This is a genomic window from Sphingomonas sp. UNC305MFCol5.2 (assembly GCF_000712135.1).
Classification (GTDB): Bacteria; Pseudomonadota; Alphaproteobacteria; order Sphingomonadales; family Sphingomonadaceae; genus Sphingomonas.
Genome location: NZ_JOOE01000002.1, coordinates 744,518 through 799,697, shown reverse-complemented (window position 1 = coordinate 799,697; position 55,180 = coordinate 744,518). Strand labels below are relative to the sequence as shown.

Genomic DNA, 55,180 nt, shown 5'->3' with positions numbered 1-55,180 from the left:
ACAGGTCGATCATGTAGTTGGTCTTCTTGCCGGCGCTGTCGTCGAAGCTCGAATCGGTGATGTTGACGCGGCGCGCACGCAATTTGACGTAATGCCCGCCGGTGCCGCGCTCGAAGCGCGAGCGCGTGACCGAGACCTCGCCGTCCACCGCGAGATAGATCGCATGGCTGCAATTCTCGGTCTCGCACTGGCCGAGTCCGGCGAAGGTGGTGCGATCGATGCTGATCCGGCGGACGGTCTCATGCCCGCCGCCCAGAATGCCTTCCTGGCTGTCGAGGAACATCGAGTTGGTGATCGTCAGGTCGCCCATCTCGTGACGGATGCCGGCGCCGTTGCCGTCGGAGACGGCATAGCCGCGAAAGACGATGCCATCGATCGTCGAGCCGCGGCCGCGCAGCACGAAGCCGGCCTTTTCCTCGCACACTTCCTTTTCGAAGATCACGGTGCCGGGCTGGCGCGCCTTGAAAGTGATCTTGCCACCGGTCTGGACCGTGCACTGGCGATAGGTGCCGGGCGCGATCAGGATCGTCGCATTGTCGTCGCGGATCGCAGTGACCGCCTCGTCGATCGTGGCATAGCCCTGTCCCGTCTCGGCGACGACGAAGGGGGCGGGTCGCTCCTGCGCGGCGGCAGGCGAGGCGAGGGCGAGGAGGAGGATGGCGCGCATGTGCCGATCCTACGCGCCTGGGTGCAAAGAGCGGGTTAACCGGTGCCCTCTTCCCCGCTCTCTTCTTCGTCACCCCCGCGAAAACGGGGGCCATCTCCAACACTATCCACGAAGTCGCCGGCGCATTCTGCTGCTCGTTCAGGAGATGGGTCCCCGCTTTCGCGGGGATGACGGTATTGGGATTAAGGGACGATCGTGGTGAACAGATAGACGCCCAGGATGACGAGGTGCACCGCGCCCTGCAGGATCGTCGTCCGGCCGGTCGCCAGCGACAGCGTCGATACGATCAGCGTGAGGAACAGCAATACGATGCTCTTGGGTCCCAGTCCCAGCGAGATCGGCATATCGGCGAACAGCGACAATGCCGCGACGCCGGGTATGGTCAGGCCGATCGTGGCGAGCGCGGAGCCGAGCCCTAGATTGAGGCTGGTCTGGAGCCGGTTGGCGAGCGCCGCGCGGACCGCCGCGATGCTTTCGGGCAGCAATACCAGGGCGGCGATGATGACGCCGACCACTGCCTGCGGGGCGCCCGCCGCGAGCACCCATTTCTCGATCGGATACGCCAATGTCTTGGCGAGCAGCACCACGCCGCCGAGGCACGCGACGAGCAATGCGGCGGAGACGAGCGCACGTTGGTCGGACGGCGGATCGGCGTGCGTGTCCGCGTCGTGCACGGTCGTGCGCGGGGGTAGGAAATAGTCGCGGTGACGGACCGTCTGCACGCCGACAAAGGTCGCGTAGAGCAGGAAGGAAACCACCGCGACGAAGCCGAGCTGGGCGGGCGCATAAGCGGGGCCGGGGCTGGTTACGGTGAAATTGGGCAGGACGAGCGTGAGCACCGTCAGCGCGCAGAGCGCCGCGAGCGAGGCGCTGACTCCGGTCTGCTGGAAGGTCTGCTCGCGATGCCGGATCGCGCCGACGAGGATGCAGATGCCGACCAGCCCGTTGAGGATGATCATCACCGCGGCAAACACGGTGTCGCGCGCCAACGTCGCAGCGCCTTCGCCGGCCGCGCTCATCAGCGTGACGATCAGCCCCAGCTCGATGATCGTCACTGCCACTGCGAGCAGAAGCGTGCCGAAAGGTTCGCCCACCCGGTGCGCCACGATCTCGGCGTGATGCACCGCTGCGAGGACGGTGGCGATCAGCGCGATGCCCAGCACCAGCGGCGGAACCGCGATGCCCTTGCTCGTCGCCAGCAGAAGCCACGCCGCGGCCGGGGCCGCCCATGTCCAGTGCTGCAGGATCCGCATCATCGCCATGCCCCTTGCCTGCCCGGGCGCCGTCCTCAGCCCTTGAGCATCTTGATGATGCCCGAAAAGTCGAGCGTCGCGCCTTCACCGTTGGCGAAACGCTCGTACAGTTCTTCGGCGCGCGCGGCCATCGGGGTTTGCGCGCCGACGCCGGCCGCGGCCTCGAGCGCGAGCTTGAGGTCCTTGAGCATCAGCGCCGCGGCGAACCCGCCCTGATAGTCGCGATCGGCCGGGGTCTCGGGGCCGACGCCGGGGACGGGGCAGTAACTCGTGACCGACCAGCTCTGCCCCGAACTGACCGAGGCGATGTCGTAGAGCTTCTGCAGGTCGAGCCCGAGTTTTTCGGCGAGCGCGAAGCTCTCGCAGGTGGCGATCATCGTCGCGCCGAGCATCATGTTGTTGCAGATCTTGGCGCCCTGGCCCGCGCCGCTGCTGCCTGCATGGATCACGGCCTTGCCCATGTCCGACAGGAAGGGCTCGGCGCGCGAGAACGCCGCCTCGCTGCCGCCGACCATGAACGTGAGCGTGCCGGCATTGGCTGCCGCGATCCCGCCCGAGACCGGCGCGTCGACTGCGGCGAGGCCGTGGGCGGCGGCGGCTTCGGCGACGCGGCGCGCCGTGGCGACATCGATCGTCGAGCAATCGATCAGGATCGCGCCGGCATCGGCATGGGGCAGGATGTTGTCGGTATAGACGGCTTCGACATGGCGCCCGGCGGGCAGCATCGTGATCACTGCCTCGGCGCCCTCGATCGCGGCATTGGCGTCTTCGGCGGGCAAGCAACCGGCCTTCTTCGCCTTGTCGAGCGCCTCGGCGGAAAGATCATAGGCGCGGACGTCGTGCCCGTGCTTGGCGAGGTTCGCGGCCATCCCGCCGCCCATATTGCCCAGCCCGATGAATGCGATGCGTGCCATAAATCCTCTCTAGACCTTACCTCTCCCCTTGATAGGGGAGAGGATACCGCAGCTTGGCAGCTTGCTGCCTAGGCTGAGGACTCATATCTTTCTTCGTCACCGGGATGACTGAAATTTATCAATGGCTTGTCTGGGTTCTTACCCTAGACTGCGCAACCCTCTCCCCTCGAGGGGAGAGGGGACGTAAGTCATTTCCCCGTCCAGTTCCCCGGCCTTTTCTCGACGAAGGCGGTCATGCCTTCCTTCTGGTCGACCGTGCCGAACAAAGCGTGGAACAGCCGGCGCTCGAAGGCAACGCCTTGCGCCAGCGTGGTCTCGTACGCTGCGTTGACCATCTCCTTGTTCGCCAGCACCGCTAGCGGCGCCATGCCGGCGATCGTCGCGGCGGTCTTCACGGCGTCCTCGACCAGCTCGGCTGCGGGAACGATGCGCGCGACGAGGCCGGCGCGCTCGGCCTCGGCGGCGTCGATCATCCGGCCGGTGAGACACATTTCCATCGCCTTGGCCTTGCCGACCGCGCGCGTGAGCCGCTGCGATCCGCCCATGCCCGGCGAGACGGCGAGCTTGATTTCGGGCTGGCCGAACTTCGCATTGTCGGCGGCGAGGATGAAGTCGCACATCATCGCCAGCTCGCAGCCGCCGCCCAACGCATAGCCTGCCACCGCGGCGATGATCGGCTTGCGCGTGCGCGTGAACGCGTCCCAGCCGGCGAAGAAATCGTGGCCGTACATGTCGGCAAAGCCCTGTGCCTGCATCTCCTTGATGTCGGCGCCCGCGGCGAAGGCCTTTTCACTGCCGGTGATCACTGCGCAGCCCTGCGACGCATCCTTGTCGAAGGCGTGCATGGCGTCGAGCAGCTCGGCCAGCACCTGGCTGTTGAGTGCGTTCAGCGCCTGCGGGCGGTTGAGCGTGACGAGCGTGACCGCGCCGCGTTGCTCGACGAGGATGGTTTCGTAGGCCATTTCTGCTCCTTCAGGCCGGCGTCCATGCCTGATCGTCGGGCAAGGGCGCGAAAATCTGGTCGATGACGTGATCGGTGACGCCCTCCGGCGTCGCGGGCTGCCAGTGCGGCGCATTGTCCTTGTCGAGGATCACTGCGCGGACGCCCTCGGCGAAATCGGGCCGCTGGACGACGCGCGAGGCGACGGCGAACTCCTGCCGCATCTCGTCCTCGAAGCTGGGCATGTGGCGGCCCTGACGGATGAGATGGAGCGAGACCTTCATCGCCTGGGGGGATTTGGCGCGCAGCGATGTGCGCTGCGCCAGTGCCCAGAAGCTCCCATCGGCTTCGAGCGCGGCGAGAATCGCTTCGACTGTCTGGCCCGCGAACAATTGGTCGATCGCCTCGCGATGCGCGACGACCTTGGGTTCCGGCTCGGGAACGGCGAATGATTCGAGGATCGACGGAATCGATCCCGGATCGGCGAGGATTCTCGCTTTGACGCCGTCGAGCGCCGCGGCGGGCAGATAGTGCGTCGCGATGCCCAGCGCGAGGCACTCGGCGCCGTCGAGACGCGCGCCGGTGAGCGCGATGAACTCGCCCATTCGTCCCGGCAGGCGCGAGAGATACCAGCCGCCGCCGACGTCGGGGAACAGGCCGATCCCGGTTTCGGGCATGGCGAACCGGGTGTTCTCGGTCGCCACGCGATATCTGGCCGGCATCGAGATGCCGACGCCGCCGCCCATGGTGATGCCGTCCATGAACGCGACGATGGGCTTGGCATAGGTGAACAGCGCGTGGTTGAGCTGATATTCGGTGCGGAAGAATTCGCGGGCCTGCACGCCGTCGCCGGCGCCGCTCTCGGCGATCATGCGAATGTCGCCGCCCGCGCAGAAACCCCGGCCCGCGGCGTGATCGATCAGTACCGCCTCGATCGCGGAATTGCCGCGCCATCCCGCCAGCGCTTCGAGCATCGTGGCGCACATCGCGGTGTCGAGCGCGTGGATCGCCTTGGGCCGGTTGAGCCGGATCCGGCCGATACGGCCTTCGGTGAAGGTGAGGACCTCGTCGGTCATAAAGGAACACCGTTCGCTTCGAGCGAAGTCGAGAAGCTCTCGCTCGGCCAATGTGTCTCGACTTCGCTCGACACGAACGGATCGGGAGGGCGCTTCATTGCCGCGTCAGCTCGCGCCCGACGATCATCCGCATCACCTGGTTGGTCCCTTCGAGGATCGAATGGACCCGCAGGTCGCGCCAGAAGCGCTCGATCGGATAGTCCTGCAGATAGCCATATCCCCCGTGCAGCTGGAGCGCGCGGTCGACAACGCTCGAACCCGTATCGGTGGCCAAACGCTTGGCCATCGCCGCGAATTTGGTCTTGTCGGGCGCGCCGGCGGTAACCTTGGCGGCGGCGAGATAGAGGAGCGCGCGGGCGGCCTCGAGCTCGGTCGCCATGTCGGCAAGCGTGAACTGGGTGTTCTGGAAGTCCGCGATCGGACGCCCAAATTGCTGGCGGTCCTTCGTGTACCGGATCGCCTCGTCGAGGCAGCGCTGCGCCCCGCCGAGCGAGCAGGCGCCGATGTTGAGCCGGCCGCCGTCGAGGCCCATCATCGCGAAGCGGAAGCCTTCGCCTTCGCCGCCGACCCGGTTCTCGACCGGCACGCGGACATCCTCGAAGGTCACTTGCCGGGTCGGCTGCGAATGCCAGCCGAGCTTGCGCTCGTTGGCGCCGAAGCTGACGCCGGGCATGTCCTTCTCGATGACGAGGCACGAAATGCCCTTGGGGCCCTCCTCGCCGGTGCGGACCATCGTGACATAGATCTCGTTCTCGCCCGCGCCCGAGATGAATTGCTTCGATCCGTTGACGACATAATGGTCGCCGTCGCGCACCGCCCGGGTCTTGAGCGCCGCGGCGTCCGATCCCGAGCTCGGTTCGGTGAGGCAATAGCTCGCAATGCGCTCCATCGTGATCAGCGAGGGCAGGTACTTGTCCTTCACTGCCTGGCTGCCGAACGTGTCGATCATCCAGCTCGCCATATTGTGGATCGAGATGAAGGCGCTGGTCGACGGGCAGCCATAGGCCATCGCCTCCATGATCAGCGCCGCCTCGAGCCGACCGAGCCCGATCCCGCCGCTCGCCTCGGAGACGTAGATCGAGGCGAAGCCGAGCTCGGCCGCGGCGCGGATCGTGTCGCGGGGGAAGATGTGCTTCTCGTCCCACTCCGCCGCATGCGGGGTGATCGCGTCGGCGGTGAACTGGCGTGCCATCTCCTGGATCTGGAGCTGCTCGTCGGTGAGGTCGAATTGCGTGGTCATGGGGCTTTCTCGTGCAGCACGCGCTCGGCGAAGAGCCGGTTGGCGAGGGCGATGTTGTTTCGTTCGTACCAGCGCGGGGCGGGGAGGCCCTTTTCCCAGGCGAGCAATTCGGTGAGCGTGCCGTTGGCGCTCGGCACGTCGGGGGCGGCGGTCTTGAGCGGGTCGGCATAGGCCGTGTCGGCGGAGACGATTTCCCAGCCGTCGGCTCGCAGCGCTTTTGCCAGATCGGCGATGTAGAGCGCGGCAATGTCGGTCTCGTGCAGCAGCATGACGTGCGGGGGCGAGCGGCCGATCGTCTTGATCATCAGCGCGTCGGCGAAATCGGCGGCCTGGACGTGCGTCTCGACATAGAGGTCGCGCAGCGCGGCCATGTCGATCTTCTTGCCCGCCTTCTTCGCATCGACCGTGAGCTGCTCGATATTCCAGTCGGAGCCCTCGGCCGTGACATAGCCGTTGGTCAGCCCGCGCTCGGCCAGCGCCGCGCGCACCGCATCGCGCTTGGCCTTGTCCTTGCCGCCCTCGTCGAGGAACGGAAACCGGAACCACGGGCGTCGGCCCGGACGCGGCTCGAGCCATGCCTCGGCCTTGTCCATATCGGCGAGATAATTGGCGACCGCGAGCTTGTTGAGGTGCGGGTGGCTGAAGCTGTGATTGGCGATGACATGGCCGGCGCGGACATAGCGATCCACCACTGCTTCGTCGGCGGGCGCCTGGACCTTGCCCGGATTGACGAAAAAGGCGGCCTGCTCGACCCGCGCCTTCCTGAGCGCCGCGACCAGCCGCTTGCTGCGTTCTTCCATGGTGAAGAAGGCGCCCACGCCGCGCGGCGTATCGTCGAACGTGAGCGCGATCCGCTTTTGCGCCGTCGCCGCGGGAGCGACCACGAGCAGGACGAAAGCGGCGAGGGCGCTGGCGAGTCCGCGGATCATGCGCACCGTTGATAGCGCAGCAGGCCGAGCATTGCGTCGGCGCCTTGCTCGCGGCGGACGAGCGACTTCCCATTATCCTCCGCGTCCAGCACCATCCGGCGCGTCCAGCTCTGGCCCTCGCCCGTCATCGCGAAGTCGGCGACGATCCGCCTGGCATCGCGTTCGGCCACCTTCCCGAGTGTCCCGACCGATTCATAGAAGCGCAGCGTATCGGCGGTGATCGTCAGCAGTCCCTTATTGTCGCCGCGCGTCGAGGTGCAGTCCGCGGGGACCAGGCCCCAGCGGCCTTGCAGCGCCACGGGGATGCCGGTGCCGGTATCAGAGGGCGAGGCGGTGGGCGCCGGGGCGGTTGTCGGCGCAGCCTCGGGCGGTGCAGGGGTGGTCGCGACGCTGTTGTCTGTCAGCACCACGCTGTCGTTGGTCGCGGTCCTTTCAGTGCCGCCACCGCAGCCGGCAAGCGACAATGCGGCGAGGCTGATGGCGGCGATCATCGCGGTTTTGCGCATCTCGAGTCCCTCGATTCGTTTCGGTTTCGACCCCAACGCCGCGCGGCGCAAGGTCGATCCCGTCATCCCATCGTCGGGATGACGAAGGCGTTGCCACCGTCCGGCGAGCCGTCGGGCCAGCGCTGGGTGACGGTCTTGGTCTTGGTCCAGAAGCGGACGCCTTCCATGCCGTGCTGGTTGATGTCGCCGAACGCGCTGCGCTTCCAGCCGCCGAAGCTGTGATAGGCCACCGGCACCGGGATCGGCACGTTGATCCCGACCATTCCGACATTCACCCGCGCGGCGAACTCGCGCGCGGCATGGCCGTTGCGCGTGAAGATCGCGACGCCGTTGCCGTATTGGTGCTCGCTGGGAAGGCGCAGCGCGGTCTCGAAATCTGGGGCGCGGACGATCTGCAGAACGGGCCCGAAGATCTCTTCCTTGTACGATTGCATGTCGGGCATGACGCGATCGAACAGCGAGGGGCCGATGAAGAAGCCCTGCTCATGCCCCTGCAGCTGGAAGCCGCGGCCGTCGACGACGAGTTCGGCGCCTTCGTCGACGCCGGTCTGGATCCAGTTCTCGACGCGCTGCTTGTGTGCCGCGTTCACCACCGGGCCGTAATGCGCGTCCTTGTCGGTCGAGACACCCACGCGGAGCTTCTCGATCGCGGGGAGCAGCTTGGCACGCAGCGCATCGGCGGTCTTGTCGCCGACGGGGACGACCACCGGCAGCGCCATGCAACGCTCGCCCGCCGAGCCGAAGGCCGCGCCCGAAAGATCGGCGACGACCTGGTCGAGATCGGCATCGGGCATGACGATGCCGTGATTCTTGGCCCCGCCCATCGCCTGGACGCGCTTCCCGGCATCGACGCCGCGGCGATAGACATAATGCGCGATGTCCGACGAGCCGACGAAGCTGACTGCAGAGATCGCCGGATGATCGAGGATCGCGTCGACCATTTCCTTGTCGCCGTGGACGACCTGCAGGATGCCTTCGGGCAGCCCGGCCTCGAGCATCAGCTCGGCGAGGCGGACGGGGACCGACGGATCGCGCTCGCTGGGCTTGAGCAGGAAAGCGTTGCCGCAGGCGATCGCCACGCCCGACATCCACAAGGGGATCATTGCCGGGAAGTTGAACGGCGTGATGCCGGCGCCGATGCCGAGCGGCTGGCGCATGCTGTAGACATCGATGCCGGGGCCCGCGCCCTGGGTATATTCCCCCTTGAGCGCGTGCGGGATGCCGCAGGCGAACTCGATCACTTCGAGCCCACGCTGGATGTCGCCCTTTGCGTCGGCGACGACCTTGCCATGTTCGGAGGAAAGCAGGTGCGCGAGCGAATCCATGTTCGCCTCGACCAGCTCCTTGAACCTGAACATCACGCGGGCGCGGCGTTGCGGGTTGGTCGCGGCCCAGCCGGGCTGCGCGGCCTGTGCGGCGGCGACGGCACGGTCGAGATCGGCCCGTGTGCCCAGCGAAACGCGCGCCTGGACCTGCCCGGTATTGGGATCGAACACGTCCGAGGTGCGGGCTGCGCCGCCGCCTGCATGACCCGCGATGAGATGGTCGATCGTGCGCATAAACTCTCCTGCGGCGGGCGCCACGGCCCGACTCGTCGTGTAATTTTATTGCGCAATGGCATATCGACTGGCGGCTGTCAGCCCCACCCATTTATCGTCACCCCGGCCTTGTGCCGGGGTCCACTGCGCAACTTCGGATAGCAAAGCGAATAGAGTGACTCGCTGGGGCTCGCCTGCGTCGAGAGCACCCTCGAAGCTTCGCGCGCCGTGGCTTGCGGGCCGGTGGACCCCGGAACAAGTCCGGGGTGACGAAGAAGAGGCGTTAGACCTTCGTCCGCCCGATCGGTACGGGCAGCAGGCGTCCTCGTTCGTCGGGGACGATCATCACTTCGACGCCGAACGCTTCCCGCAAAGGCTGGTGCGCCAGTGCCTCCGCGGCGGGGCCGAATGCCACCGCTTCGCCTTGCTTGAGCAGCAGCACGTCGTCGGCGGCGCGGGCGGCCTGGATCAGGTCGTGGAGGACGATCACTACGCCCATCCCGGTCGCGGCAAGCGCGCGGAGCTGGTCGAGAAGCCCCAACTGGTGCACCGGATCGAGGCTGGCGAGCGGCTCGTCGGCGAGCAGCCATTGCGGTTCGCCGGCGAGCACCCGTGCGAGCAGGACGCGGGCGCGCTCGCCGCCCGAGAGCTGATCGGCACCGCGATCGGCGAGGGGGTGCGTATCGGTGGCGCCGAGCGCCGCGCCGATCGCCATCGCGTCCGCCTGCGAAGTGCCGGCAAAGGGCGAGCGGTGCGGCAGGCGGCCGAGCGCGACGAGATCGCGGACCTGCATGTTCCAGTGCACCGTCGCATCCTGCGGCAGATAGCCGATCATCCGGGCGCGTTCGCGCGGCTCGATCCGGGCGATATGACGCGTGCCGAGTTTGACCTGCCCGTCGTCAGGATCAAGCAGCCCGGCGAGCGTCTTGACGAGCGTCGACTTGCCCGAGCCGTTCGCGCCGAGGATCGCAGTGACGCGGCCGGGCTGGAAGGCGGCGGTGACGTTGTTCAACACCCGGCGATTGCCGAGGCTGACGGCGAGATCGCTGACGCTCAGCTCCATGCCGAGCGCCGCATCTTGAGGAGGAGCAGGAAGAAGAACGGCGTGCCGAGCAGCGCCATCGCCACACCGAGCCGGATCTCGGAAGCGCCCGGACCCAGCCGGACGAGGCTGTCGGCGGCGAGGACCAATGCCGCCCCGCCGAGCGCACTTGGGAGCAGCAGCGCCGAGGGTTTGGCGCCGGTCAGCGGGCGGAGCAGATGCGGCACGATCAGCCCGACGAACCCGACCACCCCGGTCACCGCGACACTGGCGCCGACCGCGAGTCCCGCGCCGAGCACGATCAGCAGCTGGGTACGCTGGAGCCGCATGCCGAGCGAGCGCGCGGCGTCTTCGCCCAGGGTCAGCGCGTCGAGCGCGCGCCCGGTGAACAGGAGGAGGGCGCAGCCGATCGCGATGAAGGGCGAGGCCAGCTGGACCTCGGCGAAGCTGCGGTCGGTGAGCGCGCCCATGATCCAGTCGATGATTTCGGCGGTGGCGAAGGGATTGGGCGCGATCGAGATCAGGAAGGCGGTGAGCGCACCGGCGAGGCTGGCGAGCACGGTACCGGCGAGGATGAAGGCGACCTGGCTGTCGGCGCGCCACGCGAGCCCGGCGAGCAGCAGCATCGAACCGCACGCGGCGAGCATGGCGGCGGCGAAGATGACGAGCGGCGCGCTGGCGGCGAAGACGACGATCGCGGCGACGGCGCCCAAAGCGGCGGAGGAGGAGACGCCGACCACCGCGGGATCGGCGAGCGGGTTGCGCAGATAGCCCTGCAGCACCGCCCCGGTCAGTCCCAGGGCCGCGCCGATCGCGAGCCCGAGGATCGCGCGCGGCAGGCGCAATTCGGCGACGATCCACCAGCGCGGATCGCCCGAGAACCACGCGTCGAATGGCACCCATACCTTGCCCGCCATCAGCGATCCCGCGAACAGCAGGACTACCAGCAGCGTCAGGCCGAGGAGCAACAGCGGCCGGTTCACGGCGTCACCTCGCGGCGGATTTCGGCCAGCCGCGTCATGGCCTTGGCGATCACCGGGCCGCCGCAATTGACGAGGCTGCGCGGGAAATGCGCCTGATGGACCTTGGCGCCTGAGCGCGCGAGCGCCCAGCTCCGCATCTGGGCTGCGCGCGAGCTGGCGTCGCGGCCGGATTGATCGGGGACGAGCATCACCCGCGGCGGATCGGCCACGACATGCTCGATCGGGAGATAGCCGGTACCCTGCAATCCATAATGCGCAGCATGGTCGCTTAAGCCGGCCTTGACCATCATCTCGTCGAGCAAGGTATTCGCGCCGTTGACGGTGTTCCCGCCGATCCAGAGCAGCGCCGGGACCGCCGGGCCATCGGTGCGCGCACCGGCGACGGCGCGGTCGATGCGCGACACCATCGCTTCGCCGGCAGGCACGGCACCCACCGCCGCTGCCAGTTCGCGCACCTGGACCTTGCTGTCGGCGATCGTGCTCGCCCAGCCGAGCGTGAACGTCTTGACGCCGGCGCGCGCCAGCGCCTCGCGCGTCGAGGCTGAAGCGAAGCTGTCGATGATCGCCAGATCGGGGCGCAGCGCGATGATCTCCTCGGCAGTGCCGTTGTTGACGTGGAATTTCCGGGCGACTTCGATCGGGATCGAGGTGGCGCCCGGATCGCGCGAATAATGGCTGATCGCGGCGATGCGGTCGGGCGGGACCAGTTCGACCAGCATCGCATCGGCACACGGGTTAAGCGACACGATCCCGCCCCCGTGCGGCGAAGGTTGCGCCGCGCATCCGGCTGCCGCGAGGCAGAGAAGCGCGGCGACCCGCATCAGTTGAGCTTCAGCCGCACGCCGGCATAGGCCGCGCGCCCATAGGTGCCGTAGCCCGAAACCACCTGATACTTCTCGTCGGTCAAATTCTCGACCCGGCCATAGACAGCGAAGCGATCGCCGATCGGCATCTCGGCCCGGATGCTGCCGAGCGCGAAGCCGTCGAGCCGAGTGAAATTGCCCGCATCGTTGAAGCTGTCCCCGACGATCGTCACCGTGCCCCCCAGCGAAAGCCCGAACGGCAGGCGGTAATCGGCCGAGAGGCTGGCGGTGTCCTGCGGACGGCGCGCCAGCTGGTTGCCTTCAAAGCCTGCCGAGCGGTTCTCGGCGTCGGTATAGGTGTAGTTGGCCGTGACGGTAAGCGCCTCGACGGGCTTCAGCGCCAGCTCGACCTCGACACCCTCGGCGCGGGTGCGCGCGATGTTGGCGTAAGTGAAGCTGACCAGATCGAAGTCGATCTGGTTGCGCGTGTCGCGATGGAAGTACGTCACGGCCAGCTTGGCGGCGCCGGCGAGCGCGCTCTGCTCGACGCCGGCTTCCCAGCTCTTCGCGGTCTCGGGCCGGAGCGTGTCGGTGCCGTAGAAAGGCGCGAACAGCTGATAGAGCGTCGGCGCCTTGAAGCCTTCGCCATAGCTGGCGCGGAGCAAGGTGCTCTCGAACGGCTTGACCGCGGCGCTGGCGCCCCAGGTCGTGCGTCCGCCGAAGCGGCTGTGATCGTCGTTGCGGATGCCGGCGGTGAGCGTCACTGCCTCGACCGGCGTTACGATCGCCTGGCCGTAGAAGCTGGTGATGTCGGCGCGATAAGTATCGCTGCCGTCGTAGAAGCGGAGATTCTCGCGCTCGGCGCCGAAGGTCACGCGGACCTGCTCGACGAGCTTCGCATCGCCCCGATATTCGTAGCGCTCGCTGCGCCCGCGATAGAGATAATGCGGCGTGAAGGCGCCGGGCGCCGGGTCATAGCCGTCGCGATTGACGTCGGCGATGGTGAAGGCGACGCGGTTCTCCAGGCCGCCGAAATTGGCGAACAGCCCGGCATAGCCGTACAGCTCCTGCGCCGTCGAATACTCGTCGGTGTCGGCGAAGGCGTAGGTCGGGGCGGGGAAGCCGTCGAGCTCGAGCCGCGAATTGGCGTAATAGCCGCGCAGATCCGCCCCGAAGCCCGGCGCGAACTCGACGCGCAGCCGGCCGCTGGCATTATATTGGCGATAGCCGTCCGCCTCGGTGCCCGCTGCCGCCTGCGAGATGCCGTCGGTGCGGAAATAGCCGCCGGTCAGCGCGCCCTGCACCGTATCGTTGCCCGCGGCGATTGCGGCGTTGGCCGAGATCTGGTCGGCATAGCCATATTCGGCATTGGCGCGCGCCTCGACTCCGTCGACAGGTTTCTGGGTGACCACATTGACCACGCCGCCCAGCGCCTGGCTGCCCCAGATCACCGAATTGGGCCCGCGCAGCACTTCGACGCGCTGAATCGAGCCGGTCAACAGGTTACCGAAATCGAAAGCGCCGGCGGGAGCGGAGGGATCCATGGCACGGACGCCGTCGATCAGCACCAGGGTCTGCGCATCCTCGGCGCCGCGGATGCGCACCGCGGTCACGCCGCCGGGCCCGCCATTGCGCGTGGACGAGACGCCCGGCGTCGTGGCGAGCAGGTCGGAGAGCGAGACGGTCTGGCGCGCTTCGATCAGGTCGCGGTCGAGCACGGTGATCGAGCGGCCGGTGGTCTCGGCATCCTGCTCGACGCCCGAGGCGACGACGACGATCCGGTCGTCGTCCGACTGGGCATGCGCCACGGCCGGCAGCACTGCGGCGGAGGCATAGAGAAACAGTTTCAACTTGGTCACGGCAAAGACACCTTCGTCTGGGGTCGTCTTGCCGAAAATTGGCGCGGCGACCCGGTTAAACGGTGTCGCTCACGCGAGGGCACGCCCTCGTTCGCCCGGTGCACCCCGCCCGCGCAAAGGAATCGACTGTGACTGGCAGGTCTCCTGGCTCCCGGGTCACCACATGCGCGCCGCCTTCCCGGATGTGCTCCAGTGGCATGATGGCGCGAATGCTCGCCGGTTACAGTTGCGGGGGCAGCCTCGGGTTCGAACCGAGTTCCCATTTTCATCCCCTTTGCAGGGGACACCCGTCACGGCGGCGCCTCTACGCCGCGCATGCGTTCGCTGCAACTGCGAAATAAATCCGGGTTTGTCTCGATAGTGTAACCAACGGTCAATCCGGCGTTTACCAGCCTGCCGCACAAGCACCCCATGCGAACCGCCTCGTCCCAATTGCCTCGTCCATCTCCCGAATGGCTCAGCCCGGAAGAGGCGAACCCGCCGCTGCTGGTGCTTCGCGATTCGCTGTTCAAGGCAGTCGACATCTTCACCCGCGACACCGACATCCGCCTCGTGCCGGTGGTCGACGCCGCGGATCGCCCGGTCGGCGCGGTGTTCGAGAAGGATGTGCGCCAGCTGCTGCTCAATCCCTTCGGCCACGCGCTGCTGCGCAACCCGAGCTACGGCCATGCCGTCGCGCGGCTGGTCCGCGATTGCCCGGTGGCGGAAATGACGCGCGACATCGGCGCGCTGACCCGCGCCTATCGCGCCGCAAACGGCAGCGAGGGGATGATCCTCACCCGCGACGGCCGCGTCGCCGGCGTGCTCACCAATCGCCGCCTGCTCCACATGACCGCCGAGCAGGAGCGCGGCGAAACCCGTGCCCGGGTCGAACGCGCCGAACGCATCGAGCAGGCCAGCCTGCGGTTCGAGGCGCAGGTGACCTCGCTGTCGCGGACGATGCGCGCGCTCGCCGCCGAACTGCAGCACGATGCCTCGGGAACGGCCGGCCGCGCCTCGGATCTCGGCGACCGTGCCGTCGCGGTGGCATCGGCGACGTCGCAGACCCGCGACAATATCGGCGAGATCGCCGAGCGCGGTCGCGGTCTCGCCGGCGCGCTCGCGCGGATCGAGCGGAGCAGCGACGCGACGCGCGGCGCGGCATCGCGTGCCGCCGAACTGGTCGCCGCGGGCAGCAACCGGACCCGCGAACTGTTGGGCGCCGCGCAGACGATCGATTCGGTGATCGCGCTGATCAGCGAGATCGCGGCGCGCGTGAATCTGCTTGCCCTCAATGCCACGATCGAAGCCGCCCGCGCGGGGGAGGCGGGCCGGGGCTTCACTGTCGTCGCGCATGAAGTGAAGCAGCTGTCGAGCCAGACCAGCACCGCCGCGGCACGCATAGCCGCGCATGTCGGCGAGATCCGCCACGGCATCGACGATGTCGCGCGCGGCCATGCCGAGGTCGAGTGCGCGATCGAGGCGATGGCCGAGCTGGCGAGCGGCGTGCAGGCCGCGGTGATGGCGCAGGAGGCCGCGACCCGCACGATCGCAGTCAATGTCGAGGAGGCGGTCGCCGCCAGCGGCGCGATCCACGACGACGTCGCGGCGATCGGCGAGACGTCGCGTGCGGCGCAGGACAGCGTCGATACGATGCGCGCGCGCGCCGCGCGGCTGCAGGAGGGGGCGGGCGCGCTCTCGGAGGAACTCGAGGCCTTTCTCTGCGAGCTTCGCGCAGCGTGAAGCTGCGGAACGGCGGCGTTGGGACTGCGTTGTGGCAAGCCTAGGAGGACCGCCTGCATGAAGACGAAACATCTGATCCTGGGGCTCGCCCCGGCGCTCGCACTCGCCGCCTGCGGTGGCAACCAGACGACCACGACGACCACCAACACCACGGTCGACAACCTGTCGGGCACGGAAATGCCCGCCGACACCAACATGACCGACAATGCGGCGATGGCCGATGCGGCGCTGTCGCCGGCGCAGAAATTCGCCAACCATGTCGGTGCCAGCGATTATTACGAGATCGAGGCCGGCAAGCTCGCGCAGGAAAAGGCGCATGATCCGAAGCTCAAGGACTTCGGCAAGATGATGGTCGAGCAGCACACTGCCACGACCGACAAGCTCAAGGCCGCGGGCGCCAAGGCCAGCCCGGCGATCACGCCTAGCCCGACGCTGAATGCCGAGCAGGAAGCGAATCTCGCGGCGCTGCGCGCGGCCGACGGCGCGGCGTTCGATACTGCCTACAAGGCGCAGCAGATCGCCGCGCACGAAAAGGCGCTGGCAGAGGTCAAGGACTATGCCGCCGGCACCGACCCGGTGTTCAAGGGCTTCGCCGGCGACGCCGTGAAGCTCATCCAGGTGCATCTGACCAAGATCAAGAGCCTGTAAAAACTCCCTCTCTCCGCTTGCGGGGAGAGGGGCCTGTCGAGGCTGCGTCGCACTTGCCCTTCTCCCCGACCCTCTCCCCTGAAGGGGAGAGGGAGAAGATCCCTAGGCAGCTTCTTCCTGCGCCACGTCGGGCACCGCCCGTGGCCCCGTGGCCGCGGCTTCACCGCCGGTGCGCTTGAGGCGGCCGTCGACATGTCCGCCATTCTCGATGGTGATGTCCTGATATTCGACGTCGCCGATGATTTTCGCCGAGCGCTCGACCGTGAGGTGCTTGACGTGGACGCTGCCTTCGATCGTCCCGGCGATCCGCGCGGTATCGGCCGTGACACCGCCGACGATCCGGCTCTCCGGACCCTGGACGAGGTTGGCGCAATGGACGTCGCCCTCGATGCTGCCGTCGATATGCAGGTCGGCCGTCGCGCGGACGTCGCCGGTCACTGCCATGTCGGGGCCGATCACCGAGAACATGCCGCGCCCGCGCCCGCTTGTCTGCGCCGGGCTCGCGGGCCGATCGTCGCGTTTGTTACCATTGAACATAAGGTTACTCCCCCTGCCCGGGACTCGAAGCCCGCGTTGCGTGCCTATCATTGTCGGGCGGAATCCAAAACTCGCCGAGCCTCTCGCCTGGTCGATTATCGTTGGTCGCGGCGTGTGCGGCATCGCGAAGCAGCAGCGATGCCGTCGCGAGCATCGCCAGCGAAGCGGAGGTGCCCAGCGCCGGACTGTCGAGCCATGTGCTCCCGACCCCCGCTGCGGTGCCGAGCAAGCCGAACAGGATTGCCGGCCGGAACCGCGAGCACAGGACCGCATGGCCGCAGATCCCGAGCGGCAGGAACAGCGCCGTCATGCCGAGCCCCGGCACCGCGCCGGCGATCAGCGCCGCGGGCAGCGCGCTCGCCGTGAGGGAAAAAGCGGGCCGGGCGGTCAATTGCGCGAGATGGCAGGCGAGCAGGCCCGCCGCGCCCGCGAGAAGGAGCCCGGTCACTGCCATCAGTGCCGCCGAATCGAGCATCTGCCACGCGCCGGGCCGCGAGGGGCCGGTCATGCCCGCCAGCAGCGTCGCCGCCAGCGTGACGAGCGCAGGGGCGAGCCGCATCGCGATCGGCCGCGTGACGGCGCCATATCCGGAGGGTAAGAGCATGCTTCGCCCGCTGTAGCGCGCGATGGGTTGACGCTCTCTTATCGTGACGCATGTCCCGGCGGCGCGCGCCCATTGACCCCGCATGCCTCCGCAGCTATAGGCGCCCCCGTTCCGCGAGGGTCCCACAAGGCCCGAGACTCGGGGAACAAAGAGCTGAACGTTGCTGGAGACGCAATGGCCCGGGGGGTCGCAGACACCCGGGGCCTTTTCGTATTCTATAGAGTCTGGGCTCCAGCAAAGTAACCGCCGGCCTGTCCGGTAACTTAAAGGTGAAGGGCTTCATGCCAACGATCAACCAGCTGGTCCGCAAGGGCCGCGAACCGCAGAAGGCCAAGTCGAAGGTCCCTGCGATGGAGCAGAACCCGCAGAAGCGCGGCGTCTGCACCCGTGTCTACACCACGACCCCGAAGAAGCCGAACTCGGCTCTGCGCAAGGTGGCCAAGGTTCGCCTGACCAACCAGCGCGAAGTCATTTCGTACATTCCGGGCGAGGGCCACAATCTTCAGGAGCACTCGGTGGTCCTGATCCGCGGCGGCCGCGTGCGCGATCTTCCCGGCGTTCGGTACCACGTCCTTCGCGGCGTGCTCGATACGCAGGGTGTGAAGGATCGTCGCCAGTCGCGTTCCAAGTACGGCGCAAAGCGTCCGAAGTAAGCCGGCCGGGCTTATGCCCGCCAAATATGGCTGAAGTTTAGAAGGAAGATATCAGATGGCTCGTCGTCGTCGTCCCGAAAAGCGGGAAATCCTGCCTGATCCCGTCTACGGGGATGAGGTTCTCACCAAGTTCATGAATTCGGTCATGCTGGACGGCAAGAAGTCCGTGGCCGAGGGCATCGTCTATTCGGCGCTCGAAACCGTCGAGCAGCGCGCCAAGCGCGAGCCGATCGGCGTGTTCCATGACGCACTCAACAACATCAAGCCGGGCATCGAGGTCCGTTCGCGCCGCGTCGGCGGTGCGACCTACCAGGTTCCCGTCGAGGTCCGCCCGGAGCGTGCCCAGGCACTTGCCATCCGCTGGCTGATCTCGTCCGCGCGCAATCGCAGCGAGCACACCATGTCGGCCCGCCTCTCGGGCGAGCTGATGGATGCCGCCAACAATCGCGGCAACGCGGTGAAGAAGCGCGAAGATACCCACCGTATGGCCGAGGCGAACCGCGCCTTCAGCCACTACCGCTGGTAACTTTCCTACCTATATCGTGGGGAGCCGGACCGTCCGGCTCCCCGCATCGCTAAGGACTTAAGATCATGGCCCGCAGCCATCCGCTCGAGCGTTATCGCAATATCGGCATCATGGCGCACATCGACGCCGGCAAGACGACGACGACCGAGCGCATCCTCTATTACACCGGCAAGTCCTACAAGATCGGCGAAGTGCACGAAGGCACTGCGACGATGGACTGGATGGAGCAGGAGCAGGAGCGCGGGATCACGATCACGTCGGCTGCCACCACCTGCTTCTGGTCGGCCGAAGAGGGCAAGGGCCCCGAGCACCGCATCAACATCATCGACACCCCCGGCCACGTCGACTTCACGATCGAAGTCGAGCGTTCGCTGCGTGTGCTCGACGGTGCGGTCGCGTGCTTCGACGGCGTTGCCGGCGTCGAGCCGCAGTCCGAGACCGTGTGGCGCCAGGCCGACAAGTACGGCGTGCCGCGCATGTGCTTCGTCAACAAGCTCGACCGCACCGGCGCGGACTTCTATTTCTGCGTCAACTCGATCATCGAGCGCCTCGGCGCGCGTCCGGCCGTGCTGTACCTGCCGATCGGCATCGAAGGCGGCTTCAAGGGCCTGGTCGATCTGGTCGAGAACCGCGCGATCATCTGGCTCGAAGAGAGCCTGGGCGCGAAGTTCGTCTATCAGGACATCCCCGAGGACCTGGCCGAAAAGGCCGCCAAGTATCGCAGCGACCTGATCGAAATGGCCGTCGAGCAGGATGACGCGCTCATGGAAGCGTATCTCGAGGGCAACGAGCCGTCGGTCGCCGACCTGAAGAAGCTGATCCGCAAGGGCACGCTCAACATGTCGTTCGTGCCGATCGTGTGCGGCTCGGCGTTCAAGAACAAGGGCGTCCAGCCGCTGCTCGACGCGGTGGTCGACTACCTGCCTTCGCCGCTCGACGTTCCCGCGATCAAGGGCGTAAAGCTCGACGGCGAAACGCCGGACGAGCGTCCGTCGGACGACAATGCGCCCTTCTCGGCGCTGGCGTTCAAGATCATGAACGATCCGTTCGTCGGCACGCTGACCTTCGCGCGCATCTATTCGGGCAAGCTCGAAGCCGCGAGCCAGGTGACCAACTCGGTCAAGGACAAGAAGGAAAAGGTCGGCCGCATGCTGCTGATGCATGCGAACGACCGCGAGGACATCCAAGTGGCCTATGCCGGCGACATCGTCGCGCTGGCCGGCCTCAAGGACACCACGACCGGGGACACGCTCTGCGCGATCAACGCGCCGATCATCCTCGAACGCATGGAGTTCCCGGATCCCGTCATCGAGCTTTCGGTGGAGCCGAAGACCAAGGCCGACCAGGAGAAGATGGGCGTCGCGCTCAATCGCCTCGCCCGCGAGGATCCGTCGTTCCGCGTCTCGACCGATCACGAATCGGGTCAGACCATCATCAAGGGGATGGGCGAGCTCCACCTCGAGATCCTGGTCGATCGCATGAAGCGCGAGTTCAAGGTCGAGGCCAATGTCGGCGCGCCGCAGGTCGCCTATCGCGAATATCTCGCGAAGAAGGTCGACATCGACTACACGCACAAGAAGCAGTCGGGCGGCTCGGGCCAGTTCGGCCGCGTCAAGGTGACCGTGGTCCCCGGCGAGCGCGGTTCGGGCTTCCAGTTCTTCGACGAGGTCAAGGGCGGCAATATTCCCAAGGAATATATCCCCTCGGTCGAGAAGGGCTTCCGCGAGACCGCCGAGACCGGTTCGCTGATCGGTTTCCCGATCATCGACTTCGAGGTGCACCTCACGGACGGCGCGTACCACGACGTCGACTCGTCGGCGCTGGCGTTCGAAATCTGTGCGCGTGGCGCGATGCGCGAAGCGGCACAGAAGGCCGGCATCAAGCTGCTCGAGCCGATCATGAAGGTCGAGGTCGTCACTCCGGAGGATTATCTGGGCGACGTCATCGGCGACATGAACAGCCGTCGTGGCCAGATCCAGGGCACCGACAGCCGCGGCAATGCGCAGACCGTCGAGGCGATGGTGCCGCTGGCGAACATGTTCGGCTACGTGAACCAGCTCCGCTCGTTCACTCAGGGCCGCGCGCAATACAGCATGCAGTTCTCGCATTACGACGAAGTGCCCGCGAATGTGGCCGACGAAGTGAAGGCGAAGCTGGCGTAACCCGAAATGAGTCGCTAAGGGGCCGCGTTCGCGTGGCGCCCTGACCGGCCGCGAAATTGATCCAGAAGGTAGGAAAGCAATGGCGAAGGCAAAATTCGAGCGGAACAAGCCGCACCTCAACATCGGCACCATCGGTCACGTCGATCACGGCAAGACCTCGCTGACCGCAGCGATCACGAAGATCCTGGCAGAGAACGTCGCGGGCAACGCAGCAGTCGACTTCGCCAACATCGACAAGGCTCCGGAAGAGCGCGAGCGCGGCATCACCATCTCGACCGCACACGTCGAGTATGAGACCGACAAGCGCCACTATGCGCACGTCGATTGCCCGGGCCACGCCGACTATGTGAAGAACATGATCACCGGTGCCGCGCAGATGGACGGCGCGATCCTCGTGGTCGCCGCCACCGACGGCCCGATGCCGCAGACCAAGGAGCACATCCTGCTCGCGCGTCAGGTCGGCGTGCCGACGATGGTCGTCTTCCTCAACAAGGTCGATCTGGTCGACGACGAGGAAATCCTCGAGCTGGTCGAGATGGAAATCCGCGAAGAGCTCAGCAAGCGCGAGTTCGACGGCGACAACATTCCGATCATCCGTGGTTCGGCGACCGCAGCCCTTTCGGGTTCGGACGACAAGCTCGGCAAGGACGCGATCCTCGCGCTCATGGCCGCAGTCGACGAGTCGATCCCGCAGCCGGAGCGTCCGCTCGACAAGCCGTTCATGATGCCGATCGAAGACGTGTTCTCGATCTCGGGCCGCGGCACGGTCGTCACCGGCCGCGTCGAGACCGGCATCGTCAAGGTTGGCGAGGAAGTCGAGATCGTCGGCATCCAGGAGACCGTCCGCAAGACCACGGTCACCGGCGTCGAGATGTTCCGCAAGCTGCTCGATCAGGGCCAGGCCGGCGACAACATCGGCGCGCTCATCCGCGGCGTCGGCCGTGAGGAAGTCGAGCGTGGTCAGGTTCTGGCCAAGCCGGGTTCGATCAAGCCGCACACCGACTTCCAGTCGTCGGTCTACGTCCTGTCGAAGGACGAAGGCGGCCGTCACACGCCGTTCTTCGCCAACTATCGTCCGCAGTTCTACTTCCGCACCACGGACGTGACCGGCACGATCGAACTGCCGGCCGGCACCGAGATGGTGATGCCGGGCGACGAAGTCGCTCTGGGCATCAAGCTCATCGCGCCGATCGCCATGGACGTTGGTCAGCGCTTCACGATCCGTGAAGGCGGCCGCACCGTCGGTGCAGGCGTCGTCGCGCAGATCGACAAGTAAGACAAAGGGACAAACAGCCGCCCGGCGCTCTCAAAAAAGAGAGCGCCGGGCGGTTGCCTTTTTATGAGGGTCCCTGTAAGGGCGCGCCTCCGGTTTTGGGTTTAACAGCAAGAGCCTCGACTACGAGGCCCGCTCTTTCACATTGGCAGGTACCATGGAAACGCAGAATATCCGTATTCGCCTGAAGGCGTTCGATCACCGAGTGCTCGACCAGGCGACCGGCGACATCGCCGACACCGCCCGACGTACCGGCGCTCTCATCCGTGGTCCCATCCCCCTTCCGACGAAGATCGAGAAGTTCACGGTCAACCGTGGTCCCCACATCGACAAGAAGTCGCGCGAGCAGTTCGAAGTCCGCACCTACAAGCGTATGCTGGATATCGTGCAGCCGACCCCGCAGACCGTCGATGCACTGATGAAGCTGGACCTCGCCGCCGGCGTCGATGTCGAGATCAAACTGGCCTAAGGGCTGGACAGGGAAGCGCTGCTGACGTAAAGGCGCGCCTCCACGAGATTCGCGGGTTCCGGTTCGCCGGATTCGCATCGTCCCTCGACCGGATCATCCCGATCCAACGCAAGGGGCAAGAGGGCGCCGCGGGCGCACTCAAAACGAGATAGGGATACCGCCGGCCTCCTTCGGGAGAACCGGGTCTGCGTCCCCCGTCCTCCCGCTTCGGCGGGGGTCAGCCCAGACGGGGGCTCGCATCTAAATTTTGGGCTGAGGCACGCACCCGAGGGAATGGTCCCGAGGGTGCCTCTGTATAGGAGCAACAGGTCATGCGCACTGGCGTGATCGCGAAGAAGTTGGGGATGACCCGCCTGTTCCAGGACGACGGCCGCCACGTGCCGGTCACCGTTCTGGCACTCGAAGGCGTTCAGGTCGTCTCCGTCCGCGAAGAAGGTCGTGACGGTTACACTGCCGTCCAGCTCGGCGCCGGTTCGGCGAAGAGCAAGAACGTTTCCAAGCCGCAGCGCGGCCACTTCGGCAAGGCCGAAGTCGAGCCCAAGGCTGTGGTCCATGAGTTCCGCGTCGATGCCGACGGTCTTCTGGAAGTGGGCGCCGAGATCTCGGCCGACCATTATGTCGCCGGCCAGTTCGTCGACATCCAGGGCAAGACCCAGGGCAAGGGCTTCCAGGGCGGCATGAAGCGCTGGGGCTTCGGCGGTCTGCGCGCCACCCACGGCGTCTCGGTCTCGCACCGCTCGCTCGGTTCGACCGGTCAGCGCCAGGATCCGGGCAAGGTCTTCAAGAACAAGAAGATGGCCGGCCACATGGGTGACAAGTTCCGCACCCAGCAGAATCTCGAGATCGTCGGCACCGACGTCGAGCGCGGCCTGATCTTCGTCAAGGGCTCGGTCCCTGGCTCGAAGGGCGGCTGGCTGTTCGTCAAGGATTCGGTGAAGGTCGCGCGTCACGCCGACGCGCCGTTCCCGGCCGGCCTCAAGCAGGTTGCCAACAACAACGACACCGCTCCCGCGGAAACCCCGGCCGATACGGTCGAGGCTCCCGAAGCGACCGAAGGCCAGGAGGGCTGAACGTGAAGGTCAAGGTTCAATCCTTCGACGCCAAGGCGAAGGCCGCGGACATCGAGCTCAACGACGAGGTCTTCGGCCTCGATCCGCGCGCCGACATCCTGCACCGGGTCGTCACCTGGCAGCTCGAGAAGCGCCGTGAGACGGCACGTGGCACGCGTGAGCGCGCCGACGTCGCCCGCACCGGCAAGAAGTTCGGTCGCCAGAAGGGCGGCGGTACCGCCCGTCACGGCGATCGCCGCGCTCCGGTGTTCATCGGCGGTGGTAAGGCGCACGGCGCCCGCGTCCGCGACTTCAATCCGTCGCTGAACAAGAAGATCCGCGCACTCGGTCTGAAGATGGCTCTCAGCAGCCATGCCAAGGCCGGCTCGCTGATCGTCATGGACAGCCTGACGGTTGCCGACAGCAAGACCAAGACGCTGCTCGGCAGCCTCGAGGCGCTGAAGTTCGGCAAGAAGACGCTGGTGATCGATGGCGACGCCGTCGAGAACAGCTTCGCGCTCGCCGCCGGCAACCTGCACACGGTCAACGTGCTGCCGGCGATCGGCGCCAACGTCTACGACATCCTGAAGAGCGACACGCTGGTCCTGACCCGCGCTGCCGTCGAGAAGCTGGAGGCGCGCTTCAATGGCTAAGAAGCAGAAGGAAGCGATCGACAACCGTCACTATGACGTGATCGTCGCTCCGCACATCACCGAGAAGTCGACGCTCGTCTCCGAGCACAACGCCGTTGTGTTCAAGGTCGCCGGCGACGCCACCAAGCCCGAGATCAAGGCTGCCGTCGAGGCGCTCTGGAACGTCAAGGTGACCGGCGTCAACACGATCGTCCAGAAGGGCAAGACCAAGCGCTGGAAGGGTGCTCCCTACAAGCGCTCCGACATCAAGAAGGCAATCGTGACGCTCGCCGACGGTGAGCAGATCGATGTGACCTCGGGGGTCAATTCGTAATGGCACTCAAGAATTATAACCCGACGTCGCCTGGCGTCCGCGGCCTGATCCTGATCGACCGTTCGAACCTGTTCAAGGGTCGTCCGGTCAAGGCGCTCACCGAGGGCAAGACCAAGACCGGCGGCCGCAACAACAAGGGCCACGTCACGTCGCGCGGCATCGCGGGCGGCCACAAGCAGCGCTATCGCATCGTCGATTTCAAGCGCCGCCTGTGGGACGTCGAGGGCACCGTCGAGCGGATCGAATATGATCCCAACCGCACTGCCTTCATCGCGCTGGTCAATTACGGCAAGGACGAAGCGGGCAAGGACCGCGTCGCCTACATCATCGCTCCGCAGCGCCTCGGCGTCGGCGACAAGGTGATCGCCGGCAAGAAGACCGACGTGAAGCCGGGCAACGCCATGGAGCTGGGCTCGATGCCGGTCGGCACCATCGTCCACAACGTGGAGATGAAGCCGGGCAAGGGCGGCCAGATCGCGCGTTCGGCAGGCACTTATGTCCAGGTCGTCGGTCGTGACCGCGGCATGGTCATCGTTCGCCTTAACTCGGGCGAGCAGCGCTACATCCATGCGAACTGCATGGCGACGGTTGGTGCGGTGTCGAACCCCGACAACCAGAACCAGAACCTCGGCAAGGCAGGCCGCAATCGTTGGAAGGGCATCCGCCCGCTGACGCGCGGTGTCGCGAAGAACCCGGTCGACCACCCGCACGGCGGTGGTGAAGGCCGGACCTCGGGCGGCCGTCATCCGGTCACGCCGTGGGGCAAGCCGACCAAGGGTGCGCGCACCCGCCACAACAAGGCGACGGACAAGATGATCATCCGCTCGCGTCACGCCAAGAAGAAGGGCTGATAGCTCATGGCTCGTTCCGTCTGGAAGGGTCCTTTCGTGGACCTCCACCTCCTGAAGAAGGCGCAGACCGCGCAGGAGACCAACGCGCGTGCGCCGATCAAGACCTGGTCGCGCCGCTCGACGATCCTGCCCGACTTCGTCGGCCTGACCTTCAGCGTCTATAACGGCCGCAAGTTCGTGCCGGTGTCGGTCAACGAAGACATGGTCGGCATGAAGCTGGGCGAGTTCGCTCCGACCCGCTTCTTCCCCGGCCACGCCGCCGACAAGAAGGGTAAGCGCTAATGTCCAAGCCCCAGGCACCCCGCAAGGTCGGCGACAAGGAAGCGCTGGCAGTTGCGACGCAGATCCGCGGTTCGGCCCAGAAGCTGAACCTCGTCGCGGGCCTCATCCGCGGCCGCAAGGCTGGTGACGCGCTGAACATCCTTCAGTTCTCCACCAAGGCGATGGCCGTCGATGCCCGCAAGGTTCTCGCCTCGGCGATTGCGAACGCGGAAAACAACCACAACCTCGATGTCGACGCGCTCGTCGTCGCCGAGGCTTCGGTCGGCAAGTCGATCACGATGAAGCGCTTCGCGACCCGCGGCCGTGGCAAGTCCACCCGCATCCTGAAGCCGTTCAGCCGTCTTCGCATCGTCGTCCGCGAGCAGGAAGAAGCATAATGGGTCACAAGAGCAACCCGATCGGCCTGCGTCTGCAGATCAACCGTACCTGGGACAGCCGCTGGTTCGCGGAAGGCGCCGATTACGGCCGCCTCCTCCTCGAAGATCTCAAGATGCGCCAGTACATCGTCAAGACGCTGCCCCAGGCCGCGATCTCGAAGGTGGTGATCGAGCGTCCGGCCAAGCTGTGCCGCGTCTCGATCTACGCTGCGCGCCCTGGCGTGATCATCGGCAAGAAGGGCTCGGACATCGAGAAGCTGCGCAAGACGCTCGGCGCGATGACCAGCTCGGACGTGTCGCTGAACATCGTCGAGATCCGCAAGCCTGAAGTCGACGCCAAGCTCGTCGCACAGGGCATCGCCGACCAGCTGGAGCGCCGCATCGCGTTCCGTCGTGCCATGAAGCGCGCCGTTCAGTCGGCGATGCGTCTGGGCGCCGACGGCATCCGCGTCGCTTGCGGCGGCCGTCTCGGCGGCGCCGAGATCGCGCGTTCGGAAGGCTATCGCGAAGGCCGGGTGCCGCTGCACACGCTGCGCGCCAACCTCGACTACGCCGAGGCCGAAGCCCACACCGCTTATGGCGTGTGCGGCGTCAAGGTCTGGATCTTCAAGGGCGAGATTCTCGGCCACGATCCGATGGCGCAGGACCGGCTCAACATGGAAGCCCAGACGACCGGCGTGCGCCCTGCGCGCGACGATCGCCGCTAAGGACACCAGGACATGCTGCAACCAAAGAAATTTGCGCACCGCAAGCAGTTCAAGGGCCGCATCCATGGCGATGCCAAGGGCGGCACTTCCCTGAACTTCGGTTCCTATGGCCTGAAGGCCATGGAGCCCGAGCGGATCACCGCGCGCCAGATCGAGGCGGCTCGCCGCGCGATCACGCGTCACATCAAGCGCCAGGGGCGTTTGTGGATCCGCATCTTCCCGGACGTTCCGGTTTCGTCGAAGCCGGCCGAAGTCCGCATGGGCTCGGGCAAGGGCGCGCCGGAATATTGGGCCGCTCGCGTCAAGCCGGGCCGCATCCTGTTCGAGCTGGACGGCGTTCCCGGTCCGCTCGCCGCGGAAGCGTTCTCGCGTGCAGCGATGAAGCTGCCGATCAAGGTCAAGGTCGTCGCCCGCCTCGGCGACACCTCGCACCTGGAGGGTTGATAGAAATGACCAAGGCAACCGATCTTCGTGCGAAGACCGAGGACCAGCTGAGCGAGGAGCTCGGCAACCTGAAGCGCGAGGCGTTCAACCTCCGCTTCCAGGCCGCGACCAGCCAGCTCGAGAAGTCGAGCCGGGTCAAGGAAGTCCGTCGCGACATCGCCCGTATCAAGACGCTGCAGTCCGAGCGCGCGCGCTCGGCTGCGAAGTAAGGAAGAGACCATGCCGAAGCGCGTGCTGACCGGGAACGTGGTTTCCGACAAGGGCGACAAGACGGTCGTCGTGCTGGTGGAGCGTAAGGTCAAGCACCCGCTCTACGGCAAGATCATCCGTCGCTCGAAGAAGTATCACGCCCATGACGAGGGCAACGAGTACAAGGCCGGCGAGACCGTGCGCATCGAAGAGACTGCGCCGATTTCCAAGCTGAAGACGTGGAAGGTGATCGAGCGGGTCAACACCCACGCGACGCCGTCGAAGGCTGCCGAAGCCTAACATTTTAACTGGAACCACCGGGCCATTGGTCCCGGCAGGCCGAACGAGAAGGAACCGGATCGATGATCCAGATGCAGTCCAATCTCGACGTCGCTGACAATAGCGGCGCGAAGCGGGTGCAGTGCATCAAGGTGCTGGGCGGGTCGAAGCGTCGCTTCGCCGGCGTGGGCGACGTCATCGTCGTCAGCATCAAGGAAGCTGCTCCCCGCGGCAAGGTGAAGAAGGGTGACGTGCATCGCGCGGTCATCGTTCGCACCGCCAAGGATGTCCGTCGTGCCGACGGCTCGGTGATCCGCTTCGACGGCAATGCCGCGGTGCTGGTCAACAAGAACGAGGAGCCGATCGGCACCCGTATCTTCGGGCCGGTGGTTCGCGAGCTGCGTTCGCGCGGCTTCATGAAGATCATTTCGCTCGCGCCCGAGGTGCTGTGATGGCTGCTGCCAAGATCAAGAAGGGCGACCAGGTCATCGTCCTGTCCGGCAAGGACAAGGGACGGACCGGTGAGGTCGTCAAGTCGCTGCCCAAGGACGGCAAGGTCGTCGTCTCGGGCGTCAATGTCGCGGTCCGCCACGTCAAGCCGAGCCAGGGTGATCCCCAGGGCGGCCTGAAGCGTTCGGAAGCGCCGATGCACATCTCGAAGGTCGCGCACGTGACCGCCGACGGCAAGGCGACCCGCGTCCGTTTCGAAGAGCGCGACGGCAAGAAGGTCCGCGTTGCGGTCAAGACCGGGGAGGTCATCAGTGGCTGATAAGTATACCCCGCGCCTCAAGAGCCTGTACGACACGAGCATCGCCAAGGCGATGACCGAGAAGTTCGGCTACAAGAACGTCATGGAAGTTCCGCGGATCGACAAGATCGTGCTGAACATGGGCGTTGGCGAGGCCACCCAGGACAAGAAGAAGGTCGAGCAGGCTGCTTCGGAGATGGAACTCATCGCCGGCCAGAAGCCCGTCATCGCCAAGGCGAAGAAGTCGATCGCACAGTTCAAGCTGCGCGAAGGCATGCCGATCGGTTGCAAGGTCACCCTGCGCCGCGAGCGGATGTACGAGTTCCTCGACCGCTTCGTCACGATCGCGCTCCCGCGCGTTCGCGATTTCCGTGGGCTGAACCCGAAGAGCTTCGACGGTCGCGGCAATTATGCCTGCGGCATCAAGGAGCAGCTCGTGTTCCCCGAGATCAACTATGACCGCATCGACAAGGTGCGCGGCATGGACGTGATCGTCACCACCACCGCCAAGACGGACGACGAGGCTCGCGAGCTTCTCCGTCTCTTCGGCTTCCCGTTCCCGCTCGAGGCGGACGGCGAAGCGAAGCAGGCAGCGTAAGGGAAAGAGAACTTAAGTCATGGCGAAACTGAGTTCCATCAACAAGAACGAGCGTCGCAAGCAGCTGGTGAAGAAGTACGCCGGCAAGTATGCGAAGCTCAAGGCGACGGCGAACGACGAGAGCTTGGACGATACCGAGCGCCTCATCGCGCGGCTGAAGATGGCCGAGATTCCCCGCAACGGGAATCCGACCCGCATCCGCAACCGGTGCGAGCTGACCGGCCGCCCGCGCGCCTATTACCGCAAGTTCCGTCTCGCACGCGTCATGCTGCGGGATCTGGCCAACAAGGGCCTGATCCCCGGTCTCACGAAGTCGAGCTGGTAAGGACTACGAGATGGCTTTGACCGATCCCCTGGGTGATATGCTCACCCGCATCCGCAACGGCCAGCGCGCCCGGAAGGACTCCGTCCTGACTCCGGCGAGCAAGCTGCGTGCGCGCGTCCTCGATGTTCTCCAGCGCGAAGGCTACATCCGTGGCTATAGCGAGGAGCAGATGGGCCCTGCCGCCGGCATCCGCATCGAGCTCAAGTATTTCGAGGGCCAGCCGGCGATCAAGCACGTCGCGCGCGTCTCGAAGCCTGGCCGCCGCGTCTATTCGGGTTCGCAGGAACTGCCCCGGATCCGCAACGGCCTCGGCATCACGATCGTCTCGACGCCTCGCGGCGTTCTCTCGGACGCGGAAGCGCGCGAGCAGAATGTCGGTGGCGAAGTGCTCGCGGAGGTCTTCTGATATGAGCCGCATCGGCAAGAAGCCGGTCACTGTGCCGGCGGGCGTCACGGCCTCGATCGACGGCGGCGTGCTGAACGTGAAGGGCCCCAAGGGCGCCCTCTCGCTCAACCTGCGCGACGAGATCAGCTACACGCTCGAGGACGGCGGCATTTCGGTGCAGCCGGCCAACGAGACCAAGCAGGCGCGAGCCTTCTGGGGCATGCAGCGCACGCTGGTCCAGAACCTCGTCACCGGCGTGACCGAGGGCTTCACCAAGAAGCTCCTGATCACCGGCGTCGGTTATCGCGCTGCGTCGCAGGGCAAGGTGCTCAAGCTCCAGCTCGGCTATTCGCATGACGTGAACATCGACGTGCCGGAAGGCATCGAGATCAAGACGCCGGATCAGACCACGGTCGAGATCTCGGGGATCGACAAGCAGAAGGTCGGCCAGATCGCGGCCGAGATTCGCCGCTGGCGGAAGCCTGAGCCCTATAAGGGCAAGGGCATCAAGTACGACGGCGAGTTCATCTTCCGTAAGGAAGGGAAGAAGAAGTAATGACCAAGGGTCTCTCGCTCTTCGCGAAGCGGCGTCGCCGCAATCGCACCGCGCTCAAGGCGCGCGCCGGTGGCCGTCCGCGGCTTTCGATCCATCGCTCGGGCAAGCACATCTATGCCCAGGTGATCGACGATGCGGCCGGCAAGACCGTCGCTTCGGCTTCGACGCTCGAAAAGAGCGTCCGCGGCCAGGCCGGCGCGACCGTCGCGGCTGCGCAGGAAGTCGGCAAGCGCGTTGCCGAGGCCGCCAAGGCGGCCGGCGTGACGCAGGTCGTCTTCGATCGCGGTGGCTTCCTCTATCATGGCCGCGTCAAGGCGCTGGCCGATGCCGCTCGTGAGAGCGGACTGGAGTTCTGATAATGGCTGACGAGAACAACACGCCGGAAACCGGCGCTCCCGTCGAGGCCGGCGCTCCGGCGCAGGATAGCGGCTACCAGGGCGGTGGCCGTGGTCGCGGTGGCCAGGGCGGCGGTCGTGGCCGTGGCGGCCCGGGCGGCGGCGGCGGTCGTGGCGGCCGCGACGGCGGTCGTGGCGGTCGTGACAATCGCGGCGGCCCGCGCGGCGCGCAGGACGATGGCGGCGAAGAGCTGATCGAAAAGCTCGTCCACATCAACCGCGTCTCGAAGACCGTGAAGGGCGGCAAGCGCTTCGGCTTCGCGGCTCTGGTCGTCGTCGGCGACGGCAAGGGTCGGGTCGGCTTCGGCCACGGCAAGGCGCGCGAAGTGCCGGAAGCCATCTCCAAGGCCACTGCGGCCGCGAAGAAGGCAATGGTCCGGGTTCCGCTGAAGGAAGGCCGCACGCTGCACCATGACGGCAACGGCCACTTCGGTGCCGGTCGCGTCACGGTCCGTACGGCGCCTGCCGGTACCGGCATCATCGCGGGTGGCCCGATGCGCGCCATCTTCGAGAGCCTGGGCGTTGCCGACGTCGTCACCAAGTCGGTGGGCACGTCGAACCCCTACAACATGATCCGCGCCACTTTCGAAGCGCTTGGCGAGCAGACCTCGCCGAAGAGCGTTGCGCAGCGCCGCGGCAAGAAGATCGCCGACCTGCTCGGCCGTGGCGGTTCGAACACCGCCGAGGCCGATGCGGCCGCGATCGCGGAGTAATCGATCATGGCAACCATCAAGATCAAGCAGACCGGTTCGCCGATCCGCCGCACCAAGGACCAGCGCGCGACGCTCGTCGGCCTTGGCCTGAACAAGATGCACAAGGTCTCGGAGCTGCAGGACAGCCCCGAGGTCCGCGGAATGATCCGCAAGGTGCAGCACATGGTCGAGGTCGTCGAGGGCTGAGCCTTCGCGCCACGAACGAAACAGGGAAGGGGCGGTAGGCGACTACCGCCCCTTTTCCGTTGGAGCGAACCGGTTCTGGGGCCGGGGAGGCTGGAATCCGGTTTCTCGACGTCGTCTGACGAGCCGGGCAATATGCGTTGCCGCCGAAGGAGAGAATCTGTGAGCGAACCCGTGGACACCGAATTGCGCATCGCCCGGCTCGAACGCGCCCTTGCCCGCCATCGCGCCGGCCTTGCCGCGCTCGGGCTCGTCGCGATCGGCCTGGTGGTCGCCGGCTTCGCACCGGGGACGCCGGATGTGATCGAGGCCCACGCGATCCGCATCGTCGATGCCGCCGGCAAGCCGCGCATCCTGATCGGTGCGCCGCCTCCAGCCGAGGGGCGCGAGCGCCGGGACGGGCAGACGGCCTCGATCGTGGTGCTCGACGACAAGGGCAAGGATCGCGTGATCCTGGGCGAAGAGCCCAATCCACGCCTGGCCGGCAAGAGCTATCCGCGCGTCGCCGGCGCCTATGGGCTGGTGCTGCACGACGAGACCGGGTCAGAGCGCGGCGCGATGAGCTGGCTCGACAATGGCCGCGGCGTGATCGCGCTGGATCGCTCGGGCGGCGACGCAGTGGCGATGATCGTCAACGAGAAAAGCGGTTTTGCCGGCTTCACTGTCAACTATGCCAATCCCGTCGGCAAATATGCCGAGGGGATCCGGCTCGGCACCAAGGACGATACGGCATGGCTGTCGCTGGAGGACCGCGCGGACGGCGAGCGCGCCCGCCTGGCCGTCGAGGGAGCAGAAGCGCCCAGGCTGATCACGCGACCGTCCGGCGCGCCGCCGGCGCCGTGAGTCGAGCGGCCCGAGTCATCACGCAATGCGGTTGACTCTTAAATCTACATATATAGTCTTTCGAACATGGTTCGAGAACGGAAGCCTTCCAGTCAGACGCGTCTCCTTCCGGAGTCGATGGCGCTGAGCCGACGTTCAGTGGCCAACCAGCGCGCCTTTCAACTCGATGATGGAGGAATGCGATGAAGGAGCTATTCTACTCGCTGATGCTCGCGAGCGCGTTCGCGACCACTTCCGCTGCGGCGCAGACGCAAGCGCCATCGCCACTCCTGGGCACCTGGGAACTGGACGTCGCGCGAATGCCTTTCCCGCCCGAGAAGCGTCCCAAGGCTGTGACCATCACTTATAGCGACGCCGGTCAGAGCAGGTGGCGGACGACGCTCGACGTGATTGGCGGAGATGGCGTGCCGATCCGGGCGGAAGGAACCTATCCGCTGGATGGCACGGCGGCGCCCAGCCAAGGCTATCCTGGAGTGGACATGCTCGCCACCCGGATTCCCGCGCCGAACGTGATGGTCGCTGCCTTCTACAAGGAGCACATGCCCCGAACGACGCGAACCTATGTCGTCTCGCCGGATGGCGGAACGATGACCGAGACGGTGGTCTGGCTCAACCTGAACGGCAAGCCGGAGATCACGACCAGCATCTTCAATCGGGTGCGCTAGCTCGGCGCCGGCCGGGGCGACCCATCATTTGCCCTTCGCTTGCAATGTAGGATTTCACCTGCCTGGCTCGCCGGGCTCTTTGAACCGTCGATCCAGCTCCCTACGCCCCGCAGGTACGCGCGTAGGTGCCGCGTCGCTGGCGCTTCGTGGAGGCTTCGCAGGCGCGTCCGGCGAAAAACCCGCAAACGAGTCAACCAGCCCTGTGTTAAGCGCGCGGCCCAGACGCACAAACATAAGTGGTGACAAACGTCGATCCCGCCGCTATGCGCGCCGCTTCCTTTCCATCAGCGCGACAAAAGCGAAAGCGAGTGCACGACATGAAACTCAACGATCTCCGCGACAATCAGGGCGCCCGCAAGGACCGCATGCGCGTCGGCCGTGGCATCGGCTCGGGCAAGGGCAAGACCGCCGGCCGGGGCCAGAAGGGCCAGAAGAGCCGCGAAGGCGTCTCGATCAACGGGTTCGAGGGCGGCCAGATGCCGCTCCACATGCGGATCCCGAAGCGCGGCTTCAACAACATCTTCGCCAAGGACTATGCCGAGGTGAATCTCGGCGCGATCCAGAAGGCAGTCGATGCCGGCAAGCTGACCGCGACCGACATCACCCAGGCCGAGCTCAACGCGGCGGGTCTGACCCGTGGCGGCAAGGACGGCGTCCGCCTCCTCGGCAAGGGCGAGTTCTCGGCCAAGCTTAACTTCACGGTCGCCGGCGTGTCGAAGTCGGCGCGCGAAGCGGTCGAGAAGGCCGGCGGTTCGGTGACGGTTCCCGAGATCGTTCCGGCAGCCGAGAAGGCCAAAGCCAAGCACCGCTCGGTGCAGAAGGTCATTGCCGCCAAGAAGGCAGGCAAGCAGGGCTGATTTCTCGAGGGGCGGGGAAACCCGCCTTTCGTTCGTGCTGAGCTTGTCGAAGCACGACAAGCGCAAGCCGAACGGGCTTGGGGGCAGGCGCCGCATTGCCCTCGGGACCGAAGGACTTATATGAGCGGCGGGGGCGGTCGAACGCTTTCCCGCCGCTTTTGTTTCCAGGACGAATTTGCACATGGCATCCGCAGCCGATCAACTCGCCTCCAGCATCAATCTGTCGAAGTTCAGCAAGGCGACGGAGCTCAAGAAGCGCCTGTGGTTCACGCTGGGCGCGCTGATCGTCTTCCGCCTGCTCAGCTATGTGCCGATCCCGGGCATCGATCCGACCCAGCTCGGCCTGCTGACCAACAATCTGCAAGGCGGCGTCCTCGATTTCTTCAACAGCTTCACCGGCGGCGCGCTCAACCGCGCATCGGTCGTGGCGCTCGGCGTGATGCCCTACATCACGGCCTCGATCGTCGTGCAGCTCGCGACCTCGCTGTCGCCGACGCTCGCCGCGATCAAGAAGGAAGGCGAGAGCGGCCGCAAGCGTCTCAACCAGTACACCCGCTACGGCACGGTCGGCCTCACCGCGGTCCAGGGCTATTTCATCGCCAGCGGCCTTCAGGTCGGCGTGCAGGGCGTTTCGCCCGTGATCGAGCCGGGCCCGCTGTTCATCCTCGGCGCAGTGATCAGCCTCGTCGGCGGCACGCTGTTCCTGATGTGGCTGGGCGAGCAGATCACCAGCCGCGGCGTCGGCAACGGCATCTCGCTGATCATCATGGCGGGCATCGTTGCGCGCCTGCCGACCACGCTGGTCCAGCTGTTCGAGAGCGGCCGCACCGGCACGATCGATCCGCTGCGCCTGATCTCGATCATTGTCGCAGTCGCCGGGATCGTGCTGCTGATCTGCTTCATGGAGCGCGCCCAGCGCCGCATCCTGATCCAGTATCCCAAGCGCCAGACCGCGCGCGGCGTCCAGGCCGAGCGCAGCCATCTGCCGCTCAAGCTCAACACCGCCGGCGTGATTCCGCCGATCTTCGCCTCGTCGCTGCTGCTGCTGCCGCTGACGATCACCCAGTTTGCCGGCACCGCCGCGACGGGCGAGAGCTGGTGGGGCGATTTCGTGAGCAACCTCAACATCTATCTGCGTCACGGTTCGCCGCTCTACATGGCGCTCTATGGCGCGGGCATCATCTTCTTCTCGTTCTTCTACACCGCCGTGGTGTTCAATCCCGAGGAGACCGCGGACAATCTCAAGCGCTATGGCGGGTTCATCCCCGGCATCCGCCCGGGCAAGAACACCGAGGTCTATTTCGATTATGTGCTGACGCGCATCACCGTGATCGGTGCGGCGTATCTGACCTTCATCTGCCTTGCTCCCGAATTTGCGATGTCGGCGCTCGGCGCGACGTTCCTGATGGGCGGCACTAGCCTTCTGATCGTGGTCAACGTAACGATGGACACGGTTACGCAGATCCAGTCGCATTTGCTGGCGCACCAGTATGGCGATCTGATCAAGAAGGCGAAATTGAAGGGTCGCATGCGCTGAACGCGCAGCTTGGGACGGGGATAACCGAGTGAACATCATCCTGTTGGGCCCTCCGGGTGCGGGCAAGGGCACCCAGGCGAGCCGCCTCGAGGCGGAGCGCGGCATGGTCCAGCTCTCGACGGGCGACATGCTGCGCGCCGCGGTCAAGGCCGGCACGCCGACCGGCCTGAAGGCCAAGGCCGTGATGGAAGCCGGCGAGCTGGTGTCGGACGAGATCGTCTCGGGCATCATCGGCGAGCGGCTCGACATGGCCGATACCGAAACGGGCGCGATCTTCGACGGCTATCCGCGCACCGCCGCGCAAGCCGAGGCGCTCGACGGCCTGCTCGCCGAGCGCGGCCGCAAGCTCGATTTCGTGATCGAGCTGCAAGTCGACGAGGATGCGCTGGTCGATCGCATCACTGGCCGCTTCACCTGCGCGCAGTGCGGCGAGGGCTATCACGACCGCTTCAAACAGCCCAAGGTTGAGGGTACCTGCGACGTCTGCGGCAGTCACGAATTCAAGCGCCGCCCAGACGACAATGCCGAGACGGTGCGCACCCGCATGGCCGAGTATCGCGCCAAGACTGCGCCGATCCTGCCGATCTACGAGGCGAAGGGGCTGGTCCGCCGGGTGGACGGCATGGCTGACATCGACGAGGTCAGCACACAGATCGCCGCGATCCTCGACGGCAAGGCCTGAACGCAATATCCTGCCCGCAACGGGAGGGTATCGCATGCGCCTGTCTCTGCTCGCACTGCCGCTGCTCGCGGCGACTCCGGGTGCGGCCGAAGTCGTCCGGACGTCGGACACCGACTTCGCAACCCGGCACAAGCTGACCATCGCCGCGCCCCCGGCGAAGGTCTGGGAGACGCTGATCCAGCCAGCGCGCTGGTGGGACGGCGCTCATTCCTATAGCGGCAACGCCGCCAACCTCACCCTCGACGCCCGTCCCGGCGGTTGCTGGTGCGAGAAGACCGCGAGCGGCGGCGTCGAGCATATGCGAGTCGTCTATCTCGCCGCGAACGACACGCTGCGCATGACCGGCGGGCTCGGCCCGCTCCAGGCCATGCCCGTCGCTGCAGTGTTGACGGTCACGCTCAAGCCCTTGGGCGCCGGCACCGAACTCACGGCCAGCTACACGGTATCCGGACCCGGCCTCGCCAATATCGCGGTGCCGGTGGACGGGGTGCTCGGTGGCCAATGGACGCGGCTCAAGGCCGCTGCGGAGCGTTGAAGGCATGAGCAAGGTTCGCGACATCATTCCATCGGCACCGGGCGAGTCGATGCACACCCCACTGGCTGTGCCCCAGCGCGCTGCCGCCCGACTGCAGATCGGCGAACGTTCCTCCGGCGTGGCCGAAGTGGAGGTGACACCTGCCGGACTGCTCGCGATCGGCGGCATGGTCGGCGCGATCCTGCTCGGGGTCGCGGTCGTGGTGCGCGCGGCGAGGAGCTGACTCCCGCACATGACAAAATCTTCATGCCCGCGTCACCGCGGCGTGAAGTGGCTCCGGTTAGGAAGAGGGCAGGGCCGGCAGCGCGCCGGTTCCCTCTTCCCAAGGAGGATTTCGATGAAGCTTTCCCGCACCCTGCTTCCCATCGCCGCGGTTGCGATGATCGCCGCGCCGACGATCGCCAGCGCCGCCAGCGTATCGATCACCAAGCATCACAGGGCCCATAAGGCCGCCAAACCGGTGAAGACCGAGACGACCAAGGCGGCCAAGACGGTCAAGGCCAAAGCAGCAAAATAAGGTTACGCCAAACCCGATGCTCTGCCCTGCATCGGCGTTTACGGCCGGCGGAAGATCCCCCTCTCTCCGCCGGCCGTGTTGCGTTCGAGGGGCGGCGCGGCCGAATCGGTCGCAGTGGACGCCTCGCTCCGGGTGACAACGCTCCCGCCTCGTCGCAACTCCCTTCCTGCATAAGAGGGGCGTGCCAGGAAGGGAAAGGGCAGGTTCACCTTCCTCACCCGCCGCTTGGCGCGCGCGCAACGTTCGTGTATGCATCCGGTTCCGCGATACCTTGCCCGCGGCGCTTGACAGCGCCTCTGCGGCTGCATATGTCGCGCATCTTCCGAAAACCGGTTGCTCGGCTGCGCTTCTCTGCGCTCGTCGCGTCACTGCCTTTTCGGATCAACGCTACGAGATGGGGTGCGAAGCTGCCATGCGGCACCCCGTGGAGCTGGGAGAATAAATTCATGGCTCGTATTGCGGGTGTCAACATCCCGACCAATAAGCGCGTTCTGATCGCGCTTCAGTATATTCACGGCATCGGCGCGACCAAGGCCAAGGAAATCACCGAGAAGCTGGGCATCACGCCCGAGCGTCGCGTGCAGGACCTGACCGATCAGGAAGTGCTCCAGATTCGCGAGACGATCGACGCCGATCACACCGTGGAAGGTGACCTCCGTCGCCAGACCGCGATGAACATCAAGCGTCTGATGGATCTGGCCTGCTACCGCGGCCTCCGTCATCGCAAAGGCCTCCCGGTCCGTGGCCAGCGCACGCACACCAATGCGCGCACCCGCAAGGGCAAGGCCAAGCCTATCGCCGGCAAGAAGAAGTAAGGGAGCGCTGACCAATGGCACGTGAACCGCAGCGCATTCGCCGTCGCGAGCGCAAGAACATCACCGCCGGCGTCGCCCATGTGAACGCCAGCTTCAACAACACGATGATCACCATCACCGATGCCCAGGGCAACGCCATTTCGTGGTCGTCGGCCGGCATGATGGGCTTCAAGGGCTCGCGCAAGTCGACCCCTTATGCCGCCCAGGTCGCCGCCGAGGATGCAGGCCGCAAGGCCGCCGAGCACGGCGTTCGCACCCTCGAGGTGGAAGTGAAGGGTCCGGGTTCGGGCCGCGAGAGCGCGCTTCGTGCGCTGCAGGCGGTCGGGTTCCAGATCACGTCGATCCGCGACGTGACGTCGATCCCGCACAACGGCGTTCGCCCGTCGAAGCGTCGTCGCGTCTGATTCGCAATCCTGTCCGGTTCACGGGCCCCGAGGGCGGGGTCCGGACCGGGCAGCAGTTACCCGGCAGGATGGCCCCGTCCTGCCCAACATGAGGAAAGCCCGTGTCGGTGAACCCTAAGAACTGGCAGGAACTCAAGAAGCCCAACGGCCTCGAAAAGAAGCCCGGTGGCGATCCCAAGCGCAAGTCGACCTTCGTGGCCGAGCCGCTCGAGCGCGGTTTCGGCCTTACGCTCGGTAACGCACTGCGTCGCGTTTTGCTCTCGTCGCTCCAGGGCGCCGCGGTCACTTCGATCAAGATCGAGAACGTTCTTCACGAATTCTCGAGCCTCGCCGGCGTCCGTGAGGACGTGACGGACATCGTGCTCAACGTGAAGCAGATCGCTCTCAAGATGCAGGGCGAAGGCCCGAAGCGCCTCCAGCTCTCGGCCACCGGCCCGGCGGAAGTGAAGGCGGGTGACATCGCGGTTTCGGGCGACATCGAGGTGATGAACCCCGATCTCGTGATCTGCCACCTCGACGACGGCGCGACGCTCAACATGGAGCTCACCGCCGATACGGGCAAGGGCTATGTCCCCGCCCAGTCGAACCGTCCGGCCGATGCGCCGATCGGCCTGATCCCGGTCGATGCCCTGTACAGCCCGGTCCGCCAGGTCTCGTACAAGGTCGAGAATACGCGCGTCGGTCAGGAGCTCGATTACGACAAGCTCACGCTGACCGTCGAGACCGACGGCACGATCGCGCCTGAGGACGGCCTCGCTTACGCGGCGCGCATCCTTCAGGACCAGCTCGCTCTGTTCGTCCACTTCGACGATTCGGCAGTCACCCGCTCGGCGCCGATCGGCATGGCGGCTCCGGCCGCTTCCGAAGGTGGCGTCGCTTCGGGCGATACCGCGCAGATCAACCGTTACCTTCTCAAGAAGGTCGACGAGCTCGAACTGTCGGTGCGTTCGGCCAATTGCCTCAAGAACGACAACATCATCTATATCGGCGATCTGGTCCAGAAGACCGAAGCCGAGATGCTGCGCACGCCGAACTTCGGCCGCAAGTCGCTCAACGAGATCAAGGAAGTCCTTTCGAGCATGGGTCTCCGCCTGGGCATGGAAATCCCCGGCTGGCCGCCCGAGAACATCGAAGAGATGGCCAAGAAGCTCGAGCAGGAAATCATGGGCTGAGCTGCACCGGGTTAGCGCCGCTAACCCGGAGACAGCGAAGCCCGGCCGGCGGGCCAACGGCCCGACCGACGACGCGGCTTTGCTGCGTCGGGCCAGAAGCACAAAGGGGCTCCGCAGCAATGCGGGGCCCTTTTCGTTACTGGCACGAAACGGCCGGCTCGCGACCGCCCTTTTGACGCTCAGGGCGAACGGGCACAGGCGCACGCGGCGGAAAAACGCAAGTTGCGCGGGTTGCCCTTTGGCAACACGCCCTGGCGAATACGTCTGATCCATAAAACTTTTCCACCGGTCCAAGACCGGCCCTCCGGCAAGCCGCCTATAAATTTGGTGAGCCAAAATCACGGGCAATGGGGAAGTTTAATGAAGCGTTTGAATACATCGGTTTGCTTTGGCGCGCTCGTCGTGTCGCTCATGGCCAGTGCACAGAGCCATGCGCAGACCAGCGACGTGAATGCCGTCGCAGCGACTGAAGTGGTCACGGCCGACGTGATCGGTGGGAAGGATGACGAGATCGTCGTCACGACGACCGCACAGAAAAGGTTCGAGAACCTCCAGAACGTCCCGCTCGCGGTGCAGGTGGTTACGCCGGCACAGCTCGAGGCGCAGGGCGTCCGCCATTTCCAGGATCTCGGCAAGGTCGCGCCGTCGCTGACGATCCGTGCGGCCGAGCATCCCGTGAATGCCAACGTGTCGCTGCGCGGCGTAGGCACCTTCGCATTCGGCATCGGCGTCGAGCCGAGCGTCGCGGTGACGGTCGACGGTGCGGCGGTCCCCTTCCAGGCGCGCGCCTTCGCTGACCTTCCCGACGTGGCGCAGATCGAAGTGCTGCGCGGCCCGCAGAGCACCTTGTACGGCAAGGCGGCCTCGGCCGGCCTGATCAAGATCATGACGATCCAGCCGACCGACACGCTGCACGTGCGCGCCAACACGCTGGCGTCCACCGACAGCGAATTCGGCGGCAATTTCAGCATCACCGGGCCGATCAGCGAAACGCTCGGCTATGTGTTCTCGGCCGGCTACAACAATTGGGGCGGCAATGCCCGCAACCTGGTCGACGGCAAGAAGGCCAATGGCCGCGAGACGCTCAACACTCGCGCCAAGCTCCGCTGGCGGGCGACGCCGGACGTCACCTTCACGCTGTCGGGCAATTATCTGAACGGCAACACCACCGTCGGCCGCCCGTTCATCCGCATGGCGCCCGGTGCGCTGCTGCGTAACCAGGCGGGCCTGACGCCGGCAGTGGCCTTCCCCGGCGTGACGATCGACGAGGACAATCAGGACATCGCCAACAACGCGCCGTCGCGCACCAAATATTGGGGTTGGGGCACGCTGCTGCGCAGCGAGGCCAATATCGGCAAGTTGAACATCCTGTCGCTGACCTCGTACGATCGCTACCGCCTCGACGACTATATGGATAACGACGATACGGCGGCGCCGGGCCCGTTCGGCAGCAATGTCAACGTCGGCGCGTTCAAGTCGCGGCTGTTCACCCAGGAGCTTCGCCTGCTCTCGCCGGGTGACGAGGCATTCCGCTATGCCATCGGCCTCTATTACGCGAATGTCAGTTTCGAGCGCCCGTTCCAGCGCGGCCCCGTCTTCTCGCTCGCCAATTGGGAAGCCACCTCGGGCTCGCGCCAGATTGCCGGTTTCGCCCAGATCGACTGGGAATTCTTGCCGCATCTGACCGCGACGGTGGGTGGTCGCGTCCAGAACGAAGCGATCAAATATACCTTCCATGACAAGATCGCCGCGACCAACTTCGCCGGCGACGCGAGCGACAGCACCGCCACCTATCGCCTCGGCCTCAGCTATCAGGCGACGCCCGACATCATGCTCTTCGGCAGCTATACGACCGGCTACAAGGGCCAGACCTTTGATCTGACCACCGGCTTCAACGCCGCGCGTGCGGCGGCCGGTCCGATCCGGCCCGAAACGTCGCGCGACAAGGAATTCGGCGTGCGCACGCAGTTCTTCGATCGGCGCGCGACGTTCAACGTCACCTATTTCGACACCGACTATACCGATCTGCAGGCGCAATCGATCGAGACGATCAACGGCACGTCCAACTTCCGCCTCACCAATGTCGGCGGGCTCAACACCAAGGGCCTCGAATTCGAGCTGGGCGCCCGGGTCACGCATGACCTGAGCTTCAACGGTGCGGCGACCTATCTCGACGCGACCTACACGTCGTTCCCGGTCGCCCAATGCTATGTGCTGCAGACCGCGGCGCAGGGCTGCATTTCGGTCCCCGGTTCGCCGGCCAGCCAGAATTTGACGGGCACGCGGGCCGTACAGTCGCCGAAGTGGAAGACCTCGGCGGGCGTGGAATATGCGCCGTCGCTGGGCGAGAAGCTCAAGGGCGTCGCGCAGGCGAGCTGGCAGTATCAGTCGAGCCTCTATTACGTCGCCCGCGATCCGCAGGCCTTCCAGCCGGGGTTCAGCGTGTTCAACCTGGGTCTGGGCGTGCGCGAGCACGCGCGCCGTTGGGAAGTGACGGCCTTCGTCAACAACCTGTTCGACAAGCAGTATTTCCAGTCGCTGGTGAATTCGGCAGGCAATTACGGCAATCGGATCGCCACCCAGGCATTGCTGCCGCGCGATTTCCGCCGCTATGGCGGGGTGCGGGTCGGGGTGAACTTCTGACGTCGGGAAGGGGCGGGACCGGTTCCCGCCCCAAACTTTCCGTAAGGCGGGCCGCCATCGAAACCTTGACTTTCGGTGCCGAATCCGCTTTGGGCGCGCCTTCGCGAAATTCGCAAAGGGTTTTGGGCAGCGGCCCTTATCGCTGCCTGGTCTGGGGTACCTCATACGGCCCCTTAACGAACGAAGGAATGACATATGCGCCATCGCGTAGGCGGCCGTAAGCTTCAGCGGACCTCGGCTCACCGCATCGCCCTGTTCCGCAACATGAGCGCCGCGCTGATCAAGCACGAGCAGATCACCACCACCGTCGCCAAGGCGAAGGAGCTTCGCCCGTACGTGGAGAAGCTGATCACGCTCGCCAAGAAGGGCGGCCTTTCGAACCGTCGTCTCGCGCACGCTCGCCTGCTCGACGACGCTCAGCTGACCAAGCTGTTCGACGTGCTCGCCGCGCGCTATGCCGACCGCAACGGCGGCTACACTCGCGTGATCAAGGCCGGCATCCGCGCTTCGGATGCTTCGCCGATGGCGATCATCGAGTTCGTCGATCGCGACGTCTCGGCCAAGGGTCAGGATTCGGGCCCGGTGCTGATCGACGAGGACTTCGACGAAGCCGCCTGATCGGCGCCGTCGCGGTTGAATTACAGGAAAGGCCGGGCCATCAGGCACCGGCCTTTTCTCGTTCTGGAGCGCATTGTGACCGATCCGATCGCCTATCCCGAAACCCGCCGCGAAGAAGTAGTGGAAGAGCAGTTCGGCGTGGCGGTTGCCGATCCGTATCGCTGGCTCGAGAACGACGTCCGCAATGATTCCGAGGTGGCGGACTGGGTCGCCGCGCAAAACAAGGTCACCGACGCCTACCTCGCCACGCTCCCTGGCCGCGACTGGTTCCGCACGCGCATCCGCCAGCTCTTCGACTATGAGCGCTTCGGCCTGCCGCAGAAGAAGGGCAGCCGCTATTTCTACATGCACAATACGGGCCTGCAGAATCAGGCGGTGCTGTTCGTCCGCGAGAGCCTGAACGGCGAAGGCCGCGTGCTGATCGATCCGAACGGCTGGTCAGACGACGGCGCCACTGCGCTCTCCGAGTGGGCGCCCTCGGACAATGGCGAGCACCTCCTCTACGCCGTGCAGGACGGCGGCACCGACTGGCGGGTCGCGCGCGTGCTCGACGTCGCGACCGGCAAGGAGACCGGCGACGTGATCCACGGGATGAAGTTCACCCTCGCCGCCGCCTGGGCCAAGGACGGCAGCGGCTTCTTCTATTCGCGCTATCCGGAGGTCGCCGAGGAGGAGAAATTCCAGGCGCTCAACGAGAACCACAAGATCTATTTCCACCGCCTCGGCACGCCGCAATCGGCTGATCGGCTGGTCTATGAGACCCCCGCCGCGCCCGCGCACAGCCATTACGCCCAGATCACCGACGACGGGCATTGGCTGGTGATCACCACCAGCGAAGGCACTGACGACCGTTACCAGATCACCCTCGCCGATCTGAATGATCCCGCCTGGCCGACCCGCACGATCGTCCACGGGCTCAATCATCACTGGTCGCTAGCCGGCAATATCGGCACGCGCTTCTACTGGACCACCAACAGCCACGCCCCGCGCATGCGCATCGTCACGATGGATATCGGCGCCAGCGAGCATCCCGTGGCGCACGCGCTGGTCCCCGAGGACAAGGCCACTCTGGAGGGTGCCGCGATCGTCGGCCATGTCCTCGTCGCGAGCTACCTCGTCGATGCCCGCACTGAGATCCGCCGCTACGCGCTCGACGGCACGCAGCTCGAGCCGGTGGCGCTCCCCGGCATCGGCACCGCTTCCGGTTTCGGCGGCGAGCAGGACGATCCCGAGACCTTCTACGCCTTCACCAGCTTCAACGATCCGACGACGATCTACCGGCTCAACATCGCCACGGGCGAGAGCACGCCCTGGGCCGCGCCGAAATTGCTGTTCGATCCCGCCGATTATCATGTCGAGCAGCGTTTCTACGCGTCGAAGGACGGCACGCGGGTGCCCATGTTCGTCGTCCGTCAAAAGGGCCTGACCGGCCCGGCGCCGACGCTCCTTTATGCCTATGGCGGGTTCAATATCCCGCTCACCCCCAGCTTCTCCTCGTCGCGCATCGCGTGGATGGAGCAGGGCGGGGTGGTCGCGATCGCCAATATCCGCGGCGGCGGCGAATATGGCAAGGCGTGGCATGATGGCGGCCGCCTTGCCAACAAGCAGAACAGCTTCGACGACTTCATCGCCGCGGGTGAATATCTGATCGCGCAGGGGATCACCGGTGCGGGCCAGCTCGCCATCCAAGGCGGGTCGAACGGCGGGCTTCTGGTCGGCGCGGTGGTCAACCAGCGTCCCGACCTGTTCGCCGCGGCGCTCCCCGCAGTGGGTGTGATGGACATGCTCCGCTTCGATCGCTGGACCGCGGGCCGCTATTGGGTCGACGATTATGGCCGCCCCTCGGAAGAAGCCGATTTCCACCGCCTTTTCGCCTATTCGCCCTATCACAACGTCAGAGGCAGCGGCAATTACCCGGCAATCCTCGTCACCACCGCCGACACCGACGACCGTGTCGTCCCCGGTCACAGCTTCAAATATACCGCCGCGCTGCAGGCGGCGGACATCGGCGTCAGGCCCCATCTCGCCCGCATCGAAACCCGCGCCGGGCACGGCTCGGGCAAGCCCACCGACAAGATCATCGAGGAAGCCGCCGACATCTGGGCCTTCGCCGCCGAATGGACCGGGCTGGCGGTGAAGCGCGGCTGACGCCCAGTCGCGGAAGGGATCCGTACGAGTATCTTTTCCTTTCGCCGCATGCGCGATAGCATCGCTCCCGGGGTGGCGCTCGGCGCCTTGGGGGTAAGGGGAAATATGCAATTGATCAGGGGGTTGGCGACGCTGTCGCTGATGTCGATGCCGCTTGTGGCGCAAGCGGCGCCGGCGGATTTCGCCGCGTGCGACGGCTATTCGGCGCCGGGCAAGAAGTCCGATGGGATCACCAAAGGCACGTGGCTGTGGGGGCTCGCCACTGCGACCGCCGATTTCCGCAAGGGGACGGTCGCGGTCGGCGCGGGCGGCATCACCGCCTGCGATTCGGCGCTGGCCGATCCGATGCTCGTCGACGCCTTCTGGCTGCGCCGCGCGCATTTGTTGCAGTCCAAGGCGCTGCACCAGATCTCGGCCAAGCTCTACACCGAAGCGCTCGCCGCGCTTGATCAGTCCGATGCGGCGGGGGCGACGCGGGGCGATGCCCAGTTCGACAAGTCGATCAAGCTCGCCAACATGGCGCTGCGGGCGATGGCGTATTACAAGCTCGACCGGAAAGAGGATGCGCACGCCGCGCTCAAGGCGGTGACCGATGCACGGCCTTGGTCCACCAGCCTGCGCCTGCTCACCACCAATATCCGCGTTTTCTTCGAGCCCGACTTCCAGACGCATGAGGCCTTGCTGCGCGAGCAGGCGGTGCTTGAGCCACGCCAGCTCTACACCCTGTTCTGGTTCGCGATGGCGCGCGGCGATTTCGAAGCGGCCAGCAAGTTCGCCAACGAAGTCAGCTTCGATATCCCGCGTACGCGCGGCGGATGGTCGGTGGCCGGCGGTGACAACCGCAAATACGATCTGATCCGCGAGCGCGCCTCGCTCGCCGGCGCCACTGCCTATGCACTGGCGGCGACGGAGCAGCTCGAAGCATCGGCGCGCGCCTATAAGCGCGGGCTCGACGAGATCGAGGCCGCGACCCAGCCGCCCGAGCCGGATGCGAGGGGCCGTCCGCCCGGCAAGAACGCGATGCGCGAATATGCGCTCCGCAACGGTGCGGGCGCCGAGGCCAAGGCGTCGCTTCAGGGCTGGGGCCAGGCGATTGCGCTTCGTCGCGAAGCTGGCACGATGACCTTGAAGCAGCTGATCGAGTATCGGGATCGCCCCAAGGGCGAGGCGCTGATGGTCGCCGCCGACTTCTTCCGCCAGCTGAAGCCCGCCGATCTGCGCGAGGCGAGCGCAGTGAACGAAATGATCGGCCTGCTTCAGACCCAGCAGGACGATGCGCGGCGCAAGATGGTGGCGTTGAATTTCAATGCCCTGATCGCGCAATTGCCGCGTCCGGAAACCACCGCGATGGTGCCGCGGATGCAGCCCGAGGGCGGTAATATCCTGCGCAGCGATCTCAATGGCTGGGCGGTGCGCAAGGCGGAGGACCCGGCGCTGGTCAATGTCCGCTTCGGCAGCGCGGTCGGCAGTGAATCGCTGGTCGAGGAAGCCGCATTTCTCGCCGCCGCCAATCACGTCGCGTCATTGGGCAAGGACGGCTTCATCGTCGAGGCGGGACAGCTGATCCAGCGCACCATGTACATGGTCGGCATCTACAGCAGCGGCGCCGCGACGCCCTCGGGATACGAGCTGCGGCTGCTGCTGCGCCCGGTCGATACCGCCGCACTGCCGGCTGAGCTCGAGACGGAGCGCTGGCGGATCGTCAAGGTGCGCGATGTCCAGGCGTCGCTGGCCGGAAAGTTTCCCTTGCCGCGCTGACGCGCGGCGGGGGGCATTCATCGAAGCGACAGCGTAGGAGGCGCAGCCTCTGGCAAAAGGGGAGGAGCGGCGATGCTGATGCGCTCGATGATGGCCATGTGCCTGCTGGCGACGCCGGCTTTCGCCCAGCAGGCAACGGTTGATGAAGTCGCCCGCACCGCCGGCACCGACTATCTCGCCGCCGAGAAAGGCGTCGGCCTGTCGATCGGGATCGTCCGCGACGGCAAGTCCACCAGCTGGCATTTCGGTTCGATCGCAAAGGGCGGCCCGGCGCCCACCGCCGATACCCTCTATGAGATCGGGTCGATCTCCAAGACGATCACCAGCCTGTTGCTCGCCCGCGCGGTGATCGCCGGCAAGGCCAGCCTCGACGACGATGTCCGCAAATATCTCGACGGCGACTGGCCGATGCTCCAGTTCGAAGGCCAGCCGATACGGTTGCTCCACCTCGCCAACATGACCTCGGCGCTGCCCGACAATCTTCCCGATCTGTCGGGCCTCGGCGAAGATCCCGGCCGTTACCGCATGGCCAAGGCGCTCGCCGCTTACGGCAAGGCCGATTTCATGGCCGATCTCCGGAAAGTCTCACCCGGCAAACGCCCCGGCGAGGACGTCGCGCATTCGAATGTGGCCGCGCAGCTGCTGATCTACGTACTCGAGCGCATCTATGGCGAGCCGTATAATGCGTTGCTGCTCCGCGAGATCGAACGGCCGCTGGGCTTCACCGGCAGCGCCGCCGCGACCGGCTATGATGCCGAGGGCAACGAGGCCGCGGTCCTGCCTCGCGAGAAGTTCGGTTGGCGCTATTCGACCAACGACATGCTCCGCTACGCCGCGCTCCAGCTGAACGAGAAGGATCCAGCGGTCGCGCTGAACCACAAGGGGACCTGGTTCACGCTCGACAAGAAGACGTGGGTCGCGCTCAACTGGATCGTCAGCGAGCTCCCCGCCGGCGGACGCCAGCTGCGCACCTCGGGCGGCACCTTCGGCTTCTCCAGCGTGATCCAGCTCTATCCCGAACGCAAACTCGCCATCGTCCTGCTCGCCAATCGCTCGACGCCCACCGCGCAGGGCAAGCTTTCCGAAGCTGCCGGGCGAATCGTCGACGCGCTCGCGCCGCCGGGGCGCTAGCCGCAGCAAGGGACTGGAGGCGATGCACTGTCGCCGCTAGCCTCGTGAAGGGGGGGAGAGACATGGGATTACGCATCGCACTGCTGCTGCTTCTCTTGCCGTTTCAGGCATGGGCGCAGCAGACCGTCACCAAGGCTCAGCTGCGCAGCCAGGACCAGCGGACGAGCGAACGCCAGCTCAGGGATCAACTGTGGAGCATCTTCGAGCCCATCGACGAACGGCGTCGAAAGAGCAGGCCGGCGCCGCGACGCCCGCTCGACGATAGCTGGCTGACCAGCCGTTCCTATGCCGCTCAGGTGCCGGGGCTATGCCGTATCGATTCGGTGACATTGCGCTTCGCGCCGGTCGAGGATGGCCCGCGCACCGCGCGAACCCCGGTCCGCGCTTATGGGCTGGATGCGATCGCCTTCTATCATTTCCGCAAGCCGCCGAAGGGCTGGCATGAGGATATCGCCGATTATGAACGGTCGCCTTGGGACCCGGAATGCGCTGGGCTCGATCGGAGCAAGCAGGATTTCTTCAGCGCGCCGGACGATCAGATTGCAACCGACGGCTATCATGCGATGCGTCGCGCCGTCCGCGCCTCCGCCGACGGGAAGGTCCAGCCCAAATGCAGATTCCTGGCGGCCTATGAAAAGAGGCCATGCGCGCAGATCGTGGCTGATACCGCGAAAGCGACCGTCACCGGCGTGGAGCGGTGCGAGCCGATTCCCTCCCAAACCTGCTACAAGGTCACTCTCGGCCAGGATGAGGCGGTCCGCGTAGCAATGGATGCCAGGGACGAAGTGCAGTCCGTCGAATTCGAGCAAATGATCGTCCTTTGGCACGAACGCATCGATTGAGTCGGATTCTGCGGCACGGCTCTTCCCCTCGCGCCTTCATCTGCTATGCGCGTCGGGCATGGAACATCATGCCGATTCAATCCTGATCGTAGATTTCGGGAGCCAGCTGACTCAGTTGATCGCGCGCCGTGTGCGCGAGGCCGGGGTCTATAGCGAGATCGCCCCTTTCACTTCCGCCGCCGGGGCCTTCGAGCGGATGAAGCCCAAGGGGATCATCCTCTCCGGCTCGCCCGCCTCGGTGCTCGAAGAGGGCAGCCCGCGCGTGCCGCAGGAGATCTTCGACTCGGGGCTGCCGATCCTCGGCATCTGCTACGGTCAGCAAGTGATGATGCATCAGCTGGGCGGCACGGTGCAGCTCGGCGATTCGGGTGAGTTCGGGCTTGCCTTCATCGAGATCGAGGATAGCTGCGTGCTGTTCGACGGCGTCTGGCACGAGGGTGAGAGCCATCAGGTGTGGATGAGCCATGGCGACAAGGTCACCGAGCTCGCCCCCGGCTTCCGACCCGTCGCGGTCAGCCCCGGCTCGCCCTTTGCAGTCGTCGCCGACGATGCCCGCCGCTATTACGCCACCCAGTTCCACATGGAAGTGGTCCACACCCCCGACGGCGCCAAGCTGCTCGCCAATTTCGTCCGTCACGTATGCGGGTTGCAGGGCGACTGGACGATGGCCGAGTTCCGTGCCGCCAAGATCGCGGAGATCCGCGAACAGGTCGGCAAGGGCCGAGTGATCTGCGGGCTTTCGGGCGGCGTGGACTCCGCCGTCGCCGCGGTATTGATCCATGAGGCGATCGGCGAGCAGCTCACCTGCGTCTTCGTCGATCACGGACTGATGCGCTCGGGCGAGGCCGATCAGGTCGTCAGCCTGTTCCGCGGCCATTACAATATCCCGCTCGTCCATGTGAACGCCGAGACGTTGTTCCTGAACGGGTTGGCGGGCGTGACGGACCCCGAGGCCAAACGGAAATTCATCGGCAAGACCTTTATCGAGGTGTTCGAGGAGGAAGCGAAGAAGATCGGCGGTGCCGATTTCCTCGCGCAGGGCACGCTTTACCCGGATGTGATCGAGAGCGTCAGTTTCACCGGCGGCCCATCGGTGACGATCAAGAGCCACCATAATGTCGGTGGCCTTCCCGAGCGGATGAACATGAAGCTCGTCGAGCCCCTTCGGGAGCTGTTCAAGGATGAGGTCCGCGCACTCGGCTGCGAGCTCGGCCTCCCCGACATCTTCGTCGGCCGCCACCCGTTCCCCGGGCCCGGCCTCGCCATCCGCATCCCAGGCGAAGTCACCAAGGAACGCTGCGACATCCTCCGCAAGGCCGACGCGATCTATCTCGAGGAGATCCGCAACGCCGGGCTCTACGACGCGATCTGGCAGGCGTTCGCAGTGCTGCTGCCGGTGCGCACGGTCGGGGTGATGGGGGATCACCGCACCTATGATTATGTGCTGGCGCTGCGCGCAGTCACCTCGACCGACGGCATGACAGCGGTCGCCTTCCAGTTTCCCGGCGATTTCCTGCCGCGGGTCGCGACGCGCATCGTCAACGAAGTCCGCGGGATCAATCGGGTGACCTACGATTACACCTCCAAGCCACCGGGCACGATCGAGTGGGAATGACACGTGGCCTGCACGCGGGATTCGCGCTGGCGCTGCTCGCCGGCTGTGGGCCGGTGGAAGAGCCCGACGCCAACAAGTCGATCGTGTTCCAAGGCAATGCCGATGAGCTGATCGTTCCCAAGCCCGTGCCCGAGACGAACATCGCCAACATGGCCGAAGTTGCCGAACCCGCAGTCAATCTCGCGCCCGATGGCCTTGGCCTCGTGCTCCCTACCGGCGCGACGCGACATGTGACTTTCGGCGCGCAGCGCGACGTTGCTACCCGGGCGATCGCCGCCGCGCTCGGCAGCCCGATTGAAGAGGGCGACAATCAGGAATGCGGTGCCGGCGCATTGTCCTTCGCCAGCTTCCGCGGAGGCCTCGGCCTTTACTTCGACGACGGCAAGTTCGTCGGCTGGAACCTCGACGGGCGCGACGGCGGCCGTTTCGCCACCGCGGCAGGTATCGGCATCGGATCGACCCGAAAGCAGCTCGAATCCGCAACCGCGGTCAAGATCGAGGATTCGACGCTCGGCATCGAGTTCAGCGCCGGCGATCTGTCCGGCCTGCTCAGTTCGCGCGATCCCGACGGCGAAATTACCAATCTATGGGCCGGCGCGACGTGCATAGCCCGCTGATCGAGCCCGCCATTGCCGAGGACGAGGCGGCCGTGGTTGCGCTGTGGCACGCCTGTGGCCTCACGCGCCCGTGGAACGATCCGCACGCCGATTTCGCCCTCGCGCTCGGCGGTGCAGCCTCGACAATATTCGTCGCGCGCGGCGAGGGAATGATCGAAGGTAGCGTCATGGTCGGCTTCGACGGCCATCGCGGCTGGGTCTATTATCTCGCGGTGTCGACCGATCAGCGCCGCACCGGGCTCGGCCGCGCGCTGATGGCTGCCGCCGAAGACTGGCTCCGCGCCCGCGGCGCCCCCAAGCTCCAGCTCATGGTCCGCGAAGACAACGCAGCCGCGCTCGATTTCTACCAAGCGCTCGGCCTCGAACGGCAAAAGGTTGCGGTGCTCGGCCGCTTCCTGAAGGAGGGCGCATGACCGTCACGATGTACGGCATCAAGAATTGCGACACGATCAAAAAGGCCCGCGCCTGGCTCGACGAGCACGCGATCCCTTATGCATTTCACGACTACAAGACCGCCGGGATCGACCCCGCCAGCCTTGCCCGCTGGATCGAGATCCAAGGCTGGGAGACCGTGCTCAATCGCGCTGGCACCACCTTCCGCAAGCTCTCCGATGCCGACAAGCAAGACCTCGACTCCGCAAGGGCCACTGCGCTGATGCTGGCCCAGCCGTCGATGATCAAGCGCCCGGTGCTCGAACATCCCGGCGGCATCCTGATCGGCTTCGCGCCGGAACGCTACGCCCGGGCGCTGCTCTAGCCGTCGCGCCCGATTTCCGATATTCTCGCGTGCAGAAAATGCATGGGAGGGATGCATGGCTACCTATCTTCGGCAGAAGCCTGCGGCGTGGTTCATGGTCGTGGCGGTGCTTCTCGTGCTCTGGGGGCTCGCGGGCTGCGCGTCCTTCTACGTCCATGTCGCCTACGGCCCGGACATCGATCCGAATGCCACCGATTGGGATCGCGCCTATTTCGCCGCGCTGCCGGCCTGGCTCACGCTCGATTATGCCGTCGCGGTGGGCGCGGGGCTGCTCGGCTCGATCGCGTTGCTGCTGCGCTCGAAGCTGGCCCAGCCGCTCTATGTGATCTCGCTGATCGCAGTGGTGATCCAGTTCGGCTACATCTTCCTCGCCACCGACCTTGCCGCGCACAAGGGCGCGGCGACGGCCTATCCGTTTCCCGCGCTGATCTTCGTGATCGCAATATTTCAGATATGGTTCGCGGGCTACGCTCGGCGGCGCGGCTGGCTCTCCTGAGCCGTTAACGGGCGCCGTTGCTGGCGCCCGCGGCGTCGCGGCGCTAGAGCAGTCCCATGTCCACCTACACGCTCGACACCAGCACCAGCCGCGCCAATCCCACGCCGTCGCCGATGAAGCGGCTCACCATCCCCGCGATCCGCGATCGCAAGGGGAAGGATCCGGTGGTGATGCTGACGGCCTACACCACGCGGATGGCGCAGTTGCTCGATCCGCATTGCGATGTGCTGCTGGTCGGCGACAGCCTCGGCCAGGTGATCTACGGTCTGCCCTCGACGCTACCGGTGACGCTCGACATGATGATCGCGCACGGCGCTGCGGTGGTGCGCGGCAGCTATCATTCGCTGGTGATCGTCGACATGCCCTTCGGCAGCTACGAGGCGAGCCCCGAGCACGCCTTCGAATCGGCCGCGCGCGTTCTCGCCGAAACCGGTGCCGCGGGGGTGAAGCTGGAAGGGGGCACGGCGATGGCGCCGGTGGTCGAGTTCCTCACGCGCCGCGGCATCCCGGTGATGGGCCATATCGGCCTCACCCCGCAGTCGGTGAATGCGTTGGGCGGCTATGGCGCGCGCGGCCGCAGCAATGCCGAGCATGCGCAGATTCTCGACGATGCCCGCGCGATCGCGGAGGCCGGCGCGTTCGGCATGGTCGCGGAAGGCGTGGTCGAGGGCCTTGCCAACGAGATCACCGCCGCCGTGCCGGTCCCCGTGATCGGCATCGGCGCCTCGGCGCAATGCGACGGGCAGGTGCTGGTGACCGAAGACATGCTCGGCCTGTTCGAGCGCACGCCGCGCTTCGTGAAGCGCTACGACGATCTCGCTGGCCGCATTTCCGCCGCGGTTGAGACCTATGCCGCCGAAGTCCGGTCGCGGGACTTCCCGGGCACCGAACAGGTCTATCCCGCGCGCGGCTGAAGGGCTAGCAGCACGCTTCCTTTAGGCGGAGGGCACGGCTAAGGTCCGCGCCCGCAACAACCCCACGGAGTCACTCTTGGCGCTTCCTCCCGGTACCACTGACGAAGCCTTTCTGCGCGAAGTCGACGAGGAGTATCGCCGCGATCAGGCGATGCACATCCTGCGCAACTATGGTCGCTGGATTCTCGGCGCCGTGGTGCTCGCGCTGATCGCGTTCGGCGGGTGGCTCTATTGGCAGCATTACAACACGCAGAAGGCGGGGACGCAGGGCGAGCAGTTCGATGCGGCGATGCGCCTCGTCGAGGAGAGCAAGGCCGACAAGGCACTGCCCGAGCTCGACAGGATCGCGGCCGGCAGTGGCGAAGGCTATGCCGCGATGGCCCGGATCGCCCAAGGCAATCTGCTGCTCCAGAAGAACGACGCCAAGGGCGCCGCCGCGAAGTTCGCCGAAGTCGCGAACAACGCGAAATTCGAGCAGCCCTATCGCGATCTCGCGCTGATCCGCCAGACGGTCGCCGAATATGACAGTCTCAAGCCGCAGGTCGTGATCGATCGCCTGAAGGGGCTGACCAATCCCAATTCGCCGTGGCTCGGCACTGCGGGCGAGCTCGTCGCCGCGGCCTATCTCAAGGCAGGCAACAAGGCCGAGGCAGGCCGGCTCTACGGACAGATCGCGCAAGGCGGCGCGAAGGTCCCCGAATCGATCCGTCAACGTGCGGTTCAGCTGGCGGGCGTACTCGGTGTCGACGCCATCGATCAGTCGAAGGATACCAAGGCTAAATGAACAACAAGGTGAGGGTGGCTGCCGCTCTCGCGGCGCTCGCGATGGTGAGCGGCTGCGGGATCTTCAAAGGCGGCGGCAAGAAGACCCCCGTGCTCGGCGAGCGCGTGCCGATCCTGGTGTCGGAGAGCGACATCGCGGCGGACAAGTCGCTCGCGGCCGTCGACGTGCTGCTTCCCGAAGCGGCCGCGAACGACGGCTGGCGCCAGCCCGGCGGCAACGCGGCCAAGTCGATGGGCCATTTGGCACTCGGCGCGAGCCCGACGCGAATCTGGTCGAAGGACGTCGCCAAGCCTTCCAAGAAGGAGCGGCTCGCCGCGTCGCCGGTCGTGTCCGAGAACAAGCTCTTCGTGATCGATACCGACGGCGTCGTCCATGCGATGGCGGCGGACACCGGCGCTGAATTGTGGCGCGCCAGCACCGCCAAGGAAGACGAGGGCAACAAGACCGCGCGCTTCGGCGGCGGCGTCAGCGTCGAGGGCGAACGCGCGTTCGCCAGCAACGGCCTCGGCGACGTGGTCGCGCTCAACGTCGCCGACGGCGCGGTGGTGTGGCGCAAGCGTCCTGGTGGCCCGCTGCGCGGCGCGCCGACGCTCGCCAATGGCAATGCCTATGTCGTCACGCAGGACAACCAGCTCTTCGCGCTGGCGCAGGATACCGGCGAGATCAGCTGGACGGTCTCGGCCAGCCTCGAATCGCAGGGCGTGTTCGGCGTCGCCGCGCCGGCCTCGGCGCTGGGCACGGTGGTCGCCGGCTTCTCGTCGGGCGAGCTCAATGCCTATCGCTACGAGAATGGCCGTTCGCTGTGGGACGTGGTGCTCTCGCGCACGTCGATGTCGACTTCGGTTTCGTCGCTTTCGGATATCGATGCCGAGCCGGTGATCGATCAGGGCCGCGTCTATGCGATCGGCCAGGGCGGCCGCATGGTCGCGATGGACATGGCCAGCGGCAATCCGCTGTGGGAGCAGACCATCGCCGGCATCTCGACGCCGTGGGCGGCGGGCGAATGGCTGTTCGTCGTGACCGACGACGCCCGGCTCCTCGCGATCGCGCGCGGAACCGGCAAGATCCGCTGGATCTCGCAGCTGCGCCACTATGAGAATGAGAAGAAGTCGAAGAATCCGATCAGTTGGGTCGGCCCGGTGCTCGCCGGCGGCCGCCTCATCCTCGGCAACAGCCGCGGCGAGATCGTCTTCGCCTCGCCGACCGACGGCAGCGTGACCGGCACGATGGACGTCAAGGAATCGATCTCGCTTCCGCTCGTCGTCGCGAACAACACGCTCTACGTCCTCGACGACAAGGGTCGGTTGAGCGCGTACAGGTAACCTGGATTCTCCCCTCCCTTCAGGGAGGGGTTTAGGGGTGGGTAGTGACGGGTGGGGCTCGATGCCCCGCCCGTCACTTTGTTTATACCGCCCGAGAGTCTATTAGGCGCGCAGACA

66 protein-coding genes and 1 riboswitch (1 of these 67 only partly in view) are annotated in these 55,180 nt (G+C 65.8%); of the genes, 51 read left to right on the top strand and 15 right to left on the bottom strand.

The window, feature by feature from the left end; translation table 11 throughout:
- The 13 genes from BR78_RS0111040 to BR78_RS0110975 all read right to left on the bottom strand — a co-directional run.
- Positions 1-667 carry the 5' portion of a hypothetical protein gene (locus BR78_RS0111040; RefSeq protein WP_029936484.1) on the bottom strand. The gene continues 254 nt to the left of window position 1, outside the view, so the window shows 667 of its 921 coding nt (coding positions 1-667); its start codon is at positions 665-667; the stop codon falls past the left edge of the window.
- Positions 668-849: 182 nt separating this feature from the next.
- Positions 850-1,929, bottom strand: a complete 1,080-nt coding sequence (locus BR78_RS0111035) for a calcium:proton antiporter (protein ID WP_029936483.1) — start codon at positions 1,927-1,929, stop codon at positions 850-852.
- A 26-nt stretch (positions 1,930-1,955) separates the two neighbouring features.
- Entirely contained in the window at positions 1,956-2,834 is an 879-nt protein-coding gene (gene mmsB, locus BR78_RS0111030; RefSeq protein WP_029936482.1) for a 3-hydroxyisobutyrate dehydrogenase, read from the bottom strand.
- A gap of 188 nt (positions 2,835-3,022) precedes the next feature.
- The gene (locus tag BR78_RS0111025) at positions 3,023-3,796 is read right to left on the bottom strand and encodes an enoyl-CoA hydratase (protein ID WP_029936481.1); all 774 of its coding nucleotides are present in this window, start codon (positions 3,794-3,796) and stop codon (positions 3,023-3,025) included.
- Positions 3,797-3,806: 10 nt separating this feature from the next.
- Positions 3,807-4,850 (bottom strand): enoyl-CoA hydratase/isomerase family protein, encoded by a 1,044-nt coding sequence (locus BR78_RS0111020; protein ID WP_029936480.1) that lies wholly within the window; start codon positions 4,848-4,850, stop codon positions 3,807-3,809.
- Positions 4,851-4,944: 94 nt separating this feature from the next.
- Positions 4,945-6,090, bottom strand: coding sequence for an acyl-CoA dehydrogenase family protein (locus BR78_RS0111010; protein ID WP_029936479.1), 1,146 nt, complete (start codon positions 6,088-6,090; stop codon positions 4,945-4,947).
- Entirely contained in the window at positions 6,087-7,019 is a 933-nt protein-coding gene (locus BR78_RS0111005; RefSeq protein WP_051683300.1) for a polysaccharide deacetylase family protein, read from the bottom strand. The genes BR78_RS0111010 and BR78_RS0111005 overlap by 4 nt, the downstream gene beginning before the upstream one ends.
- Entirely contained in the window at positions 7,016-7,525 is a 510-nt protein-coding gene (locus tag BR78_RS0111000; RefSeq protein WP_029936477.1) for a hypothetical protein, read from the bottom strand. Before BR78_RS0111000 ends, BR78_RS0111005 begins: the two co-directional genes overlap by 4 nt.
- A gap of 62 nt (positions 7,526-7,587) precedes the next feature.
- The gene (locus BR78_RS0110995; RefSeq protein ID WP_029936476.1) at positions 7,588-9,084 is read right to left on the bottom strand and encodes a CoA-acylating methylmalonate-semialdehyde dehydrogenase; all 1,497 of its coding nucleotides are present in this window, start codon (positions 9,082-9,084) and stop codon (positions 7,588-7,590) included.
- Positions 9,085-9,346: 262 nt separating this feature from the next.
- Positions 9,347-10,126, bottom strand: coding sequence for an ABC transporter ATP-binding protein (locus BR78_RS0110990; RefSeq protein WP_029936475.1), 780 nt, complete (start codon positions 10,124-10,126; stop codon positions 9,347-9,349).
- The gene (locus tag BR78_RS0110985; protein WP_029936474.1) at positions 10,117-11,088 is read right to left on the bottom strand and encodes a FecCD family ABC transporter permease; all 972 of its coding nucleotides are present in this window, start codon (positions 11,086-11,088) and stop codon (positions 10,117-10,119) included. The genes BR78_RS0110990 and BR78_RS0110985 overlap by 10 nt, the downstream gene beginning before the upstream one ends.
- Positions 11,085-11,834 carry an ABC transporter substrate-binding protein gene (locus BR78_RS0110980; protein ID WP_231478232.1) on the bottom strand — a complete coding sequence of 250 codons (750 nt, stop codon included), beginning with the start codon at positions 11,832-11,834 and terminating at the stop codon, positions 11,085-11,087. Before BR78_RS0110980 ends, BR78_RS0110985 begins: the two co-directional genes overlap by 4 nt.
- Before the next feature lie 74 nt (positions 11,835-11,908).
- On the bottom strand, positions 11,909-13,750 hold the full coding sequence (locus BR78_RS0110975; protein ID WP_051683298.1) for a TonB-dependent receptor plug domain-containing protein: 1,842 nt from the start codon (positions 13,748-13,750) through the stop codon (positions 11,909-11,911).
- A gap of 117 nt (positions 13,751-13,867) precedes the next feature.
- Positions 13,868-14,056: riboswitch (cobalamin riboswitch) on the bottom strand.
- Between the two features lie 126 nt (positions 14,057-14,182).
- Between BR78_RS0110975 and BR78_RS0110970 the strand changes: the two genes are divergently transcribed.
- Positions 14,183-15,472: a methyl-accepting chemotaxis protein gene (locus tag BR78_RS0110970; RefSeq protein WP_197021350.1), complete on the top strand. Its 1,290-nt coding sequence runs from the start codon at positions 14,183-14,185 to the stop codon at positions 15,470-15,472.
- A gap of 57 nt (positions 15,473-15,529) precedes the next feature.
- Positions 15,530-16,120, top strand: a complete 591-nt coding sequence (locus BR78_RS0110965; RefSeq protein WP_029936470.1) for a DUF4142 domain-containing protein — start codon at positions 15,530-15,532, stop codon at positions 16,118-16,120.
- A gap of 102 nt (positions 16,121-16,222) precedes the next feature.
- Here BR78_RS0110965 and BR78_RS0110960 read toward each other — a convergent pair whose 3' ends face one another.
- Together BR78_RS0110960 and BR78_RS0110955 are read right to left on the bottom strand one after the other, a co-directional pair.
- Positions 16,223-16,657, bottom strand: a complete 435-nt coding sequence (locus tag BR78_RS0110960) for a bactofilin family protein (protein WP_081855732.1) — start codon at positions 16,655-16,657, stop codon at positions 16,223-16,225.
- Between the two features lie 4 nt (positions 16,658-16,661).
- Positions 16,662-17,261, bottom strand: a complete 600-nt coding sequence (locus BR78_RS0110955) for a hypothetical protein (protein ID WP_029936468.1) — start codon at positions 17,259-17,261, stop codon at positions 16,662-16,664.
- 281 nt (positions 17,262-17,542) lie between these two features.
- Between BR78_RS0110955 and rpsL the strand changes: the two genes are divergently transcribed.
- The 49 genes from rpsL (at position 17,543) to BR78_RS0110710 (ending at position 55,063) form a co-directional block, all read left to right on the top strand.
- Positions 17,543-17,914 carry a 30S ribosomal protein S12 gene (gene rpsL, locus BR78_RS0110950; protein ID WP_029936467.1) on the top strand — a complete coding sequence of 124 codons (372 nt, stop codon included), beginning with the start codon at positions 17,543-17,545 and terminating at the stop codon, positions 17,912-17,914.
- Between the two features lie 55 nt (positions 17,915-17,969).
- Complete coding sequence (gene rpsG / locus BR78_RS0110945) at positions 17,970-18,440, top strand: 30S ribosomal protein S7 (RefSeq protein ID WP_029936466.1); 471 nt, start codon at positions 17,970-17,972, stop codon at positions 18,438-18,440.
- 65 nt (positions 18,441-18,505) lie between these two features.
- Positions 18,506-20,602, top strand: a complete 2,097-nt coding sequence (gene fusA, locus BR78_RS0110940; RefSeq protein ID WP_029936465.1) for an elongation factor G — start codon at positions 18,506-18,508, stop codon at positions 20,600-20,602.
- Positions 20,603-20,681: 79 nt separating this feature from the next.
- Entirely contained in the window at positions 20,682-21,878 is a 1,197-nt protein-coding gene (gene tuf / locus BR78_RS0110935; protein ID WP_029936464.1) for an elongation factor Tu, read from the top strand.
- A gap of 154 nt (positions 21,879-22,032) precedes the next feature.
- Positions 22,033-22,344, top strand: coding sequence for a 30S ribosomal protein S10 (gene rpsJ, locus BR78_RS0110930; RefSeq protein WP_029936463.1), 312 nt, complete (start codon positions 22,033-22,035; stop codon positions 22,342-22,344).
- Between the two features lie 311 nt (positions 22,345-22,655).
- A complete protein-coding gene (gene rplC, locus BR78_RS0110925) occupies positions 22,656-23,414 on the top strand; it encodes a 50S ribosomal protein L3 (RefSeq protein ID WP_029936462.1) in 759 nt (252 codons plus the stop codon).
- Between the two features lie 2 nt (positions 23,415-23,416).
- Positions 23,417-24,046 (top strand): 50S ribosomal protein L4, encoded by a 630-nt coding sequence (gene rplD / locus BR78_RS0110920; protein WP_029936461.1) that lies wholly within the window; start codon positions 23,417-23,419, stop codon positions 24,044-24,046.
- Complete coding sequence (locus tag BR78_RS0110915; protein ID WP_029936460.1) at positions 24,039-24,359, top strand: 50S ribosomal protein L23; 321 nt, start codon at positions 24,039-24,041, stop codon at positions 24,357-24,359. Before rplD ends, BR78_RS0110915 begins: the two co-directional genes overlap by 8 nt.
- Complete coding sequence (gene rplB / locus BR78_RS0110910) at positions 24,359-25,210, top strand: 50S ribosomal protein L2 (protein ID WP_029936459.1); 852 nt, start codon at positions 24,359-24,361, stop codon at positions 25,208-25,210. The genes BR78_RS0110915 and rplB overlap by 1 nt, the downstream gene beginning before the upstream one ends.
- A 6-nt stretch (positions 25,211-25,216) precedes the next feature.
- Positions 25,217-25,492 (top strand): 30S ribosomal protein S19, encoded by a 276-nt coding sequence (gene rpsS, locus BR78_RS0110905; RefSeq protein WP_029936458.1) that lies wholly within the window; start codon positions 25,217-25,219, stop codon positions 25,490-25,492.
- Positions 25,492-25,869: a 50S ribosomal protein L22 gene (gene rplV / locus BR78_RS0110900; protein WP_037566464.1), complete on the top strand. Its 378-nt coding sequence runs from the start codon at positions 25,492-25,494 to the stop codon at positions 25,867-25,869. Before rpsS ends, rplV begins: the two co-directional genes overlap by 1 nt.
- Positions 25,869-26,576: a 30S ribosomal protein S3 gene (gene rpsC, locus BR78_RS0110895; RefSeq protein ID WP_029936456.1), complete on the top strand. Its 708-nt coding sequence runs from the start codon at positions 25,869-25,871 to the stop codon at positions 26,574-26,576. The genes rplV and rpsC overlap by 1 nt, the downstream gene beginning before the upstream one ends.
- Before the next feature lie 12 nt (positions 26,577-26,588).
- Positions 26,589-27,020, top strand: coding sequence for a 50S ribosomal protein L16 (rplP, locus tag BR78_RS0110890; protein ID WP_029936455.1), 432 nt, complete (start codon positions 26,589-26,591; stop codon positions 27,018-27,020).
- 5 nt (positions 27,021-27,025) lie between these two features.
- Positions 27,026-27,229: a 50S ribosomal protein L29 gene (rpmC, locus tag BR78_RS0110885; protein WP_029936454.1), complete on the top strand. Its 204-nt coding sequence runs from the start codon at positions 27,026-27,028 to the stop codon at positions 27,227-27,229.
- A 10-nt stretch (positions 27,230-27,239) separates the two neighbouring features.
- The gene (gene rpsQ, locus BR78_RS0110880) at positions 27,240-27,509 is read left to right on the top strand and encodes a 30S ribosomal protein S17 (protein WP_029936453.1); all 270 of its coding nucleotides are present in this window, start codon (positions 27,240-27,242) and stop codon (positions 27,507-27,509) included.
- A 62-nt stretch (positions 27,510-27,571) separates the two neighbouring features.
- The gene (gene rplN, locus BR78_RS0110875) at positions 27,572-27,940 is read left to right on the top strand and encodes a 50S ribosomal protein L14 (RefSeq protein ID WP_029936452.1); all 369 of its coding nucleotides are present in this window, start codon (positions 27,572-27,574) and stop codon (positions 27,938-27,940) included.
- Complete coding sequence (gene rplX, locus BR78_RS0110870; RefSeq protein WP_029936451.1) at positions 27,940-28,257, top strand: 50S ribosomal protein L24; 318 nt, start codon at positions 27,940-27,942, stop codon at positions 28,255-28,257. The genes rplN and rplX overlap by 1 nt, the downstream gene beginning before the upstream one ends.
- Positions 28,250-28,834 (top strand): 50S ribosomal protein L5, encoded by a 585-nt coding sequence (gene rplE, locus BR78_RS0110865; protein ID WP_037566463.1) that lies wholly within the window; start codon positions 28,250-28,252, stop codon positions 28,832-28,834. Before rplX ends, rplE begins: the two co-directional genes overlap by 8 nt.
- A gap of 19 nt (positions 28,835-28,853) precedes the next feature.
- Positions 28,854-29,159: a 30S ribosomal protein S14 gene (gene rpsN, locus BR78_RS0110860; protein ID WP_025560979.1), complete on the top strand. Its 306-nt coding sequence runs from the start codon at positions 28,854-28,856 to the stop codon at positions 29,157-29,159.
- A 10-nt stretch (positions 29,160-29,169) separates the two neighbouring features.
- Positions 29,170-29,565, top strand: coding sequence for a 30S ribosomal protein S8 (rpsH, locus tag BR78_RS0110855; RefSeq protein WP_025560980.1), 396 nt, complete (start codon positions 29,170-29,172; stop codon positions 29,563-29,565).
- Position 29,566: 1 nt separating this feature from the next.
- Positions 29,567-30,100, top strand: a complete 534-nt coding sequence (rplF, locus tag BR78_RS0110850; RefSeq protein WP_025560981.1) for a 50S ribosomal protein L6 — start codon at positions 29,567-29,569, stop codon at positions 30,098-30,100.
- Positions 30,100-30,456 (top strand): 50S ribosomal protein L18, encoded by a 357-nt coding sequence (gene rplR, locus BR78_RS0110845; RefSeq protein ID WP_025560983.1) that lies wholly within the window; start codon positions 30,100-30,102, stop codon positions 30,454-30,456. The genes rplF and rplR overlap by 1 nt, the downstream gene beginning before the upstream one ends.
- A 2-nt stretch (positions 30,457-30,458) precedes the next feature.
- The gene (rpsE, locus tag BR78_RS0110840) at positions 30,459-31,208 is read left to right on the top strand and encodes a 30S ribosomal protein S5 (protein WP_025560984.1); all 750 of its coding nucleotides are present in this window, start codon (positions 30,459-30,461) and stop codon (positions 31,206-31,208) included.
- Between the two features lie 6 nt (positions 31,209-31,214).
- Positions 31,215-31,394 (top strand): 50S ribosomal protein L30, encoded by a 180-nt coding sequence (gene rpmD, locus BR78_RS0110835; protein ID WP_025495743.1) that lies wholly within the window; start codon positions 31,215-31,217, stop codon positions 31,392-31,394.
- A gap of 159 nt (positions 31,395-31,553) precedes the next feature.
- The gene (locus BR78_RS0110830; protein WP_025560986.1) at positions 31,554-32,234 is read left to right on the top strand and encodes a hypothetical protein; all 681 of its coding nucleotides are present in this window, start codon (positions 31,554-31,556) and stop codon (positions 32,232-32,234) included.
- A gap of 182 nt (positions 32,235-32,416) precedes the next feature.
- Positions 32,417-32,899 (top strand): hypothetical protein, encoded by a 483-nt coding sequence (locus BR78_RS0110825; RefSeq protein WP_025560987.1) that lies wholly within the window; start codon positions 32,417-32,419, stop codon positions 32,897-32,899.
- A gap of 317 nt (positions 32,900-33,216) precedes the next feature.
- A complete protein-coding gene (gene rplO, locus BR78_RS0110820) occupies positions 33,217-33,756 on the top strand; it encodes a 50S ribosomal protein L15 (protein ID WP_025560988.1) in 540 nt (179 codons plus the stop codon).
- Positions 33,757-33,937: 181 nt separating this feature from the next.
- Entirely contained in the window at positions 33,938-35,293 is a 1,356-nt protein-coding gene (gene secY / locus BR78_RS0110815) for a preprotein translocase subunit SecY (protein WP_025560989.1), read from the top strand.
- Between the two features lie 28 nt (positions 35,294-35,321).
- Positions 35,322-35,975: an adenylate kinase gene (locus BR78_RS0110810; RefSeq protein ID WP_025560990.1), complete on the top strand. Its 654-nt coding sequence runs from the start codon at positions 35,322-35,324 to the stop codon at positions 35,973-35,975.
- 34 nt (positions 35,976-36,009) lie between these two features.
- A complete protein-coding gene (locus tag BR78_RS0110805) occupies positions 36,010-36,510 on the top strand; it encodes an SRPBCC family protein (RefSeq protein ID WP_025560991.1) in 501 nt (166 codons plus the stop codon).
- A gap of 4 nt (positions 36,511-36,514) precedes the next feature.
- Positions 36,515-36,733, top strand: coding sequence for a hypothetical protein (locus BR78_RS0110800; protein ID WP_025560992.1), 219 nt, complete (start codon positions 36,515-36,517; stop codon positions 36,731-36,733).
- 114 nt (positions 36,734-36,847) lie between these two features.
- Positions 36,848-37,027: a hypothetical protein gene (locus BR78_RS0110795; RefSeq protein WP_025560993.1), complete on the top strand. Its 180-nt coding sequence runs from the start codon at positions 36,848-36,850 to the stop codon at positions 37,025-37,027.
- Positions 37,028-37,473: 446 nt separating this feature from the next.
- Positions 37,474-37,842 carry a 30S ribosomal protein S13 gene (gene rpsM, locus BR78_RS0110790; protein WP_025560994.1) on the top strand — a complete coding sequence of 123 codons (369 nt, stop codon included), beginning with the start codon at positions 37,474-37,476 and terminating at the stop codon, positions 37,840-37,842.
- Positions 37,843-37,856: 14 nt separating this feature from the next.
- Positions 37,857-38,246 (top strand): 30S ribosomal protein S11, encoded by a 390-nt coding sequence (gene rpsK, locus BR78_RS0110785; protein WP_025495450.1) that lies wholly within the window; start codon positions 37,857-37,859, stop codon positions 38,244-38,246.
- Positions 38,247-38,347: 101 nt separating this feature from the next.
- Complete coding sequence (locus BR78_RS0110780) at positions 38,348-39,418, top strand: DNA-directed RNA polymerase subunit alpha (RefSeq protein WP_025495448.1); 1,071 nt, start codon at positions 38,348-38,350, stop codon at positions 39,416-39,418.
- Between the two features lie 411 nt (positions 39,419-39,829).
- The gene (locus tag BR78_RS0110775) at positions 39,830-42,061 is read left to right on the top strand and encodes a TonB-dependent receptor (protein WP_081855752.1); all 2,232 of its coding nucleotides are present in this window, start codon (positions 39,830-39,832) and stop codon (positions 42,059-42,061) included.
- Between the two features lie 195 nt (positions 42,062-42,256).
- Entirely contained in the window at positions 42,257-42,679 is a 423-nt protein-coding gene (gene rplQ, locus BR78_RS0110770) for a 50S ribosomal protein L17 (protein WP_029936448.1), read from the top strand.
- Between the two features lie 75 nt (positions 42,680-42,754).
- Positions 42,755-44,827 carry a prolyl oligopeptidase family serine peptidase gene (locus BR78_RS0110765; RefSeq protein ID WP_331280241.1) on the top strand — a complete coding sequence of 691 codons (2,073 nt, stop codon included), beginning with the start codon at positions 42,755-42,757 and terminating at the stop codon, positions 44,825-44,827.
- 105 nt (positions 44,828-44,932) lie between these two features.
- A complete protein-coding gene (locus BR78_RS0110760) occupies positions 44,933-46,585 on the top strand; it encodes a hypothetical protein (RefSeq protein WP_156022292.1) in 1,653 nt (550 codons plus the stop codon).
- 72 nt (positions 46,586-46,657) lie between these two features.
- Positions 46,658-47,716 (top strand): serine hydrolase domain-containing protein, encoded by a 1,059-nt coding sequence (locus tag BR78_RS0110755; RefSeq protein WP_051683296.1) that lies wholly within the window; start codon positions 46,658-46,660, stop codon positions 47,714-47,716.
- 62 nt (positions 47,717-47,778) lie between these two features.
- Entirely contained in the window at positions 47,779-48,558 is a 780-nt protein-coding gene (locus BR78_RS0110750; RefSeq protein ID WP_029936444.1) for a hypothetical protein, read from the top strand.
- Between the two features lie 58 nt (positions 48,559-48,616).
- Positions 48,617-50,173, top strand: a complete 1,557-nt coding sequence (gene guaA / locus BR78_RS0110745; protein ID WP_029936443.1) for a glutamine-hydrolyzing GMP synthase — start codon at positions 48,617-48,619, stop codon at positions 50,171-50,173.
- Positions 50,170-50,790, top strand: a complete 621-nt coding sequence (locus BR78_RS20945) for a hypothetical protein (protein WP_025560727.1) — start codon at positions 50,170-50,172, stop codon at positions 50,788-50,790. The genes guaA and BR78_RS20945 overlap by 4 nt, the downstream gene beginning before the upstream one ends.
- Positions 50,760-51,203, top strand: coding sequence for a GNAT family acetyltransferase (locus BR78_RS0110735; RefSeq protein ID WP_029725399.1), 444 nt, complete (start codon positions 50,760-50,762; stop codon positions 51,201-51,203). Before BR78_RS20945 ends, BR78_RS0110735 begins: the two co-directional genes overlap by 31 nt.
- Complete coding sequence (locus BR78_RS0110730) at positions 51,200-51,547, top strand: ArsC family reductase (protein ID WP_025560729.1); 348 nt, start codon at positions 51,200-51,202, stop codon at positions 51,545-51,547. Before BR78_RS0110735 ends, BR78_RS0110730 begins: the two co-directional genes overlap by 4 nt.
- A 55-nt stretch (positions 51,548-51,602) precedes the next feature.
- Positions 51,603-52,043 carry a hypothetical protein gene (locus tag BR78_RS0110725; protein ID WP_025495671.1) on the top strand — a complete coding sequence of 147 codons (441 nt, stop codon included), beginning with the start codon at positions 51,603-51,605 and terminating at the stop codon, positions 52,041-52,043.
- A gap of 56 nt (positions 52,044-52,099) precedes the next feature.
- Positions 52,100-52,957, top strand: coding sequence for a 3-methyl-2-oxobutanoate hydroxymethyltransferase (panB, locus tag BR78_RS0110720; protein ID WP_025560730.1), 858 nt, complete (start codon positions 52,100-52,102; stop codon positions 52,955-52,957).
- Between the two features lie 76 nt (positions 52,958-53,033).
- Positions 53,034-53,741: a tetratricopeptide repeat protein gene (locus BR78_RS0110715; protein WP_025560731.1), complete on the top strand. Its 708-nt coding sequence runs from the start codon at positions 53,034-53,036 to the stop codon at positions 53,739-53,741.
- On the top strand, positions 53,738-55,063 hold the full coding sequence (locus BR78_RS0110710) for an outer membrane protein assembly factor BamB family protein (protein ID WP_029936442.1): 1,326 nt from the start codon (positions 53,738-53,740) through the stop codon (positions 55,061-55,063). The genes BR78_RS0110715 and BR78_RS0110710 overlap by 4 nt, the downstream gene beginning before the upstream one ends.
- Positions 55,064-55,180 lie beyond the last annotated feature (117 nt).

Coding starts and splice junctions, on each gene's coding strand:
- BR78_RS0111035 (WP_029936483.1), bottom strand. CDS start 1,929: ATGGCGATGATGCGGATCCTGCAGCACTGGACATGGGCGGCCCCGGCC.
- mmsB (WP_029936482.1), bottom strand. CDS start 2,834: ATGGCACGCATCGCATTCATCGGGCTGGGCAATATGGGCGGCGGGATG.
- BR78_RS0111025 (WP_029936481.1), bottom strand. CDS start 3,796: ATGGCCTACGAAACCATCCTCGTCGAGCAACGCGGCGCGGTCACGCTC.
- BR78_RS0111020 (WP_029936480.1), bottom strand. CDS start 4,850: ATGACCGACGAGGTCCTCACCTTCACCGAAGGCCGTATCGGCCGGATC.
- BR78_RS0111010 (WP_029936479.1), bottom strand. CDS start 6,090: ATGACCACGCAATTCGACCTCACCGACGAGCAGCTCCAGATCCAGGAG.
- BR78_RS0111005 (WP_051683300.1), bottom strand. CDS start 7,019: ATGATCCGCGGACTCGCCAGCGCCCTCGCCGCTTTCGTCCTGCTCGTG.
- BR78_RS0111000 (WP_029936477.1), bottom strand. CDS start 7,525: ATGCGCAAAACCGCGATGATCGCCGCCATCAGCCTCGCCGCATTGTCG.
- BR78_RS0110995 (WP_029936476.1), bottom strand. CDS start 9,084: ATGCGCACGATCGACCATCTCATCGCGGGTCATGCAGGCGGCGGCGCA.
- BR78_RS0110990 (WP_029936475.1), bottom strand. CDS start 10,126: ATGGAGCTGAGCGTCAGCGATCTCGCCGTCAGCCTCGGCAATCGCCGG.
- BR78_RS0110965 (WP_029936470.1), top strand. CDS start 15,530: ATGAAGACGAAACATCTGATCCTGGGGCTCGCCCCGGCGCTCGCACTC.
- BR78_RS0110960 (WP_081855732.1), bottom strand. CDS start 16,657: ATGTTCAATGGTAACAAACGCGACGATCGGCCCGCGAGCCCGGCGCAG.
- BR78_RS0110955 (WP_029936468.1), bottom strand. CDS start 17,261: ATGCTCTTACCCTCCGGATATGGCGCCGTCACGCGGCCGATCGCGATG.
- rpsL (WP_029936467.1), top strand. CDS start 17,543: ATGCCAACGATCAACCAGCTGGTCCGCAAGGGCCGCGAACCGCAGAAG.
- rpsG (WP_029936466.1), top strand. CDS start 17,970: ATGGCTCGTCGTCGTCGTCCCGAAAAGCGGGAAATCCTGCCTGATCCC.
- fusA (WP_029936465.1), top strand. CDS start 18,506: ATGGCCCGCAGCCATCCGCTCGAGCGTTATCGCAATATCGGCATCATG.
- tuf (WP_029936464.1), top strand. CDS start 20,682: ATGGCGAAGGCAAAATTCGAGCGGAACAAGCCGCACCTCAACATCGGC.
- rpsJ (WP_029936463.1), top strand. CDS start 22,033: ATGGAAACGCAGAATATCCGTATTCGCCTGAAGGCGTTCGATCACCGA.
- rplC (WP_029936462.1), top strand. CDS start 22,656: ATGCGCACTGGCGTGATCGCGAAGAAGTTGGGGATGACCCGCCTGTTC.
- BR78_RS0110915 (WP_029936460.1), top strand. CDS start 24,039: ATGGCTAAGAAGCAGAAGGAAGCGATCGACAACCGTCACTATGACGTG.
- rplB (WP_029936459.1), top strand. CDS start 24,359: ATGGCACTCAAGAATTATAACCCGACGTCGCCTGGCGTCCGCGGCCTG.
- rpsS (WP_029936458.1), top strand. CDS start 25,217: ATGGCTCGTTCCGTCTGGAAGGGTCCTTTCGTGGACCTCCACCTCCTG.
- rplV (WP_037566464.1), top strand. CDS start 25,492: ATGTCCAAGCCCCAGGCACCCCGCAAGGTCGGCGACAAGGAAGCGCTG.
- rpsC (WP_029936456.1), top strand. CDS start 25,869: ATGGGTCACAAGAGCAACCCGATCGGCCTGCGTCTGCAGATCAACCGT.
- rplP (WP_029936455.1), top strand. CDS start 26,589: ATGCTGCAACCAAAGAAATTTGCGCACCGCAAGCAGTTCAAGGGCCGC.
- rpmC (WP_029936454.1), top strand. CDS start 27,026: ATGACCAAGGCAACCGATCTTCGTGCGAAGACCGAGGACCAGCTGAGC.
- rpsQ (WP_029936453.1), top strand. CDS start 27,240: ATGCCGAAGCGCGTGCTGACCGGGAACGTGGTTTCCGACAAGGGCGAC.
- rplN (WP_029936452.1), top strand. CDS start 27,572: ATGATCCAGATGCAGTCCAATCTCGACGTCGCTGACAATAGCGGCGCG.
- rplX (WP_029936451.1), top strand. CDS start 27,940: ATGGCTGCTGCCAAGATCAAGAAGGGCGACCAGGTCATCGTCCTGTCC.
- rpsN (WP_025560979.1), top strand. CDS start 28,854: ATGGCGAAACTGAGTTCCATCAACAAGAACGAGCGTCGCAAGCAGCTG.
- rpsH (WP_025560980.1), top strand. CDS start 29,170: ATGGCTTTGACCGATCCCCTGGGTGATATGCTCACCCGCATCCGCAAC.
- rplF (WP_025560981.1), top strand. CDS start 29,567: ATGAGCCGCATCGGCAAGAAGCCGGTCACTGTGCCGGCGGGCGTCACG.
- rplR (WP_025560983.1), top strand. CDS start 30,100: ATGACCAAGGGTCTCTCGCTCTTCGCGAAGCGGCGTCGCCGCAATCGC.
- rpsE (WP_025560984.1), top strand. CDS start 30,459: ATGGCTGACGAGAACAACACGCCGGAAACCGGCGCTCCCGTCGAGGCC.
- rpmD (WP_025495743.1), top strand. CDS start 31,215: ATGGCAACCATCAAGATCAAGCAGACCGGTTCGCCGATCCGCCGCACC.
- BR78_RS0110825 (WP_025560987.1), top strand. CDS start 32,417: ATGAAGGAGCTATTCTACTCGCTGATGCTCGCGAGCGCGTTCGCGACC.
- rplO (WP_025560988.1), top strand. CDS start 33,217: ATGAAACTCAACGATCTCCGCGACAATCAGGGCGCCCGCAAGGACCGC.
- secY (WP_025560989.1), top strand. CDS start 33,938: ATGGCATCCGCAGCCGATCAACTCGCCTCCAGCATCAATCTGTCGAAG.
- BR78_RS0110805 (WP_025560991.1), top strand. CDS start 36,010: ATGCGCCTGTCTCTGCTCGCACTGCCGCTGCTCGCGGCGACTCCGGGT.
- BR78_RS0110800 (WP_025560992.1), top strand. CDS start 36,515: ATGAGCAAGGTTCGCGACATCATTCCATCGGCACCGGGCGAGTCGATG.
- BR78_RS0110795 (WP_025560993.1), top strand. CDS start 36,848: ATGAAGCTTTCCCGCACCCTGCTTCCCATCGCCGCGGTTGCGATGATC.
- rpsM (WP_025560994.1), top strand. CDS start 37,474: ATGGCTCGTATTGCGGGTGTCAACATCCCGACCAATAAGCGCGTTCTG.
- rpsK (WP_025495450.1), top strand. CDS start 37,857: ATGGCACGTGAACCGCAGCGCATTCGCCGTCGCGAGCGCAAGAACATC.
- BR78_RS0110775 (WP_081855752.1), top strand. CDS start 39,830: ATGGCCAGTGCACAGAGCCATGCGCAGACCAGCGACGTGAATGCCGTC.
- rplQ (WP_029936448.1), top strand. CDS start 42,257: ATGCGCCATCGCGTAGGCGGCCGTAAGCTTCAGCGGACCTCGGCTCAC.
- BR78_RS0110760 (WP_156022292.1), top strand. CDS start 44,933: ATGCAATTGATCAGGGGGTTGGCGACGCTGTCGCTGATGTCGATGCCG.
- BR78_RS0110755 (WP_051683296.1), top strand. CDS start 46,658: ATGCTGATGCGCTCGATGATGGCCATGTGCCTGCTGGCGACGCCGGCT.
- BR78_RS0110750 (WP_029936444.1), top strand. CDS start 47,779: ATGGGATTACGCATCGCACTGCTGCTGCTTCTCTTGCCGTTTCAGGCA.
- guaA (WP_029936443.1), top strand. CDS start 48,617: ATGGAACATCATGCCGATTCAATCCTGATCGTAGATTTCGGGAGCCAG.
- BR78_RS20945 (WP_025560727.1), top strand. CDS start 50,170: ATGACACGTGGCCTGCACGCGGGATTCGCGCTGGCGCTGCTCGCCGGC.
- BR78_RS0110735 (WP_029725399.1), top strand. CDS start 50,760: ATGGGCCGGCGCGACGTGCATAGCCCGCTGATCGAGCCCGCCATTGCC.
- BR78_RS0110730 (WP_025560729.1), top strand. CDS start 51,200: ATGACCGTCACGATGTACGGCATCAAGAATTGCGACACGATCAAAAAG.
- BR78_RS0110725 (WP_025495671.1), top strand. CDS start 51,603: ATGGCTACCTATCTTCGGCAGAAGCCTGCGGCGTGGTTCATGGTCGTG.
- panB (WP_025560730.1), top strand. CDS start 52,100: ATGTCCACCTACACGCTCGACACCAGCACCAGCCGCGCCAATCCCACG.
- BR78_RS0110710 (WP_029936442.1), top strand. CDS start 53,738: ATGAACAACAAGGTGAGGGTGGCTGCCGCTCTCGCGGCGCTCGCGATG.